Annotated in this window: 42 protein-coding genes, 1 tRNA gene, 3 rRNA genes, 5 pseudogenes and 1 riboswitch (2 of these 52 running past the window's edge); of the genes and pseudogenes, 17 read left to right on the top strand and 34 right to left on the bottom strand. The window is 56.9% G+C overall.

Annotated features, from left to right (window positions below; translation table 11 throughout):
- Positions 1-599, top strand: partial view of a quinone oxidoreductase gene (locus tag AAHB66_RS01325; RefSeq protein ID WP_347114939.1) — the 3' portion only. Its footprint begins 385 nt before the window's first position; 599 of the gene's 984 nt are visible here — the last part of the coding sequence; its start codon lies off the left edge, out of view; its stop codon occupies positions 597-599.
- Between the two features lie 183 nt (positions 600-782).
- Here AAHB66_RS01325 and pspG read toward each other — a convergent pair whose 3' ends face one another.
- The 4 genes from pspG to AAHB66_RS01305 form a co-directional block, all read right to left on the bottom strand.
- Positions 783-1,025: an envelope stress response protein PspG gene (gene pspG / locus AAHB66_RS01320; protein WP_285127630.1), complete on the bottom strand. Its 243-nt coding sequence runs from the start codon at positions 1,023-1,025 to the stop codon at positions 783-785.
- Positions 1,026-1,167: 142 nt separating this feature from the next.
- Entirely contained in the window at positions 1,168-2,163 is a 996-nt protein-coding gene (gene dusA, locus AAHB66_RS01315; protein WP_347114938.1) for a tRNA dihydrouridine(20/20a) synthase DusA, read from the bottom strand.
- Positions 2,164-2,243: 80 nt separating this feature from the next.
- Complete coding sequence (locus AAHB66_RS01310) at positions 2,244-3,554, bottom strand: conjugal transfer protein TraF (RefSeq protein WP_347114937.1); 1,311 nt, start codon at positions 3,552-3,554, stop codon at positions 2,244-2,246.
- Between the two features lie 163 nt (positions 3,555-3,717).
- Positions 3,718-4,206: a cupin domain-containing protein gene (locus AAHB66_RS01305; protein WP_347114936.1), complete on the bottom strand. Its 489-nt coding sequence runs from the start codon at positions 4,204-4,206 to the stop codon at positions 3,718-3,720.
- Between the two features lie 112 nt (positions 4,207-4,318).
- On the opposite strand from AAHB66_RS01305, the gene zur reads away from it, so the two are divergent.
- Positions 4,319-4,834 (top strand): zinc uptake transcriptional repressor Zur, encoded by a 516-nt coding sequence (gene zur, locus AAHB66_RS01300; protein WP_347114935.1) that lies wholly within the window; start codon positions 4,319-4,321, stop codon positions 4,832-4,834.
- A gap of 69 nt (positions 4,835-4,903) precedes the next feature.
- Here zur and AAHB66_RS01295 read toward each other — a convergent pair whose 3' ends face one another.
- The 4 genes and pseudogenes from AAHB66_RS01295 to AAHB66_RS01280 all read right to left on the bottom strand — a co-directional run bounded on the left by AAHB66_RS01295 (position 4,904) and on the right by AAHB66_RS01280 (position 7,726).
- Positions 4,904-5,113, bottom strand: coding sequence for a CsbD family protein (locus AAHB66_RS01295; RefSeq protein ID WP_032615972.1), 210 nt, complete (start codon positions 5,111-5,113; stop codon positions 4,904-4,906).
- A gap of 141 nt (positions 5,114-5,254) precedes the next feature.
- Positions 5,255-6,574, bottom strand: coding sequence for an MATE family efflux transporter DinF (gene dinF, locus AAHB66_RS01290; protein ID WP_347114934.1), 1,320 nt, complete (start codon positions 6,572-6,574; stop codon positions 5,255-5,257).
- Positions 6,575-6,637: 63 nt separating this feature from the next.
- Positions 6,638-7,246 (bottom strand): transcriptional repressor LexA, encoded by a 609-nt coding sequence (gene lexA, locus AAHB66_RS01285; RefSeq protein WP_032615967.1) that lies wholly within the window; start codon positions 7,244-7,246, stop codon positions 6,638-6,640.
- Positions 7,247-7,356: 110 nt separating this feature from the next.
- Positions 7,357-7,726 (bottom strand): annotated as a pseudogene (locus AAHB66_RS01280) (diacylglycerol kinase).
- Positions 7,727-7,881: 155 nt separating this feature from the next.
- On the opposite strand from AAHB66_RS01280, the gene plsB reads away from it, so the two are divergent.
- Positions 7,882-10,302 (top strand): glycerol-3-phosphate 1-O-acyltransferase PlsB, encoded by a 2,421-nt coding sequence (gene plsB / locus AAHB66_RS01275; RefSeq protein ID WP_347114933.1) that lies wholly within the window; start codon positions 7,882-7,884, stop codon positions 10,300-10,302.
- A 95-nt stretch (positions 10,303-10,397) separates the two neighbouring features.
- Here the strand turns inward: plsB and ubiA are convergent, their stop codons facing one another.
- The 5 genes from ubiA to malK form a co-directional block, all read right to left on the bottom strand.
- The gene (ubiA, locus tag AAHB66_RS01270) at positions 10,398-11,267 is read right to left on the bottom strand and encodes a 4-hydroxybenzoate octaprenyltransferase (RefSeq protein WP_347114932.1); all 870 of its coding nucleotides are present in this window, start codon (positions 11,265-11,267) and stop codon (positions 10,398-10,400) included.
- A 12-nt stretch (positions 11,268-11,279) separates the two neighbouring features.
- Positions 11,280-11,777 carry a chorismate lyase gene (gene ubiC / locus AAHB66_RS01265; RefSeq protein ID WP_347114931.1) on the bottom strand — a complete coding sequence of 166 codons (498 nt, stop codon included), beginning with the start codon at positions 11,775-11,777 and terminating at the stop codon, positions 11,280-11,282.
- Positions 11,778-11,959: 182 nt separating this feature from the next.
- On the bottom strand, positions 11,960-12,925 hold the full coding sequence (gene malM / locus AAHB66_RS01260) for a maltose operon protein MalM (protein ID WP_347114930.1): 966 nt from the start codon (positions 12,923-12,925) through the stop codon (positions 11,960-11,962).
- Positions 12,926-13,038: 113 nt separating this feature from the next.
- The gene (locus AAHB66_RS01255) at positions 13,039-14,346 is read right to left on the bottom strand and encodes a maltoporin (protein ID WP_347116401.1); all 1,308 of its coding nucleotides are present in this window, start codon (positions 14,344-14,346) and stop codon (positions 13,039-13,041) included.
- 71 nt (positions 14,347-14,417) lie between these two features.
- Positions 14,418-15,527: a maltose/maltodextrin ABC transporter ATP-binding protein MalK gene (gene malK / locus AAHB66_RS01250; protein WP_347114929.1), complete on the bottom strand. Its 1,110-nt coding sequence runs from the start codon at positions 15,525-15,527 to the stop codon at positions 14,418-14,420.
- 370 nt (positions 15,528-15,897) lie between these two features.
- Here malK and malE point away from each other — a divergent pair, with 370 nt between their 5' ends.
- From malE to malG, 4 genes are all read left to right on the top strand, one after another.
- Complete coding sequence (gene malE, locus AAHB66_RS01245; RefSeq protein WP_032615953.1) at positions 15,898-17,088, top strand: maltose/maltodextrin ABC transporter substrate-binding protein MalE; 1,191 nt, start codon at positions 15,898-15,900, stop codon at positions 17,086-17,088.
- 120 nt (positions 17,089-17,208) lie between these two features.
- Positions 17,209-17,391: a hypothetical protein gene (locus AAHB66_RS01240; protein ID WP_347114928.1), complete on the top strand. Its 183-nt coding sequence runs from the start codon at positions 17,209-17,211 to the stop codon at positions 17,389-17,391.
- Positions 17,342-18,754, top strand: coding sequence for a maltose ABC transporter permease MalF (malF, locus tag AAHB66_RS01235; protein WP_347114927.1), 1,413 nt, complete (start codon positions 17,342-17,344; stop codon positions 18,752-18,754). The genes AAHB66_RS01240 and malF overlap by 50 nt, the downstream gene beginning before the upstream one ends.
- Positions 18,755-18,768: 14 nt before the next feature.
- Entirely contained in the window at positions 18,769-19,701 is a 933-nt protein-coding gene (malG, locus tag AAHB66_RS01230) for a maltose ABC transporter permease MalG (RefSeq protein WP_347114926.1), read from the top strand.
- A 52-nt stretch (positions 19,702-19,753) separates the two neighbouring features.
- Here malG and psiE read toward each other — a convergent pair whose 3' ends face one another.
- A complete protein-coding gene (gene psiE / locus AAHB66_RS01225) occupies positions 19,754-20,164 on the bottom strand; it encodes a phosphate-starvation-inducible protein PsiE (protein ID WP_103825384.1) in 411 nt (136 codons plus the stop codon).
- 179 nt (positions 20,165-20,343) lie between these two features.
- Positions 20,344-21,993, bottom strand: a complete 1,650-nt coding sequence (gene pgi, locus AAHB66_RS01220; protein ID WP_347114925.1) for a glucose-6-phosphate isomerase — start codon at positions 21,991-21,993, stop codon at positions 20,344-20,346.
- 304 nt (positions 21,994-22,297) lie between these two features.
- Between pgi and lysC the strand changes: the two genes are divergently transcribed.
- Positions 22,298-23,647, top strand: a complete 1,350-nt coding sequence (gene lysC / locus AAHB66_RS01215; protein WP_347114924.1) for a lysine-sensitive aspartokinase 3 — start codon at positions 22,298-22,300, stop codon at positions 23,645-23,647.
- A 31-nt stretch (positions 23,648-23,678) separates the two neighbouring features.
- Here lysC and AAHB66_RS01210 read toward each other — a convergent pair whose 3' ends face one another.
- Both AAHB66_RS01210 and AAHB66_RS01205 read right to left on the bottom strand, forming a co-directional pair.
- Positions 23,679-24,467 (bottom strand): nucleotidyltransferase domain-containing protein, encoded by a 789-nt coding sequence (locus AAHB66_RS01210; RefSeq protein ID WP_347114923.1) that lies wholly within the window; start codon positions 24,465-24,467, stop codon positions 23,679-23,681.
- A gap of 5 nt (positions 24,468-24,472) precedes the next feature.
- On the bottom strand, positions 24,473-25,699 hold the full coding sequence (locus AAHB66_RS01205) for an RtcB family protein (RefSeq protein WP_347114922.1): 1,227 nt from the start codon (positions 25,697-25,699) through the stop codon (positions 24,473-24,475).
- Positions 25,700-25,887: 188 nt separating this feature from the next.
- On the opposite strand from AAHB66_RS01205, the pseudogene rtcR reads away from it, so the two are divergent.
- The 3 genes and pseudogenes from rtcR (at position 25,888) to AAHB66_RS01190 (ending at position 28,857) form a co-directional block, all read left to right on the top strand.
- Positions 25,888-27,463, top strand: a pseudogene (gene rtcR, locus AAHB66_RS01200) (RNA repair transcriptional activator RtcR).
- A gap of 112 nt (positions 27,464-27,575) precedes the next feature.
- Entirely contained in the window at positions 27,576-28,520 is a 945-nt protein-coding gene (gene panS, locus AAHB66_RS01195; RefSeq protein WP_142487831.1) for a ketopantoate/pantoate/pantothenate transporter PanS, read from the top strand.
- A 63-nt stretch (positions 28,521-28,583) separates the two neighbouring features.
- Positions 28,584-28,857: pseudogene (locus tag AAHB66_RS01190) on the top strand (DUF3811 domain-containing protein).
- Here the strand turns inward: AAHB66_RS01190 and rluF are convergent.
- Complete coding sequence (rluF, locus tag AAHB66_RS01185) at positions 28,858-29,733, bottom strand: 23S rRNA pseudouridine(2604) synthase RluF (RefSeq protein WP_347114921.1); 876 nt, start codon at positions 29,731-29,733, stop codon at positions 28,858-28,860. It lies immediately after the preceding pseudogene.
- 404 nt (positions 29,734-30,137) lie between these two features.
- Here rluF and AAHB66_RS01180 point away from each other — a divergent pair, with 404 nt between their 5' ends.
- Complete coding sequence (locus tag AAHB66_RS01180) at positions 30,138-30,425, top strand: addiction module antidote protein (protein ID WP_347114920.1); 288 nt, start codon at positions 30,138-30,140, stop codon at positions 30,423-30,425.
- Here the strand turns inward: AAHB66_RS01180 and AAHB66_RS01175 are convergent.
- Both AAHB66_RS01175 and metH read right to left on the bottom strand, forming a co-directional pair.
- A complete protein-coding gene (locus AAHB66_RS01175; RefSeq protein WP_347114919.1) occupies positions 30,422-32,053 on the bottom strand; it encodes a Na/Pi cotransporter family protein in 1,632 nt (543 codons plus the stop codon). The genes AAHB66_RS01180 and AAHB66_RS01175 overlap by 4 nt on opposite strands.
- 218 nt (positions 32,054-32,271) lie before the next feature.
- Entirely contained in the window at positions 32,272-35,955 is a 3,684-nt protein-coding gene (gene metH / locus AAHB66_RS01170; RefSeq protein ID WP_347114918.1) for a methionine synthase, read from the bottom strand.
- Positions 35,956-36,149: 194 nt separating this feature from the next.
- Here metH and iclR point away from each other — a divergent pair, with 194 nt between their 5' ends.
- A complete protein-coding gene (iclR, locus tag AAHB66_RS01165) occupies positions 36,150-36,974 on the top strand; it encodes a glyoxylate bypass operon transcriptional repressor IclR (protein ID WP_333853700.1) in 825 nt (274 codons plus the stop codon).
- Positions 36,975-37,081: 107 nt separating this feature from the next.
- Here iclR and aceK read toward each other — a convergent pair whose 3' ends face one another.
- The 8 genes from aceK to AAHB66_RS01125 all read right to left on the bottom strand — a co-directional run bounded on the left by aceK (position 37,082) and on the right by AAHB66_RS01125 (position 48,250).
- Positions 37,082-38,809 carry a bifunctional isocitrate dehydrogenase kinase/phosphatase gene (gene aceK / locus AAHB66_RS01160; RefSeq protein WP_347114917.1) on the bottom strand — a complete coding sequence of 576 codons (1,728 nt, stop codon included), beginning with the start codon at positions 38,807-38,809 and terminating at the stop codon, positions 37,082-37,084.
- Between the two features lie 75 nt (positions 38,810-38,884).
- Positions 38,885-40,189, bottom strand: coding sequence for an isocitrate lyase (aceA, locus tag AAHB66_RS01155; RefSeq protein WP_347114916.1), 1,305 nt, complete (start codon positions 40,187-40,189; stop codon positions 38,885-38,887).
- A 33-nt stretch (positions 40,190-40,222) separates the two neighbouring features.
- Positions 40,223-41,824 (bottom strand): malate synthase A, encoded by a 1,602-nt coding sequence (gene aceB / locus AAHB66_RS01150; RefSeq protein WP_347114915.1) that lies wholly within the window; start codon positions 41,822-41,824, stop codon positions 40,223-40,225.
- Between the two features lie 270 nt (positions 41,825-42,094).
- Positions 42,095-43,024, bottom strand: coding sequence for a homoserine O-succinyltransferase (metA, locus tag AAHB66_RS01145; RefSeq protein WP_347114914.1), 930 nt, complete (start codon positions 43,022-43,024; stop codon positions 42,095-42,097).
- A gap of 195 nt (positions 43,025-43,219) precedes the next feature.
- A 5S ribosomal RNA gene (gene rrf / locus AAHB66_RS01140) occupies positions 43,220-43,335 on the bottom strand.
- A gap of 91 nt (positions 43,336-43,426) precedes the next feature.
- Positions 43,427-46,334, bottom strand: a 23S ribosomal RNA gene (locus AAHB66_RS01135).
- 210 nt (positions 46,335-46,544) lie between these two features.
- A tRNA-Glu gene (locus AAHB66_RS01130) sits at positions 46,545-46,620 on the bottom strand.
- A gap of 86 nt (positions 46,621-46,706) precedes the next feature.
- Positions 46,707-48,250 (bottom strand): 16S ribosomal RNA (locus AAHB66_RS01125).
- The 16S, 23S and 5S rRNA genes sit together here with 1 tRNA gene alongside, the layout of an rRNA operon.
- A 561-nt stretch (positions 48,251-48,811) precedes the next feature.
- On the opposite strand from AAHB66_RS01125, the gene purH reads away from it, so the two are divergent.
- Positions 48,812-50,401, top strand: coding sequence for a bifunctional phosphoribosylaminoimidazolecarboxamide formyltransferase/IMP cyclohydrolase (purH, locus tag AAHB66_RS01120; protein WP_347114913.1), 1,590 nt, complete (start codon positions 48,812-48,814; stop codon positions 50,399-50,401).
- A gap of 15 nt (positions 50,402-50,416) precedes the next feature.
- Positions 50,417-51,710, top strand: a pseudogene (purD, locus tag AAHB66_RS01115) (phosphoribosylamine--glycine ligase).
- A 42-nt stretch (positions 51,711-51,752) separates the two neighbouring features.
- Here purD and AAHB66_RS01110 read toward each other — a convergent pair.
- From AAHB66_RS01110 to nudC, 6 genes are all read right to left on the bottom strand, one after another.
- Positions 51,753-52,445, bottom strand: coding sequence for a DUF1481 domain-containing protein (locus tag AAHB66_RS01110; protein WP_347114912.1), 693 nt, complete (start codon positions 52,443-52,445; stop codon positions 51,753-51,755).
- An 11-nt stretch (positions 52,446-52,456) separates the two neighbouring features.
- On the bottom strand, positions 52,457-52,729 hold the full coding sequence (gene hupA / locus AAHB66_RS01105; protein ID WP_032615913.1) for a nucleoid-associated protein HU-alpha: 273 nt from the start codon (positions 52,727-52,729) through the stop codon (positions 52,457-52,459).
- A gap of 189 nt (positions 52,730-52,918) precedes the next feature.
- Positions 52,919-53,509 (bottom strand): YjaG family protein, encoded by a 591-nt coding sequence (locus tag AAHB66_RS01100; protein ID WP_032615911.1) that lies wholly within the window; start codon positions 53,507-53,509, stop codon positions 52,919-52,921.
- Between the two features lie 41 nt (positions 53,510-53,550).
- Positions 53,551-54,222, bottom strand: a complete 672-nt coding sequence (gene nfi / locus AAHB66_RS01095; RefSeq protein ID WP_347114911.1) for a deoxyribonuclease V — start codon at positions 54,220-54,222, stop codon at positions 53,551-53,553.
- 9 nt (positions 54,223-54,231) lie between these two features.
- A complete protein-coding gene (hemE, locus tag AAHB66_RS01090; RefSeq protein ID WP_347114910.1) occupies positions 54,232-55,296 on the bottom strand; it encodes a uroporphyrinogen decarboxylase in 1,065 nt (354 codons plus the stop codon).
- 40 nt (positions 55,297-55,336) lie between these two features.
- A complete protein-coding gene (gene nudC / locus AAHB66_RS01085) occupies positions 55,337-56,110 on the bottom strand; it encodes an NAD(+) diphosphatase (protein ID WP_347114909.1) in 774 nt (257 codons plus the stop codon).
- Between the two features lie 95 nt (positions 56,111-56,205).
- Between nudC and rsd the strand changes: the two genes are divergently transcribed.
- Together rsd and thiC are read left to right on the top strand one after the other, a co-directional pair.
- Positions 56,206-56,703 carry a sigma D regulator gene (gene rsd, locus AAHB66_RS01080; RefSeq protein WP_333852844.1) on the top strand — a complete coding sequence of 166 codons (498 nt, stop codon included), beginning with the start codon at positions 56,206-56,208 and terminating at the stop codon, positions 56,701-56,703.
- Between the two features lie 53 nt (positions 56,704-56,756).
- A riboswitch (TPP riboswitch) is annotated at positions 56,757-56,865 on the top strand.
- Between the two features lie 76 nt (positions 56,866-56,941).
- Positions 56,942-57,671 (top strand): annotated as a pseudogene (thiC, locus tag AAHB66_RS01075) (phosphomethylpyrimidine synthase ThiC); it runs 1,167 nt beyond the window's last position.

Raw genomic sequence — 57,671 nt, 5'->3', positions numbered from 1 at the left:
TTTATCTGTTGCGCAAAACCTATGAGATCAAACCTGACGAACAGTTTCTGTTCCACGCGGCCGCAGGCGGCGTCGGGCTGATTGCCTGCCAGTGGGCAAAAGCGCTGGGGGCCAAGCTGATCGGCACCGTCGGGAATGCGCAAAAGGCGCAGCGCGCGCTGCAGGCGGGCGCCTGGCAGGTGATCAACTACCGCGAAGAGAGCATCGTTGAGCGGGTGAAAGAGATCACCGGCGGTAAAAAGGTACGCGTGGTCTATGACTCGGTGGGCAAAGATACCTGGGAAGCCTCGCTGGACTGTCTGCAACGCCGTGGCCTGATGGTCAGCTTCGGCAACGCCTCCGGCCCGGTGACCGGCGTCAATCTGGGCATTCTTAACCAGAAAGGCTCGCTGTTCGCCACCCGCCCTTCGCTGCAGGGTTACATCACCAATCATGACGAACTGGTTGAGGCCAGTAACGAGCTGTTCTCGTTGATTGCCAGCGGCGTGATTAAGGTGGATGTGGCGGAGGCGCAGAAGTATCCGCTGAGTGACGCGCAACGCGCGCATGAAGTGCTGGAGAGTCGGGCGACACAGGGGTCAAGTTTACTGATCCCCTAAAAAGAAATTGGGCTTCCCGTAGGAAGCCCTTTTCTTTTCTTTTTTTAGTTCGGCTGTATGTAGGGTACAGCGCGATGAATTCTTTAACGGCGGCAATAGTGACAGATTCGATAACTAAATCCTATTCTGTTCTAAGCAATGCTGCCGTAAAAGTTGCAAGGATGTGACGAACCGCTCAATACCTTAGTAACGAAAGCGGTTATTGCGCTGATAGCGTGGGATTTTTGGCGATTTAATCGCCCGTATCGCCCACACCACCGCCACGGCCAGCAGCAACCACGGCAGCAGTTTCAGCATCAGGGCAAACAAGCCGCCGATAAACATCACCACGGTGGCGACCACCAGCGCGGCAATAATCCCCAGCAGCGAGACGCCGGTTACCAACAGCATGACAAAAAATCCAATCACAAAAAGTAGTTCCAGCATGGCTCTCTCCCGAATGCATCACAACGATACGCTGCTATGACCTTTACAAGATCCGTGCCAAAACGTAACTCCTTGAGATAAAAACAAAACGCCCGGCAACAGGCTGCCGGGCGTGGTGAATTTGACGAACTTTTGGTGAAAATTATCGCTTGTCTGCTACCAGACGTAGCGCCTGCTCCAGCACCTCGATATCGGCACCCGCTTTATGGGCGTTTTCACTCAGGTAACGCCGCCACTGGCGCGCGCCCGGGATCCCCTGGAACAGACCCAGCATGTGGCGGGTCACGTGGCCCAGATAAGTGCCGTTGCTCAGCTCGCGCTCAATGTAGGGATACATCGCCCGCACCACCGCCACCGGATCGCGATCGGCGCTATCCATACCAAAGATTTCGCGATCCACTGCCGCCAGCACACCCGGATTCTGGTACGCCTCGCGGCCCACCATCACGCCGTCCATATGCTGTAAATGCGCTTTGGCCTCGTCAAGAGACTTGATGCCGCCGTTGATCGACATGGTCAGCTGCGGGAAATCGCGCTTCAGCTGATAAACGCGCGGGTAATCCAGAGGCGGGATCTCCCGGTTCTCTTTCGGGCTCAGGCCAGAGAGCCAGGCTTTACGGGCATGGATGATAAACATCTCGCACTCGCCCTTCCCGGCCACCGTGCCGATGAAGTCACAGAGGAATTCGTAGCTGTCCTGATCGTCTATCCCGATACGGGTTTTGACCGTCACCGGAATGGAGACCACATCGCGCATCGCTTTCACGCAGTCGGCCACCAGCTGCGCATTGCCCATCAGGCAGGCACCAAACATGCCGTTCTGCACGCGGTCGGACGGGCAGCCGACGTTGAGGTTAATCTCGTCGTAGCCGCGCGCCTCTGCCAGCTTCGCACAGTGCGCCAGCGCGGCCGGATCGCTGCCGCCGAGCTGCAACGCCACCGGATGCTCCTCTTCGCTGAAGGCGAGATAGTCGCCCTTGCCATGAATAATCGCCCCGGTGGTCACCATCTCGGTATAGAGCAGGGTATGGCGCGACAGCAGGCGCAGGAAGTAGCGGCAGTGTCTGTCTGTCCAGTCGAGCATCGGCGCGATGGAAAAACGATGAGCAGGATAGAGGGACGAATTTTCTGACGACATGGCGAAGTTTTAAGCATCTGCTGAAAATGGGGCGCTACTATAGCACATATTCGCCGGAGGCAGAGCGCCTCCGGATCCCCTCAGAAGGTGACGCTGAACTGCGCCCCGGCACCCCAGGTTTCATCCTCGCCGTAAATGCCGGTTAAATCGATATGCACGGTATTAAAGGGAGCGAAGCCGAGACCGCCGGTAACGACGTTACTGTCGTTGCCCTTCACGTCCCCGCGAAAGCCGCCGCGTACCGCCAGCCAGCCCAGCAGGGATACCTCTGCCCCCACCCCGACATACTGGGCGTTCTCTTCGCTTTTGAAGCCCCGGGTTTCGGTCAGATCGCCATCGGCGCTGAGGGTGAGCAGGCCGGTGTGCCAGGCCACCCCCGCCGTGACCAGAGGGCGGATCTGGTACGTGTCCTGATAGCTCACCTCCTGCCCGGTACGCCCGTTGAGAATGCGGATATCGTTGGTATCAATATCCCGTGAGAACAGGTTCTGCCCGCTCAGGCCGACCGTCCAGTTTTCACCAAAGTCGACCGCGACGCCGACATCGACGTTAAAACTGGTATCGTCATTGCGGTTACGACTGCTGTTAAAATCGCCGCTGTCGTAGGTATAGATGGAGGTGGTGTAGTTGTAGAGCCAGGTTTGTTGCAGTTTTGGCGTTACGCCGACCGATACCGGCAGGCCGTTGAACTCAAACTGACGGGCAACCGCCACGCCGTAGTCGGAGACGATCGCCGCCCTGCCCATGGCAACGGAGTTGAGGTTACGGGTAATGACGTCGCTGCCGTTCCGGGCCGCCCCCAGCGCCATCTGGTTGGTCATCCCTGCGTTGCCCTGTAGTCTGCGCAGAAAATCGATATCCTGCTGATCGATCTCCGAGCTGATGCGCGCGTGGGCATTGGCCTTAGCGACAAACGCCAGCGACAGCCCCGAGCCCGGGATACTGACGGCTATCCCTGCCCCGGCGTTACCGTGCGCGGTTTTGCCCTCGAGGAACTCCAGCTGATCGGCCAGATTGCCTGCGGCGCCCTGAAGATCGCTGAGCGTCCCCTGCGGATCGGCCAGGATCCTCGCCACGGTCAGATCGTCGATCATCTCCCGATCGGCGCTGATCTCATCGCTGATTTCATCGATCTTGTCCTGCAGATTGTCTTTATCGCTGATTTGCGCCCCCACCGAGGGGAATATAATGGCGACGTCGTCTTCTGCTTTCGATTTTGCCAGCAGGGCCGGGTTGATCAGCACCCCGCTGCTATAATGCGCCGACGCAACGCCCGTTCCACCCATTGCATCGCCGCGTGCTTCCGTCCAGGTATTTGCTGCTCCAGCATGATTAGGCAAAAGGAAAGCGGTGGCAATTCCCGCCACAGAAATTTTGAATTTAATTTTCACAGGACACCTGACTTATTGTGGGTGAATAAACCCCGGCGGCTAAATACCGCGCAGGGGCATACGTCCTTTGTGAAAAAAGTATGAGGAGCCGAATTTATCTAAACTTTAGTATTAGATTAAGTTATTGATTTCCTTATTTCTTTAATATGTATAGAACAAGAAATTACTTTTGCCCTGGTTTTCCGTCATGCGGTCCAAAAAATTGCGGCGGATGATCTATCCAGCGATCTTCGCGCGTCGCGGCATATACAGCATTTAGCGGATAATAAATTCGGTTATGTTTTTTATTCGCTTCACCCACCACTAATAACCGCACTTCTTCACTGGTATTATTAATAAAGGTGTGGCAAACGCCCGTCCCGGCAGGAAAACCGACGCTGTCCCCCGGTTCCAGCTTCCATAAATAACCGTTGATCCAGGCTTCGGGATAACCTTCGAGCACAAAGATAAACTCCTCTTCATCGCTTTCGGCATGAGGATAGGAGGTGCGACGCCCGGGTGGCAGGCGTTCATGGTGGATACCGAGGCGGCCCAGTCCCAGCGCACGGGCCAGCGGTGCGCCAATGGAGAAATGCTCTGTGCTGTCAGGGTAGGTAGAGTCGTCGGCGCCTTCTACTTCACGCCAGTGTCGAATGCAGTCAGGTCTTTTCATCTTTCCATCTCCTGTGGTTTTTCGTCAGGGTAGCATACCCGCGGGATCTCGGCGTTTAGGCCAGAACATGGTAAACTGGCGGTTTGTTATTCCACGTCATTCGAGGTGCAAAATGGAAACGACCACAATGCAGGCACTGTTAGCGCAAGCCGAAAAGCTGTGCGCGCAACGCAATGTGCGCCTGACTCCGCAGCGCCTTGAAGTGTTGCGTCTGCTGAGCCTGCAAAACGGGGCCATCAGCGCCTATGACCTGCTCGACCTGCTGCGCGAGAGCGAGCCGCAGGCCAAGCCGCCTACCGTCTATCGGGCGCTCGATTTCTTACTTGAGCAGGGCTTTGTGCATAAAGTGGAATCGACCAACAGCTACGTGCTGTGCCATCTGTTCGATCAGCCTACCCACACCTCAGCGATGTTCATCTGTGACCGCTGCGGCAGCGTGAAGGAAGAAGGCGCGGAAGGGGTGGAAGATATCATGCATAGCCTGGCGGCGAAGATGGGCTTTGCCCTGCGCCACAACGTGATTGAAGCGCACGGACTGTGCCGCAACTGTGTGGAAGTGGAAGCCTGCCGCCATCAGGAAGATTGTCAGCACGATCACTCTATCCAGCTAAAGAAAAAGCCGCGCTGAGGGCAAAAAAACGGGCGACCTGAAAGGTCGCCCTGGGCGTACATCCGTGTACCTGCGGGTATAGGTTAATTACCAGCGATAGTTGTTACGGGTTTCCCAGTCACCAACTTCTTTCTCTGCCTGGTCTTTCTCATAACCATAGCGTTCCTGGATTTTACCCACCAGCTGGTCACGTTTACCTTCAATGACGGTCATATCGTCATCAGTCAGATCGCCCCACTGTTCTTTTACTTTACCTTTGAATTGCTTCCAGTTACCGCCGACTTGGTCTTTATTCATCATCGATTCCTCTTCGTTCGGTCGTTAAGGTTAAGTTCGTCCTGAAATACGTTTCGTGCTGGACGTGATAATTATTATAGATAACCCTGCGGCGTTAGGTTTGTTATTCGGAATCTTTTACCATTCAGCCAGGCGAAGCCGCTATGAAAACCAGCTGCCGTTGCGCCAGTGACGGTGCCAGATCCAGGCCAGAGAGAGCCCCCGCAGGGCCAGGAACACGCTCAGGGCCAGCCACAGGCCGTGGTTACCCAGCCACGGGAGGGTGAACAGCGTCAGGCCAAATCCGGCGGCCGCCACGGCCATGCTGTTGCGCATCTCTGCCCCACGGGTTGCGCCGATAAACATGCCATCCAGCAAATAGCACCAGACGCCCACCACCGGCAGGACCACCTGCCAGATAAGATAGTGGCTCGCCAGCGCGCGCAGTTCAGGCAGCGAGGTCAGCAGGGCAATGATCCTGTCTCCTGCAAGGGCATAGACGAGCGCAAAGGCCAGCGCCACCAGACCGGACTGTCGGCAGGCCGCCCGCCACACTTCCCGCAGCTGGCCGCTTTCCCGTGCGCCGTATGCCTGCCCGGAGTGCGCCTCAACCGCATAGGCGAAACCATCCAGCGCATAGGCGGTAAAGGTCAGCAGGGTCATCAGCACGGCATTGACGGCGATAATTTCCGGCCCCAGCCGCGCGCCCATCACCGTCAGCGCCCCGAAGCAGAGTTGCAGCAGCAGCGAGCGCAGCATGATGTCGCGATTGAGGGCCAGCAGCTTGCGGATGTTGCCCCGCCAGCTCGCTTTCAGCAGCGCCAGCGAAATACCGCGCAGGGCCAGCACCCGCCAGACCATCCACAGGCCGATTAACAGGGTGGCGTACTCTGCGATAGCGGTTGCCAGCGCGGCCCCCTGCACGTTCATCTGCAGGCCCATCACCAGCCACAGATCCAGCACGATATTGAGCAGGTTGCCCACCACCAGCAGGATCACCGGCGCCCGGGCGTACTGCACGCCCAGCAGCCAGCCGAGCAGCACCAGGTTAGCCAGCGAAGCCGGGGCGCTGAGCCAGCGGATCTCAAGGAAGCGCCGCGCCTGATGGAGAACGGCCTCGCTGCCGCCGACGATATGCAGCGCCAGATCGATAAGCGGCGTGCGCAACAGCACAATCAGCAGCCCGGCACCCAGAGCCAGGATCAGCGGCTGCACCAGCGCGCGGGCCAGACGCAGCGGATCCTTTGCGCCATAGGCCTGGGCGGTAAGCCCGGTGGTGCTCATGCGCAAAAAGAGCAGCAGCATAAACAGGAAGCTGGTTGCCGTCGCGCCGATGGCGACACCGCCCAGATAGACGGGCGAATCAAGATGACCAATTACTGCCGTGTCCACCAGCCCAAGCAGAGGGACGCTGATATTGGAGACGATCATGGGAAGTGCAAGACGCCACAACGCCTTGTCTGAAGCAGTCAGGAGAGACATGAAAATGTTCGCCAGAGGCAGGAAAAGCAAACTGCGGCAGCGCCGCAGTTTGTCAGAAATCAGTTATAACCATTCACCGTTGCGGATGACGCCAACCGCCAGGCCTTCGATGGAGAAGTTATTTTCACGCAGGTCGACAACTATCGGGGAAAACTCGCTGTTTTCCGGCAGCAGCTGCACGGTGTTGCCCTGCTTTTTCAGGCGCTTAACGGTGACTTCATCATCTATGCGCGCCACTACGACCTGACCGTTACGCACGTCCTGCGTTTTATGCACCGCCAGCAGATCGCCGTCCAGAATACCGATGTCTTTCATCGACATACCGCTTACACGCAGCAGAAAATCTGCGCTCGGTTTGAACATGCCTGGATCGACCTGATAGTGGCCTTCAATGTGCTGTTGCGCCAGCAGCGGTTCCCCGGCAGCGACGCGACCGACGAGCGGCAGGCCCTCTTCGGCTTCAACCAGCAGGCGAATACCACGAGACGCACCGGAGACAATCTCAAGCACACCCTTGCGCGCCAGTGCCTTAAGGTGCTCTTCGGCGGCATTTGGAGAACGGAAGCCAAGACGCTGCGCGATTTCTGCACGCGTCGGCGGCATACCCGTCTGGCCGATATGATCCCGAATGAGATCAAACACCTCTTGCTGCCTGGTCGTTAACGCTTTCATTCCGCCCCCCTGGGTGTATATACAGTTATGCTGTGAGTATATACAGCTAAAGGTGATTTTGGAACCACAAACCGCATAAAAAACCAGAGACTTGTTCGGTTTCTGAAGGCTTATCGTAAATGTCCCCAAAGCAGCGTGACCCAGGTAAACAACGCAACCATAATCGCCATCAGCACTGCGGCAGAGCCCATATCTTTGGCCCGGCCCGACAGCTCGTGAAAATCAGTGCCGATGCGGTCGACTACCGCCTCGATCGCACTGTTCAGAATTTCGACTATCATCACCAACATCACCGAGCCAATCAGCAATACGCGGGTGATGGGATCAACATCCAGCCAGCAGGCAATAATAATCGCCGCGACGACCGCAACCCCCCTCCTGGCGAAATGCGGCTTCATTGATCCAGGCAGCACGGATGCCCTTCCATGAATAGCCGGCAGCTTTAATGATTCGGGTTAACCCAGTGGTATTATTGGCCATTAAAAGAAACCTTTCTTCGAAAATAGCGTCAGAAACGGTGGCTTAAGCGCCTGGCGCAGCCACCGGAAGTATGACGGGTAACAACAGAAATTTTGCGCGCTTTCTGTTATCCTTGCGCCGCAATTGCATTTTTAACCAGAGGCTTTACATCGTTTATGTCTGGCTGGCCACGAATTTACTACAAATTACTTAATTTACCATTAAGCGTCCTGGTAAAAAGCAAGTCTATTCCGGCGGTTCCGACGCTGGAGTTAGGACTCGATACCTCGCGTCCTATTATGTACGTTTTGCCTTATAACTCGAAGGCCGACTTGCTGACGCTGCGCGCCCAGTGCCTGGCGCACGATCTCCCCGATCCGCTGGAGCCGCTGGAGATCGACGGCACCCTGTTGCCGCGCTACATCTTTATCCACGGTGGCCCTCGCGTGTTCACCTGGTACACGCCGAAAGAAGAGTCGATCAAGCTGTTCCATGACTACCTCGATCTGCACCGCAGCAACCCGCTGCTTGACGTGCAGATGGTGCCGGTGTCGGTGATGTTTGGCCGCCGTCCGGGGCGCGATAAAGGCGAGGAAAACCCGCCGTTGCGCATGCTCAACGGGGTGCAGAAATTTTTCGCCGTCAACTGGCTGGGCCGCGACAGCTTTGTGCGTTTCTCGCCGTCAGTCTCACTGCGCCGCATGGCCGATGAGCACGGTACGGATAAGACCATCGCCCAGAAGCTGGCACGCGTGGCGCGCATGCACTTTGCCCGTCAGCGTCTGGCCGCGGTAGGCCCGCGTCTGCCGGCTCGTCAGGATCTGTTTAACAAGCTGCTGGCCTCGAAAGCGATCGCCCGCGCTGTCGAAGACGAAGCGCGCAGCAAAAAAATCTCCCATGAGAAGGCGCAGCAAAACGCCATCGCCCTGATGGAAGAGATTGCGGCTAACTTCTCCTACGAGATGATCCGCCTCAGCGACCGTATCCTGAGCTTTACCTGGAACCGTCTCTATCAGGGGATCAACGTGCACAACGCCGAGCGTGTGCGCCAGCTCGCTCACGACGGCCATGAGATTGTCTACGTGCCCTGCCACCGCAGCCACATGGACTACCTGCTGCTCTCGTACGTGCTCTATCACCAGGGGCTGGTGCCGCCGCACATCGCTGCGGGTATCAACCTTAACTTCTGGCCGGCAGGCCCGATCTTCCGCCGTCTGGGTGCGTTCTTTATTCGCCGTACCTTTAAGGGCAACAAGCTCTACTCTACGGTGTTCCGTGAGTATCTGGGCGAGCTGTTCAGCCGCGGCTACTCGGTGGAATATTTCGTGGAGGGTGGCCGTTCCCGTACCGGGCGTCTGCTCGATCCGAAGACCGGCACCCTGTCGATGACCATTCAGGCGATGCTGCGCGGCGGTACGCGTCCAATCACCCTGGTGCCGATCTACATCGGTTACGAGCACGTGATGGAAGTGGGTACTTACGCCAAAGAGCTGCGCGGTGCTACCAAAGAGAAAGAGAGCCTGCTGCAGATGCTGCGCGGCCTGAGCAAGCTGCGTAACCTCGGCCAGGGGTATGTCAACTTCGGCGAACCTATGCCGCTGATGACCTACCTCAACCACCGTGTGCCGGAGTGGCGCGAGTCCATCGATCCGATCGAAGCGGTGCGTCCTGCCTGGCTGACGCCAACGGTGAACGCCATTGCTGCCGACCTGATGGTGCGCATTAACAACGCCGGGGCGGCCAACGCCATGAACCTGTGTTGTACCGCCCTGTTGGCCTCTCGCCAGCGCTCGCTCACCCGCGAGCAGCTGACCGAGCAGCTCGACTGCTACCTGAACCTGATGCGCAACGTGCCTTACGCGGCAGATGCCACGGTGCCGACCGCCAGCGCCAGCGAACTGATCGAGCACGCGCTGCAGATGAATAAGTTCGAGGTCGAGAAGGATACCATCGGCGATATCATCATTCTGCCGCGCGAGCAGGCGGTACTGATGACCTACTACCGTAACAACATTGCGCATATGCTGATGCTGCCTTCGCTGATGGCTGCCATCATTACCCAGCATCGCCAGATCAGCCGTCAGGCGCTGCTGGAGCACGTCACCGCCCTCTATCCGATGCTGAAAGCCGAGCTGTTCCTGCGCTGGAACAACGAGGAGCTGGTTGAGGTGCTGGATCAGCAGATTGCAGAGCTGACCCGCCAGGGACTGATTTCGCAGAAAGAGGACGTTCTGCTGATCAACCCATCCCGGGCACGCACGCTGCAGCTGCTGGCGGCGGGCGCACGCGAAACCGTGCAGCGCTACGCCATTACCTTCTGGCTGCTGAGCGCTAACCCGTCGATCAACCGCGGTACGCTGGAGAAAGAGAGCCGCACGCTGGCACAGCGTCTGTCGATGCTGCACGGCATCAACGCGCCGGAGTTCTTCGACAAAGCGGTCTTCAGTTCGCTGGTGTTGACGCTGCGTGACGAGGGTTATATCAGCGACAGTGGTGATGCCGAGCCGGAAGAGACGATGAAGGTGTACCAGATGCTGGCAGACCTGATTACCTCCGACGTGCGCTTAACGATTGAGAGCGCGACGCAGGGCGAGTAGTGCATAAAAATGCCGGGTGGCGGCTCCGCCTTACCCGGCCTACGATTTAGCAGAACCTGTAGGCCCGGTAAGCGCTAGCGCCACCGGGCATTTTTTTATGCCCAGTAGCTAATCGCTAACCCGACAAACAGCACCAGACCGACGTAGTTGTTATTAAGAAACGCTTTAAAACAGGCGTCGCGCTCGCGGTTGGCGATAAGCTTCTGCTGGTAGATAAACAGTATCCCTGCCGCCGCGACTGCGGCGTAAAAGGCCCCGTTCAGCTGGTTCAGATAACCAATCGCCACCATCAGCCCCAGCACTGCCACCTGTAAAATCCCGATGATCAGCTTGTCCTGACGGCCAAACAGAATGGCGGTGGATTTGATGCCGATTTTCAGGTCATCGTCCCGGTCGACCATCGCGTACTGGGTATCGTAGGCTACCGCCCAGAGGATATTCGCCAGGAACATCAGCCAACAGCTCAAGGGCACGCTTTCGCTGACGGCGGCAAACGCCATCGGGATCGACCAGCCAAAGGCCGCCCCCAGCACCACCTGCGGCAGATGGGTGTAGCGCTTCATAAACGGGTAGACCCAGGCCAGGGCCAGCGCTGCGACGGAGAGCAGAATGGTCATGGTGTTCAGGGTCAGCACTAACAGGAACGACAGCAGCACCAGCACCACAAACAGCGTGCGCGCCTCTTTCTCGGTGACATCGCCGCTCGGCAGCGGACGATTCGCGGTGCGTTTCACATGGCCGTCAAACTTACGATCGGCATAGTCGTTGACGACACAGCCTGCCGCACGCATCAACCAGACGCCCGCCACAAATACCGCCAGGATCCACAGCGGCGGCAGCCCGGGGGTTGCCACCCACAGCGCCCACAGGGTCGGCCACAGCAGCAGCAGCGCACCGATCGGCTTGTCGGTTCGCATCAAGCGGTGGTACGCCAGCAGCTTGTTCTGCGTCAGACTCCACTCCATTTTTTCTTCCTCTTAGTACAACGGCGACGCCGGTAAAAACAGCTCGGTCAGCATCAGGGGCTTACCACTTAAGCGCAGGCGGGAACGGCGTCCCCACAGCCCGGCATCGCGACCAATTTCAATAAAATCTCGGGTAAGTTCGGAGGAGGTGAACAGATAACGCCCCAGCGGGGTTTTGCCCATCTGCTGCAGCGCCAGCTCCGGCCCGGTGAGCGTGGATTCAGGCACCACGGTGCGTCCGGCCAGCCACGGCTCGCCGTCGGCACAGAGCAGGATCTCCCGCAGCCAGTAGCGTGCCTCCTGCGGCAGCAACGGCAGCTCATCCGCGACCGCGTCAGGCGTGACAAATCCCTCCTGAATGAGGGTGACGGTGACCTTTTTGCCCTGCTGCTCAAAACGTTTGGTCATGGAATCTTCCAGCAGCAGCCAGTCGAGCTGCTCCGGTTCCAGCGCAGGGATTTCGTCAAAATAACGCAGCGCGCGCAGTTGCGTTAGCGCGGGGTGTGACATGCCAGACTCTCCGATACATAACGTGAAGCTATTGTATCGCAGAAACGCGGAATGGGGGCGGGCAAACGTGAACTAGCGAACATTATCGCAACAGAGATGCAACAGCGGCAGACCGTGCAAAAAAAAGTGCGCCCGTAAGGGCGCACCAAACTACTGACAAAATCAGCACTGTGGGGAGACGGTCACCCCTTGCCTTTTACACTGCTGATAAAGGTGGAACGGGCAGTGGTCGAGCCTAAACGCTCGGCTTCATCAAGGAGTTTCAGCGCCTTGTCGACATCGCCTTTATCTACTGCCTGTTTAATGGCCTGATTGAAGTAGGTTTCGGTGTCGTTAAGCACCGGCTCGCTCTTCTTCGCAGCGACCGGGGCAGCAGCGGTCGCCGGTGTAGCGGTGGCCGGGGCTGCGACTGGCGCGGCATAGACCGGAGCAGGTGCTGCGGTGTTACCCACGGTCACCGGGCCGGTGCCGGAAGAACCAAACAGCGGGCCAACCAGCACGCTGGAGGCGCTGTTGGTGGAAACTTTCAACCGCAGCTCACCGTCGGTGACGTGGCGGGCAAGCGGGTCAGGAATATCCGGTACGGCGTTGCCGGTGCCTTTGGCATAGGCTTTTGCCGGGTTGATGAGTTTGGTGGATTGCTGCAGATCTTTATCGGTAGTAAACACCAGCACATACAGTTTTTGCTGGCCCAGTGCAGGCGTCAGGCGCATTACCCCTTCCAGGCGGTCAGCGCTCATTACGCCCGGCTCCTGGTAGGTGAAGTACTCGCTCGGGAAGTAGGCCGATGGCGTCAGGTTCTGATCCAGAATCAGCACGTTCGGGGCGAAGACGCTGGTTTGCTTGTTCACAATACTGTTCAGCGTCAGGGTGATTTCACCGATATTGGCAGGCACGCTGTAGGCCGCCACCGGGCCGGCGATCCCCGGCACATTCAGGGACTGACCGCCGGTAGAAAGCTGAGTGGTCTGGGCTTTCGACTGGTCGACAGGCGTCCAGACCAGCTGTTGCAGCGCAGCGGCCGGAACTGCAGGCGCGGCGCTGGTGTTTTGCGGTACAAAGTTGACGTTAGCGAGAGTGATGGCTGGGGCACTTGCCAGCAACCCTGCAGAGAGGCACAGCGCGACGAGACTTTTCTTCATTTTCATTGTTTTTACCTCAGATAGCATAAGCACTGCGGTGGCCAGGCAATAGCGCGCAGGACTCTACGAAGAGAGGGGCTTACGCCCCTCTTTTAGGTCAGTACATCAGGTGTTACGTATTACCACCAGATTTCCATCTGGGCGCCGAAGGTCCACTCATCGTTGTCGCCGCGGCTGAAGGTTTTGGTAGAGGTGTCGTTATACGCGATGCCAGAGGTGTAGCCAGTATCGCCGTTGTTTGCGTAACCCCATTTCTCATCCCACTTGGCGTAGGTTGCGAATACACGGATAGCCGGACGAGACCAGATGCTGTCGCCTGCCTGCCACTGCTGTGCCAGGGTGATTTTGTACTGGCTGTTGGTGTCGTCAGTTTTCTGAGATTTGACGTTGTCGTAGCCCACTTCCAGCAGGGTGGACATGATTGGTGTCCATTTGAACATTGGACGAACACCGACGGTCCACCACTCGGTACCGTTGTTGTTGTCACGGTCGATGTTCTGGTACATACCGACGTACATCAGATCCCACTGGTCAGCCAGGGTGATGGCACCGTGGTCGAGAACGCGCAGCAGAGAGCCGTCGTTATCAACGTTACCGCCCTGTGGAATACCTTTGCCGTTAGAGGTCATGGAGTCCGTGCCGTACTGCAGAACGAACTTGTTGAAGCCTTTCAGCATGCTCTGGGTGTGTTCAGCAGTGAACAACCAGCCATCTTTAGAGGCGCCAGGCTGCAGGTAGAAGTCGTCAGGAATGTTGGTATGACCGTAGTCAACGCCCAGCTCCAGGGTACCGCCTGGGTTGATTTCCATGCCCGCTAAACGGATATCGAAGACATCGTTTGGCACGACGTTGTCATAAATACGGTCGCCATTCGCATCACGATCGGCGAAGGTCGCAGAACCGCCGGACTCAGAAGAGCGGGTGGCTGCCAGAGAGAGTTTACCGAAGCCCAGATCGATGTTTTCGATACCTGCACCAGGACCTGAAATATCCCAGTAGTAGAAGTCGATCATGTGGACGTCATGACGCTGATAGAAGCGCTTACCGGCCCAGATGGTAGAGCCTGGCAGCCATTCAATCAGGTTTTTACCCTGCACGTTTGCTTCACGGAAGGCCGGGCTGGTTGATTCCCAGTCGTTCTGCTGTGAAACAGAGTAGGCTACGTTGGTGTCGAAGTAGAAGCTCTTGTCGCCTTCTTTCCACACTTCCTGGCCCAGTTTCAGTTCGGCATAGGTTTCACATTCGTTACCAAGACGGTATTTACTTTGTGCACCTGTTGCCTGGAAACACTGCTGTTCGCCACCACTCCCGGTCCAGCCAATGCCAGAACGAGCATAACCTTTAAAGTCTACAGCGCCGGCCTGGGCAGACAGGATGCCTGCCGCAATGGCGACCGCCAGAGGGACTTTGCGCAGAGTAATCATTATTCTATCTCCTGAGATCATTGCTTTTCTTTGAACACTTCACCTGATGGTTTCGTGCTTATTATTGGGATTGCTTAAACGCCTGGCTCCTGATGCAACCGACGACATGCAGTGCCATCTTCCCGGAAGAGATGGCAGCGCTCTGGCGGCAAGCCGATAGCGAATGTGGCACCCTCTTTTACCAACACCACGTCATTCTGGCGGTACACCAGGTTCTGACGAATGGCGGGGATCTGGATATGAATCTGTGTTTCATGACCAAGTTGCTCAACCACCTGAACCTCGCCTTCCAGCGTCACATCAGCGATGTGGCTCGGCAGCAGATGCTCAGGGCGGATCCCGAGGGACATGTTTGCCCCCACGTTGACGTTTGCACTGTCTACCGGTAACCACACCTGCTGGCGGTTCGGCAGCTCTACCTGAACCTGTTCGATAGCGGTGGCGGTGACTTTGACCGGCAGGAAGTTCATCTTTGGCGAGCCAATAAAGCCCGCAACAAAGCGGTCTGCCGGGTAGTGATAGAGTTCCAGCGGTTTGCCCACCTGTGCCACGCGACCGGCATCCAGCACCACAATCTTGTCGGCCAGGGTCATCGCTTCGACCTGATCGTGGGTGACGTAAATCATGGTGCGACCCAGACGCTTGTGCAGACGGGAGATTTCAATACGCATCTGCACGCGCAGCGCGGCGTCGAGGTTCGACAGTGGCTCATCGAGCAGGAACACGCGCGGTTCCGCCACCAGCGTACGGCCAATCGCCACACGCTGACGCTGGCCACCGGAGAGCGCCTTCGGCTTACGATCTAGCAGGTGCGCCAGCTGGAGCACCTCGGCGACCTGGGTCACGCGCTGGTTGATGGTCTCTTTTTTGGCGCCGGCCAGCTTCAGGCCGAACGACATGTTCTCGGCAACGGAGAGATGCGGATAGAGCGCATAGGACTGGAATACCATCCCGACGCCGCGCTCCGCAGGTGGGATATCGTTCATCCGGGTATCGCCAATCATCAAATCACCGCTGGTGATGGTTTCCAGACCGGCAATCATGCGCAGCAGCGTGGATTTACCGCAGCCTGACGGGCCAACAAAAACCACGAATTCGCCTTCCTGGATATCGAGGTTGATATCTTTTGATACCACCACGTCACCCCAGGCTTTCGTTACGTTACGCAGTTCTACGCTCGCCATGCCCTACTCCCTTCGTTACAACCTGTCATCGACAGAAACATTCAATATGGGCTGACTATGCGGTATCGCGCGGCGTCGCGAATCCTCCACCCCCTGCCTTTTTTATGGGGGGAGGAGGCGGGAGGATGAGAGAGAGGACTCAGCCAGCGCGGCCGGGGGGCTGAGGCTAAATTCGTGATGTCACTGGCAAAATTCACCGTACTTTTATGTGCGCTGGGACACATAACTCAATTTTATGCAACGCAGATCACATAAAACGGGGGTGGGGCGTAGGGGACGGGAGGATGGAAAGAGGATGTCAAATAAGGAGACTGAGCGACGTTGAACCACCTCATGTATCCACAGCACATCACCAAAAAGGATGGCAGATATGAATATCAAGACTGGCGCACGCGTTTTCGCATTGTCCGCCCTTGCAGCAATGATGATCTCCGCTCCGGCGCTCGCCAAAATTGAAGAAGGTAAGCTGGTAATCTGGATTAACGGCGACAAAGGCTACAACGGCCTGGCCGAAGTGGGTAAAAAATTCGAGAAAGATACCGGCATCAAAGTCACCGTTGAACATCCGGACAAACTGGAAGAGAAATTCCCGCAGGTTGCGGCGACCGGCGACGGCCCGGACATTATCTTCTGGGCGCATGACCGTTTCGGCGGCTACGCACAGTCTGGCCTGCTGGCGGAAGTCTCTCCGGATAAAGCCTTCCAGGACAAGCTGTTCCCGTTCACCTGGGATGCCGTGCGTTACAACGGCAAGCTGATCGCGTACCCGGTTGCGGTTGAATCGCTCTCCCTGATCTACAACAAAGACCTCGTACCTAACCCGCCGAAAACCTGGGAAGAGATCCCGGCTCTGGATAAAGAGCTGAAGGCGAAAGGTAAGAGCGCGCTGATGTTCAACCTGCAGGAGCCGTACTTCACCTGGCCGCTGATTGCTGCCGATGGCGGTTACGCGTTCAAGTTTGCTGACGGCAAATATGACGTGAAAGACGTCGGCGTGGACAACGCAGGCGCGAAAGCGGGTCTGACCTTCCTGGTTGACCTGATCAAGAACAAACACATGAACGCGGACACCGATTACTCCATCGCCGAAGCCGCCTTCAACAAGGGCGAAACCGCGATGACCATCAACGGTCCGTGGGCGTGGTCCAACATCGACAAGAGCAAGATCAACTACGGCGTTGCGGTGCTGCCAACCTTCAACGGCAAGCCGTCTAAACCGTTCGTTGGCGTGCTGAGTGCCGGTATCAACGCCGCCAGCCCGAACAAAGAGCTGGCGAAAGAGTTCCTGGAAAACTACCTGCTGACCGATCAGGGTCTGGAAGAAGTGAACAAGGACAAACCGCTGGGTGCCGTGGCGCTGAAATCCTTCCAGGAGACGCTGGCGAAAGATCCACGTATCGCCGCCACCATGAGCAACGCCGAGAAAGGCGAAATCATGCCGAACATCCCACAGATGGCTGCCTTCTGGTATGCCACCCGTACTGCGGTGATCAACGCCGCCAGCGGTCGTCAGACTGTGGATGCCGCGCTGAAAGATGCTCAGGGTCGTATTACTAAGTAGTAAGTAACAGCGGCGGGTGGCGCTTCGCTTACCCGCCCTACAACTACGGTTCGAACCGTAGGTCAGGTAAGCGGAGCGCCACCTGACAATAAGTTTTCACAGTTGTAGAGGAAGATCCCCATGGATGTCGTTAAAAAGAAACACTGGTGGCAAAGCGACACGCTGAAATGGTCAGTGATTGGTCTGCTGGGCTTGCTGGTGGGTTACCTTATTGTTTTGATGTACGCCCAGGGGGGAGTACCTGTTTGCCGCCATGACGCTGATTTTAAGCGCGGTCGGCCTCTATATTTTCGCCAATCGTAAAGCCTACGCCTGGCGCTATGTCTATCCGGGCGTGGCCGGGATGGGGCTGTTTGTCCTGTTCCCGCTGATCTGCACCATCGCCATTGCCTTTACCAACTACAGCAGCACCAACCAGCTCGCGCAAGAACGTGCCCAGCAGGTGCTGATGGACCGTTCCTATCAGGCCGGTAAGACCTTCAACTTTGGCCTCTACCCGGCCGGTGATGAGTGGAAGCTGGCGCTGACCGACGATGCAACGGGCAAAAACTACGTCTCCGACGCCTTTAAATTTGGCGGCGAGCAGAAACTGGCCCTGAAAGAAGCCGACGCCCTGCCGGAAGGCGAGCGCGCTAACCTGCGTGTCATCACCCAGAACCGACAGGCATTGACCCAGATTACCGCCGAGCTGCCGGACGAAAGCAAAGTGATCATGAGCTCGCTGCGCCAGTTCTCCGGCACCCGCCCGCTCTACACGCTGGGCGATAACAGCACGCTCACCAACAACCAGACCGGCGTGAAGTACCGTCCGAACAACGAGATTGGCTTCTATCAATCCGTGAATGCCGACGGTAACTGGGGCGACGATAAGCTCAGCCCGGGCTATACCGTCACCATTGGCTGGGACAACTTTACCCGCGTCTTCACCGACGAAGGCATTCAGAAGCCGTTCTTCGCCATATTCGTCTGGACCGTGGTCTTCTCGGTACTGACCGTGATCCTGACCGTGGCCGTCGGCATGGTGCTGGCCTGCCTGGTGCAGTGGGAAGCGTTAAAAGGGAAAGCGATTTACCGTGTCCTGCTGATCCTGCCGTATGCCGTACCGTCGTTCATCTCGATTCTGATTTTCAAGGGCCTGTTCAACCAGAGCTTTGGTGAAATCAACATGATGCTGAGCGGGCTGTTTGGCATCAAGCCGGCCTGGTTCAGCGACCCGACCACCGCCCGCACCATGATCGTTATCGTCAACACCTGGCTCGGCTATCCGTACATGATGATCCTGTGCATGGGGCTGCTGAAGGCGATTCCGGACGACCTGTACGAAGCCTCGGCGATGGACGGTGCGACCCCGTTTCAGAACTTCTTTAAGATTACGCTCCCGCTGCTGATCAAGCCGCTGACGCCGCTGATGATCGCCAGCTTCGCCTTTAACTTTAACAACTTCGTGCTGATTCAGCTGTTGACCAACGGTGGCCCGGACCGTCTCGGCACCACCACGCCAGCCGGTTATACCGACCTGCTCGTGAGCTACACCTACCGTATCGCCTTCGAAGGCGGCGGCGGTCAGGACTTCGGTCTGGCGGCAGCGATTGCCACCCTGATCTTCCTGCTGGTAGGCGCGCTGGCGATTGTGAACCTGAAAGCCACACGCATGAAATTCGACTAAGGAGGGCACAGAACATGTCTATGGTCCAACCCAAATCTCAGAAGCTGCGCCTCTTCGCCACGCACTTAGGCCTGCTGATTTTTATCGCGGCGATCATGTTCCCGCTGCTGATGGTTATCGCCATCTCCCTGCGTTCGGGTAACTTCGCCACCGGCAGCCTGATCCCGGATCAAATATCCTGGGAGCACTGGAAGCTGGCGCTGGGCTTCAGCGTGGAGCACGCCGATGGCCGCGTCACGCCGCCGCCGTTCCCGGTCCTGCTGTGGCTGTGGAACTCGGTGAAAGTCGCCACCATCACTGCGATCGGTATCGTGACGCTCTCCACCACCTGCGCCTACGCCTTTGCCCGTATGCGCTTCAAGGGGAAAGCGACGCTGCTGAAAGGGATGCTGATTTTCCAGATGTTCCCGGCGGTACTGTCGCTGGTGGCCCTGTACGCGTTGTTTGACCGTCTCGGCCAGTACGTGCCGTTCATCGGTCTGAACACCCACGGTGGGGTGATCTTCGCCTACCTCGGCGGGATCGCGCTGCACGTCTGGACCATCAAGGGCTATTTCGAAACCATCGACAACTCGCTGGAAGAAGCGGCCTCGCTGGATGGCGCCACTCCGTGGCAGGCGTTCCGCCTGGTGCTGCTGCCGCTCTCCGTGCCGATTCTGGCGGTGGTCTTTATTCTGTCGTTTATCGCCGCTATCACCGAAGTGCCGGTCGCATCGCTGCTGCTGCGTGATGTGAACAGCTACACCCTGGCGGTAGGGATGCAGCAATACCTCAACCCACAAAACTACCTGTGGGGCGACTTTGCCGCAGCCGCCGTACTCTCCGCTATCCCGATCACCGTCGTGTTCCTGCTGGCCCAGCGCTGGCTGGTGAACGGCCTGACCGCGGGGGGGCGTGAAAGGTTAAGTTTCATTGTTATGCCACTGCAACCCTCAACTTTGCCTTGATGTCTTGATCCAAACTTGTGACTGTATTCGGCGGCCCTCGGGCCGCCTTTTTTTATTCCCGCTTCAGTCGCTTCGAGTTGCACAGCCAGAGTGTCACCACCAGCAGCAGGATCGCCGCCGAGTAGAGCAGCACGTCGAGGGGCGATTTATGATCGACGATAATCAGTCGCACAATCGCGGTGATACCAATGTAGACAAAGTAGCGCAGCGGGAAGTGAAAGCCAGACTGAAAGTACTTGACGATCAGGGCGATAAATTCGAAGTAGAGAAAGTAAACCACCAGCCCTTCAACCAGCTCGTATTTGCTGGTTTGCTCAGGGGCAAAAAGCACATCAGCCAGATGCACCGTCTCTTTACCGAGGAAGACGACCAGGATCAGGCCAAGGCTCAGCAGACCCAGGTTCAGCACGGTCTGCAGAATGGTTGAGATAAACTCAACGCGCGGGCGAGTCAGGGATGTCATACAGCACCTCATTCTCCGGGGCGAGGTTCCTGTATAACGCAAAAATGTGACGGGGATCTATATTTTTTGTTTATATTTTGTTCAGATCTGCCGGGCGGCACTTCGTTTGCCCGGCCTACAGGGTTTTGTAGGCCCGGTAAGCGTAGCGCCACCGGGCACACAGACCGCAGCAGACTTACTTATGCGCGCCAGGCTTTGTAACGGTTAATCAGACCGTTGGTGGAGCTGTCGTGGCTGCTGATATCCTGGTTATCACCCAGCTCCGGCAGAATGCGGTTAGCCAGCTGTTTGCCCAGCTCTACGCCCCACTGGTCGAAGGTGAAGATGTTCAGGATCGCACCCTGGGTGAAGATTTTGTGCTCATAGAGGGCAATCAGCGCGCCCAGGCTGAACGGGGTGATCTCACGCAGCAGGATGGAGTTGGTCGGGCGGTTGCCTTCGAACACTTTGAACGGCACCACGTGGTCCAGAGTCGCCGGATCTTTACCCTGGTCGCGATACTCCTGCTCAACCACATCACGCGCTTTACCAAACGCCAGCGCTTCAGTTTGCGCGAAGAAGTTCGACAGCAGCTTCGGATGGTGGTCAGACAGCGGGTTGTGGGTAATGGCCGGGGCGATGAAATCGCAAGGAACCATTTTGGTACCCTGGTGGATCAGCTGGTAGAACGCGTGCTGGCCGTTGGTGCCTGGCTCACCCCAGATGATTGGGCCGGTCTGGTAATCCACGGCGTTGCCGTTACGGTCAACGTATTTACCGTTGGATTCCATGTTGCCCTGCTGGAAGTAGGCCGCGAAACGGTGCATGTACTGGTCGTACGGCAGGATCGCTTCGGTTTCAGCGCCGAAGAAGTTGTTGTACCAGATGCCGATCAGCGCCAGCAGTACCGGCAGGTTTTTCTCTGGTGCGGTGGTGGCGAAGTGGTTATCCATCGCGTGCGCGCCGGAGAGCAGCTCAACGAAGTTGTCGTAGCCCACGGAGAGGATGATCGACAGGCCGATAGCGGACCACAGGGAGTAGCGACCGCCCACCCAGTCCCAGAATTCAAACATGTTGGCGGTGTCGATGCCGAACTCGCCCACCGCTTTGGCGTTAGTGGAGAGCGCCGCGAAGTGTTTCGCTACGTGCTGCTGGTCACCGGCCGTTTTCAGGAACCAGTCGCGCGCGCTGTGGGCGTTGGTCATGGTTTCCTGAGTGGTGAAGGTTTTGGACGCTACCAGGAACAGGGTGGTTTCCGGGTTCACGTTTTTCAGCACTTCGGCGATGTGGGTACCATCGACGTTAGAAACGAAATGCATGTTGAGGTGGTTTTTGTACGGACGCAGCGCTTCGGTCACCATGAACGGGCCGAGGTCGGAGCCGCCGATACCGATGTTCACCACGTCGGTGATCGCCTTGCCGGTGTAGCCTTTCCAGCTGCCGGAGATGATCGCTTCAGAGAAGGATTTCATCTTTTCCAGGACGGCGTTCACTTCCGGCATCACATCTTTGCCGTCAACGATAATTGGGGTATTGCTACGGTTACGCAGGGCCACGTGCAGCACCGCGCGGTCTTCGGTGCGGTTGATCTTCTCACCGGAGAACATGGACTTGATGGCACCGCTCAGATCGGTCTCTTTCGCCAGATCCTGCAGTTTTGCCAGCGTCTCTTCAGTGATGCGGTTTTTGGAAAAATCCACCAGCATCCGATCGTCGAAGGTCGCGGAGAACTTGCTGAAACGATCGCCGTCTTCCGCGAACAGTTCCGCGATGGTGACGTCTTTCATTTCTTCAAAATGTTTCTGTAATGCCTGCCAGGCTGAAGTCTGCGTTGGGTTGATATTTTTCATAGCAATACTCTTCTGAATTGAGAATTGTGACCTCGGTCGATTGTAGCCTCTGTCGCCAAAAATTGTGATGGTTTTTATGCCATTGGCCTGGCCTGCATCAAGTGCAGCGTAAAAGCTCCAAAAGTATAGCTGTTATAAGTCCTGTTTCTCATATGGAAGGCAGCATGAAAAATCCGCATAATCCCGGCGTTGACAGGATCCCCTGCACATTTTATTTATACACACGGTATTTGCGCCTGCACCGATAAAACTATTTTGTCCTTGTGCCATGGTCGCTTTTTTCCTTCCCTGACACGAGGTTGTTATGACGAGTTTTGTTGTCGCCAAATTTGGCGGTACCAGCGTGGCCGATTTTGATGCCATGAACCGCAGCGCCGATGTGGTGCTGGCCGATCCTGATACCCGCCTGGTGGTGTTGTCCGCTTCGGCTGGCGTCACCAATCTGCTGGTCGCCCTTGCTGAAGGGCTGGAAGCGAGCGAGCGCCAGGCGAAGCTCGAAGCGCTGCACAAAATTCAGTTTGATATTCTTGGCCGCCTGCGCAATCCGAGCGTGATCAGCGAAGAGATCGAGCGCCTGCTGGAAAATATCATCACCCTGGCGGAAGCCGCCTCTCTGGCCACCTCCACCGCCCTGACTGACGAGCTCGTCAGCCACGGTGAGCTGATGTCGACCCTGCTGTTTGTCGAAGTGCTGCGCGAGCGTAACGTTCAGTCGCAGTGGTTTGACGTGCGTAAAGTGCTGCGCACCAGCGACCGCTTTGGCCGCGCCGAGCCGGACGTGACCGCCATTGCCGAACTGACCACCCAACAGCTGGCGCCGCGCCTGGCGGAAGGGATTGTCATCACCCAGGGCTTTATCGGCAGCGAAGCCAAAGGCCGCACCACTACCCTGGGTCGTGGCGGCAGCGACTACACCGCAGCCCTGCTGGGTGAAGCCCTGCAGGCCTCCCGCGTCGATATCTGGACGGACGTGCCGGGTATCTACACCACCGACCCGCGCGTGGTGCCTGCGGCAAAACGTATTGATGTGATTGCCTTTGAAGAAGCCGCTGAGATGGCGACCTTTGGCGCGAAAGTGCTGCACCCGGCGACGCTGATGCCTGCGGTACGCAGCAATATCCCGGTCTTCGTCGGTTCCAGCAAAGATCCGAAAGCGGGCGGCACTATCGTGTGCAACACCACTGAAAACCCACCGCTGTTCCGCGCCATCGCCCTGCGTCGCAAACAGACCCTGCTGACCCTGCACAGCCTGAGCATGCTGCACTCCCGCGGCTTCCTGGCAGAAGTGTTTAGCATCCTGGCGCGCCACAGCATCTCGGTGGACCTGGTGACCACCTCAGAAGTGAACATTGCCCTGACCCTGGATACCACCGGCTCAACCTCCACCGGCGATACCCTGCTGACCCAGTCCCTGCTGATGGAGCTGTCGGAACTGTGCCGCGTCGAGGTGGAAGAAGATCTCGCCCTGGTGGCGATCATCGGTAACGAGCTGTCCCGCGCCAGCGGCGTGGGCAAAGAGGTGTTTGGCGTGATGGAGCCGTTCAACATCCGCATGATTTGCTATGGCGCATCCAGCTACAACCTGTGCTTCCTGGTGCCTGGCGCTGAAGCCGAGCAGGTCGTGCAGAAGCTGCATCATAACTTGTTTGAGTAACAGAAACGGCCCGGGAAACCGGGCCATTTTTTTATCCCGCCAGCACCGTTCTCATCAGCAGTGAATCCAGCGAGGCTATTTTGCCATCCCGGCTGTCGGGCAGCGCGGGCGGGTTTTCGCCCCGTTCCAGCTCATGCTGAATAAAAGCGTGCAGCAAAGGGCGCCTCAAACCGTATTGTGCTTCTCCCGCGCGCTGTTTTATCGCCAGCAGAGCATCGATTTCCTGACGTAACGGCGCATCAAGATCGCTTCCCGCCAGCAGCTCGGCAAAACGCATCGGCGGTATCCCTTTTCCGGCCTCCACCCAGCGCACCGCGAGCAGCGGCCGCAGGACGTAAAAGTACTTCTTCAGCCGCACCTCCTCGCCCTGTAAATAACCGCGGAAGTTTTTACGCGCCATGGAGTAGTAGTGCCAGCGCGCACGAACCGGGGAAAACCAGGCGGGCACCTGCGCGCGTAGTTCCGCTATCACCGTTTCGCTCTGCTGATAGACCACCGGCGAATCCAGCCACTCGATAAGCGTAGGGTTGGCCGCTTTCAGCAGGCCAAGCGCCTTGCGCCACTCCCAGCCGCTCACGTCCAGCTCGTCGTCTATCGGCAGCTCGATCACGTCCCGCTGCGGCTCTACGCGCAAATACCAGTCAGATTTATGCACATACAGGAAGCGCACGTCATAATCGCTGTCCGGCGACGCAAAGCCCCAGCCCCGGCTGCCCGATTCACAGGCGTAAAGCACGGTCACATTAAATCGTTGTTCTATTTCGTTGAGTTGCTGCCGTACGCGCTCGCGCATGGCGGTATCTACACCGTTATCAGCCATCTGCTTTATCCTTTTACACATACCACCTGGCGCAACGTATGGACGATTTCGACCAGGGATGCTTGCGCCGCCATGACGGCATCGATGTCTTTATAGGCCATCGGGATCTCGTCGATGACCTCGTTGTCTTTTCTGCACTCGACGTGGGCCGTGGCGCGGATCTGATCGGCAACGGTGAAGCGTTTTTTGGCCGCCGTGCGGCTCATCACCCGCCCTGCCCCATGGCTGCAGGAGCAGAAGCTCTCTTCGTTGCCCAGGCCGCGCACGATAAAGCTTTTCGCCCCCATCGAGCCGGGGATGATCCCCATCTCGCCCTTCTGCGCCGACACCGCCCCTTTGCGCGTCACCAGCACCTCTTCACCAAAATGACGCTCTTTCTGCACATAGTTGTGATGGCAATTCACCGCCTCCTGCTGGGTCAGGAAAGGCTTTGGCACGATGCGCGACAGCGCGGCCAGCACCCGCGACATCATCACCTCGCGGTTATGGCGGGCAAAATCCTGCGCCCACTCCACGGCTTCGATGTAGTCGTTATAGTGCCGGCTTCCCTCCTGGAAATAGGCCAGATTTCTGTCCGGCAGGTTGGCGATGTGCTGCTGCATATCTTTCTGCGCCAGGGTGATAAACACGTTGCCGATGGCATTACCCACGCCACGCGAGCCGCTGTGCAGCATGACCCACACGCGCTGCTGCTCGTCCAGGCAGATCTCGATAAAGTGGTTCCCGGTGCCCAGCGTCCCGAGATGCTGATGGTTATTGGTTTTCAGCAGTTGCGGATACTTATCCGTCAGACGCCTGAAGCGTGGCGCCAGCTGACGCCAGTGGTTATCCACTTCATCCGGCGTCTTTTCCCATGCCCCTTTGTCGCGGCGGGAGCGGGTGTTGGTGCGCCCATGCGGCACCGCCTGTTCAATGGCGCTACGCAGCCCGTGAAGGTTATCCGGCAGATCGCCTGCCAGAAGCGACGTCCGCACGGCGATCATCCCGCAGCCGATATCCACCCCCACAGCCGCCGGAATAATGGCCCCTTTGGTGGGGATCACGCTGCCAATGGTGGACCCTTTTCCGAGATGCACATCCGGCATTACCGCCAGATGTTTAAAAATAAACGGCATTTTCGCGGTATTCAGCAGCTGCTCGCGCGCCTCTGGCTCAACGGGCACCCCGTGCGTCCACATTTTTACCGGGGCGCTGTGTTGCGCCGTTAACACGTCAAAATCATTCTGTTTCATGGTGCTGACCCTCAGGGCTGTCTGTTACTGAGAAGTATTGCCAGAAGCGTGCCAGAATATTTAGTCTCCACAAATAAAACATATCCTTTTGATTATATTAAATTTAATTAACAGGCCTTCTTCAATTATTGCTTAACCCGCAGAATATTTTTATCTTTTAGTATCGGTTTTTATCTTGCAGGATAAACATGAAAAAGCGGCAGGTGGTTATTGGGGTCTTGGGCACGGTGATGGACAAACGCGGCAAGCGGGCTAACCGCTTACGCAAATGGCGCCCAACGGTCGCGCTTTGCCAGCAGCCCGATCTCCCCGTCGACCGGCTTGAGCTCCTCCACCAGCCCCAGGATCGGGGGGATGGCAGAACAGATAACGGAAGATATCAGGCTGCTTTCACCCCATACCACCGTGCGCCCGTGCCCCGTCACCATTGCCGATCCCTGGGATTTTGAAGAGGTCTACGCCGCGTTCCTCGACTTCGCCACCCACTACAAGTTTGACACCGAGCATGAAGAGTACCTGGTGCATATCACCACCGGCACCCACGTGGCGCAGATCTGCTGGTTTTTGCTGACCGAAGCGCGGTATCTCCCCGCCAGCCTGATCCAGACCGGCCCCGCCAGCAGGGATGCGCCGGAAGAGGCCGTACCCGTCGGACGTTACTCGATCATCGACCTGGATTTAAGCCGCTATGCCACGCTGACCAGCCGCTTTCAGCGTGAACAGCAGGAGTCCATTTCGTTCCTCAAAGCCGGGATTGATACCCGCAATGCCACCTTTAACGCCCTGATCGATCAGATTGAACGTGTGGCGCTGCGCTCAACTGCCCCGGTGTTACTGACCGGCCCAACGGGGGCCGGAAAATCCTTCCTCGCCAACCGTATCTACCAGCTTAAGCAATCCCGCCATCAGCTGGCAGGCAGGCTGGTGGCGGTAAACTGCGCCACGCTGCGGGGTGACAACGCTATGTCGACCCTTTTCGGCCATGTCAAAGGCGCCTTTACCGGAGCAGCCACGGCGCGCGCCGGGCTGCTGCGAGAGGCCGACGGCGGCGTGCTGTTTTTAGATGAGATCGCCGAACTGGGCCTCGACGAACAAGCCATGCTGTTGAAGGCTATCGAAGAAAAAACCTTCTTCCCGTTTGGCTCCGATAAAGAGGTCAGGAGCGATTTTCAGCTGATTGCCGGCACGCACCGGGATATGCGTCAGTGGGTGGCGGAAAGCCGTTTCCGTGAGGATCTCTACGCCCGCATCAATATGTGGAGTTTTGCCCTGCCCGGCCTGGCGCAGCGCCGGGAGGATATCGCCCCTAACGTGGAGTACGAGCTGCAGCGCTTTGCGGCCGAAGCACAATCTCAGGTTCGCTTCGATAAAGAGGCGCGCGAGCGCTATCTGCGTTTTGCTGACTCGCCTCAGGCGTTATGGCGGGGTAACTTTCGTGAACTGGGCTCTTCTGTGGCACGAATGGCTACCCTTGCCGAGCAGGGGCGTATCACCTTAGCGCTTGTTGAGGAAGAGATCGCCAGGCTGCAGGAGAGCTGGCAAACCGCCACGCCATCAGCGGCGATGGAACGCGATCTCTTCGACCAGCGACAGCTGGAAACCGTGCTGGAGGTGTGCCGTCGTAGCGCCTCATTATCCGAGGCCGGTCGGGAACTTTTTGCAGTCTCCCGGATGAAAAAGGTCAACCCTAACGATGCCGACCGGCTGCGCAAATATCTCGCCCGCTTTGGGCTGAGCTGGGAAAGCCTTCACCCGGGATCATGAAGAAAATTTGGTTGAACAAAATTCATTAGCAGGATAAACACTATCTCTAAGCCGGGCTCGAACCCGGCTTTTTTTATAACTACATGACACAACACAATCGCAAGGAATCCGTATGTTATCCGCCATCACCCGGCTGTTCCCATTATGGGCGCTGCTGCTCTCTGTTCTCGCGTATTACACGCCATCCACCTTTACCGCTATCGGCCCGTGGGTCACCACGCTGCTAATGCTGATCATGTTCGGCATGGGCGTGCACCTGAAAGTCGATGATTTTAAACGCGTGCTGTCACGCCCGGCCCCGGTCGCGGCGGGTATTTTCCTGCACTACCTGGTGATGCCGCTGGCGGCATGGGCGCTGGCTATCGCCTTTAAAATGCCGCCGGATCTCTCCGCCGGGATGGTGCTGGTAGGCAGCGTGGCCAGCGGTACGGCCTCCAACGTGATGATCTATCTGGCGAAAGGCGATGTGGCGCTGTCGGTGACCATCTCCTCCGTCTCCACCCTGGTGGGCGTGGTGGCGACCCCGCTGCTGACCCGTCTGTACGTGGATGCCCACATTCAGGTGGATGTGATGGGGATGCTGCTGAGCATTCTGCAGATCGTCGTGATCCCGATTGCGCTGGGGCTGATTATCCACCACCTGTTCCCGCGGCTGGTGAAAGCCGTGGAGCCGTATCTGCCGGCGTTTTCGATGGTCTGCATTCTGGCGATTATCAGCGCCGTGGTGGCCGGTTCTGCGGCGCATATCGCCTCTGTCGGCTTTGTGGTGATTATCGCGGTGGTGCTGCACAACACCATCGGCCTGCTGGGTGGTTACTGGGGCGGGAAGCTCTTCGGCTTTGACGAATCCACCTGCCGTACGCTGGCGATTGAGGTAGGGATGCAGAACTCCGGCCTGGCCGCTGCGCTCGGCAAAATTTACTTCTCGCCGCTGGCGGCACTGCCTGGCGCGCTGTTCTCGGTATGGCATAACCTGTCCGGCTCGCTGCTGGCGGGTTACTGGTCGGGTAAGCCGATCGATGAGCAAAAGAAACGCGATGTGGTGAAGGAAGGGTAATTCAGCTTCGCGACAGCGAAGGCATGCTTTACACTGAAGCCTCGTCCACAGGAGGCTTCAGGTATGTCCACACCGAGATTGACCCAGAAAGAGATGACGGAGAGCGAGCAGCGCGAGCTGAAAACCCTGCTCGATCGCGCCCGTATCGCCCATGGCCGACTGCTGACCAACGCCGAAACCAATCACGTTAAGAAAGAGTACATCGACAAACTGATGGCGCAGCGTGAACTGGACGCTAAAAAAAGCCCGCAAGCTTAAAAAAGAGCAGGCTTATAAAGTGGATAAAGAGGCGACATTCTCCTGGTCGGCAAATACCCCAACCCGTGGAAGGCGCTAATCAGCGCCCTTTCTTTTTGCGCCCTGGCTGGGTAAAGCGTTTCCCGTTCCCGGCCGGTTTGGCTTTACTTTTCTCTTCCGCCTGCGGGGCTTTGACCACCGGTCGTTTAATGCCCTGCGCTTTCGGTTTTGCCTTCGCTTTCGGCTTGGCTTCTGAGGAGGAGTTCTCGATCAGCCTGAACAGCTCAATCAGTTCATCGCCAGTCAGATCGCGCCACTCGCCCAGCGGGATGCCGGAGAGGCTGACGTTCATGATGCGGGTACGTTCCAGCTTCGTCACTTCAAAGCCAAAATGTTCGCACATGCGGCGGATCTGGCGGTTTAGGCCCTGAACCAGGGTGATACGGAAGGCGAACGGCGCCTCTTTCTTCACCTTGCACTTCTTCGTGACCGTGCCGAGGATCGGCACGCCCGCCCCCATGCCGCGAATGAATTCGTCCGTCACCGGCTTGTTAACCGTGACGATGTACTCTTTCTCGTGGTCGTTACCGGCACGCAGGATCTTATTCACCAGATCGCCGTGGTTGGTGAGGAAAATCAGCCCCTGGGAGTCTTTATCCAGACGACCAATCGGGAAGATACGGCTGCTGTGGTTGACGAAATCAACGATGTTGTCGCGCTCGCCATCTTCTGTGGTACTGACAATGCCAACCGGTTTATTCAGCGCGATAAACACCAGGTCCTCTTCGTCCCGGGGCTCGATCAGTTGACCATTTACTTTTACGACGTCGCCAGGGACGACCTGATCGCCAATGGTGGCGCGTTTACCATTGATAAACACGTTGCCTTGTTCGATATAACGGTCAGCCTCGCGACGCGAGCAGATCCCGCTCTCGCTAATGTATTTGTTTAATCGGGTGGATTGAGTTGGCAGCATAATTTCTCCTGTAGAGGCGAAATATACCTTAGGTTTGAGCTGGTAAAAAGTTAAGTACCAAGAAATACGAGACGCATTCAGAATCACCGATATCCCTCTTTACTTGCCCGCTATCGCCTCCTAATTTTTCTCGTCCACTTGTTAATCCGCATTGTAGTTTATAAAATACAGGGAGGTATGATGAAGACGATTGTCCAGACAGAAGTCTTTCGGCGCTGGCAAAATAGCATTAAGGACAGACGTGTAAACACGCTGATTGCGACCCGGCTATCGGCTCTACTATCAACAACGAGGGGATGTTCTCATTATCCTGCTCTGTGGTGGCGATAAAAGCAGCCAAAAAAAAGATATAGAGATGGCTAAAATCCTCGCCAGATCGCTCGACAATCAGGAGATCATTTGCGATGAATAAATTGACCCACTACGATCCTGCCAGCGCGCTCATTAATGATGAGGAAATAGCTGTATTCATGGCCGATGCGCTGGAAACGGGTGATGCGGCCTATATAGCGCAAGCCCTTGGCGTAGTTGCCCGCGCCAAAGGCATGACGCAGATTGCGGCCCAGACAGGACTTTCGCGCGAACAGCTTTATCGCTCGTTCAGTGAGAAAGGTAACCCAACACTTAAAACCACCCTGGCAGTGATGAAAGCATTGGGTCTTGGGTTAGCCATTAAAAACGCAACAGATTAATACTCATCCCGGCCATCATCTTCATCCGGCTGTTCCATCACGCTGTACGCCACCGCGCAGAACAGGGAGTTAAGACGCTTCATGTCGCCCAGCAGCCCCATATGCAGGGAGCTGGTCTCGATACTTTGCACGTTCTGCTGGTGCAGCCGGTCGACGTGCGCGTGGGAGTAGCGGCGGTTGAGGATGCGGAAGCGGTGCTTGTTGCGGCGCAGACGACGGGCGCTGGCCAGATCGCTGGAGAAAAAGACCGACATCGCCAGCCTGAGGTTAGCCAGCAGCTGATCGTGCAGCGCATCCAGCTCTTTGACCCCTTCGAGGGAAAATGCCCGGCGGGCCGCCAGCGATTTATCAGCGATTTCACTCCCCATGCGCTCAACGATATCGGAGGCCTGCTCAAGGTTGAGCGACATCTCGATAATCTCCGCCCAGCGGCGGGACTCCTCCTCCGCCAGCTCATCTTTTGGCATCCGCGCCAGATAGAGCTTAATGGCGGTATAGAGCACGTTGATGTCATCGGCGAGCTTGCGCAGATCTTTTTCCTCCCGCGGTTCGCCATGCATCACCTTTTTCAGTCCTTCCAGCATCAGCTCCATGGCATCGCCCATGCGCAGCGTTTCCCGGGCAGCATTGGCCAGCGCCAGCGCTGGCGTATCCAGGGCTGAGGTATCCAGATGTTTCGGTTTCAGGCGTGCATCCAGCTCCGGCTCATCGCGGATCACCCGCTTACAGAACCGCGCCATCGGCTCAGCAAAGGGCACCATCGCCACGCAGCGGACCAGGTTGTAGAAGACGTGGAAGTAGATCACCAGCTCCGATTTCGGCAGCGGCAGGTTGTCCATCAGGTTCGCCAGCGGATAGACGAATGGCAGGATCACCAGACTGCCCACCAGCTTAAACAGCAGGCTGCCGAGGGCCACGCGACGGGCCGCGGCGTTGGCGGCACTGTTGTTGAGCATCGCCAGCAGGCCGGAGCCGAGGTTAGCGCCTATCACCAGACACAGGGCCACCGGGAAGGAGATAATTCCTGCCGCGGTGAGGGTGGCGGTTAACAGTACCGCCGCCAGGCTGGAGTAGCTGATCAGGGCAAACACCGCGCCAATCAGCGCATCCAGCAGAATATCACCGGTCAGCGAGGCGAAGATGACCTGCACACCGCTGGCCTGGGTGATGGGGGTGACGGCCTGGACGATCAGCTCCAGCGCCAGAAGGATCAGCCCCAGGCCGATCCCCACGCGTCCCAGCTGTCCGGCGCGGGTCTGTTTACGGCCAAGGAAAAATATCACGCCGATGAAAATCAGCAGCGGCGACAGCCAGGAGAGATCGAAGGTTAATACCCGCGCCATCAGCGCGGTCCCCACGTCAGCACCGAGGACAATCACCAGCGCAGGGGTCAGCGCCACCAGATCCTGGGCCACAAATGAGGTGACCAGCATGGTAGTGGCGTTGCTGCTTTGCACCAGCGCGGTTACGCCAATGCCGGCGCAGAACGCGAGCGGTTTTTTCTCAACGCTACGGCTGAGGACGGTGCGTAAGCGAGCACCAAAAACACGCATCACGCCGGTACGGACAATGTGCGTGCCCCAAACCAGCAACGCCACGGCAGAAAGCAGATGTAGCAGTGTCAGCACGGATGTAGGTCCTCCTTTTCGTTATCCATTTTCCTGAGGCTCTTAGCGCGCTGTATTGCCGGATGGCGGCGATGCCTTATCCGGCCTACCTGTAGGCCCGGTAAGCGAGAGCGCCACCGGGCAATGCCGAAGGAGCCTTCGTTCAGTATAAGGGTTCAAACGTAAGAAAGAGACAGGGCACCCGGTGGGTGCCCTGTTTGTTGTAAGGAAACGTGACCTTAGTCTGCGTCATACCCCAGATTCGGTGCCAGCCAGCGCTCCACTTCAGAAACGCTCATCCCTTTACGCAGGGCATAATCTTCCACCTGATCGCGCTGGATCTGCGCCACGGCGTAGTATTTGCTGTCAGGGTGGCTGAAATACCAGCCGGACACCGATGCCCCCGGCCACATGGCGAAGGATTCGGTGAGCTTCATGCCGGTATGGGCTTCGACATCCAGAAGCTGCCAGATGGTGCCTTTCTCGGTATGCTCCGGGCAGGCCGGATAGCCTGGCGCCGGGCGAATGCCCTGGTAGTTCTCGCGGATCAGCTCCTCGTTGCTGAGGTTCTCGTTCGGCGCATAGCCCCAGTACACTTTACGCACCCGCTCATGCAGGTATTCCGCAAAGGCCTCGGCCAGACGGTCGGCAATCGCTTTGATCATGATCTTATTGTAATCATCGTGCTGCGCTTCGTAGGCCTCCGCCAGCGCGTCCTCTTCCAGCCCGCCGGTCACGGCAAAGGCGCCGATGTAGTCGGCTTTACCGCTCAGCTTCGGCGCGACGAAATCGGCCAGGCAGTAGTTGGCAAAACCGATCTTCTCGGTCTGCTGACGCAGATGATGGCCGACCGTCAGCACGTGGGTACGGGTTTCATCGCGATAGATCTCGATGTCATCGCCCACGCGGTTGGCCGGGAACAACCCCACCACGCCGCGCGGGTTGAGGGTTTTCTCCTCGCTGAGCTGGTCGAGCAGGTCGTTGGCATCTTTAAACAGGCGCTGGGCCTCTTCACCCACCACTTCATCTTCAAGGATGCGCGGATATTTCCCGGCCAGCGACCAGGTCATAAAGAACGGCGTCCAGTCGATGTAGTTGCGCAGGGTTTCGATGCTGGCCGTCACCTCCTGCACGCCCAGACGATGGGCGACCGGCGGCGTGTAGCTTGCCCAGTCAAAGGCCAGGTCGTTATCCCGTGCCGCCGCCAGGGTCACCGGCGGGGTGCGCGGCTTTTTGCGCGCGTGCTGGATGCGCACCGTTTCGTACTCTTTGCGGGTTCTGGCAACAAAGTCGTCGCGCTGGGTCGCGGAAAGCAGCGCCGAAACCACGCCCACCGTGCGCGAGGCGTTCTGCACGTAAACCGTCGGCCCGCTGTAGTTCTGCTCGATCTTCACCGCGGTGTGCGCTTTCGAAGTGGTCGCGCCGCCAATCAGCAGCGGCAGGGTAAAGCCCTGGCGCTCCATCTCTTTCGCCACGTTGACCATCTCGTCCAGCGACGGGGTGATCAGCCCCGAGAGACCAATCAGGTCAGCATTCACTTCGCGCGCGGTTTTGAGGATTTTATCCGCCGGCACCATCACGCCCAGATCGATAATCTCGTAGTTATTACACTGCAGCACCACGCCGACGATGTTTTTGCCGATGTCATGCACGTCGCCTTTCACGGTGGCGATCACCATCTTGCCATTACTGGAGCCTTTTTCTTTACTGGCTTCGATGTAAGGTTCTAGGTAAGCCACCGCCTGTTTCATCACGCGGGCCGATTTCACCACCTGCGGCAGGAACATTTTGCCCTCGCCGAACAGATCGCCCACCACGTTCATGCCGTCCATCAGCGGGCCTTCGATCACCTCAATAGGACGCGCAGCCTGCTGGCGGGCCTCTTCGGTATCCAGCTCGATAAATTCGGTGATGCCTTTTACCAGCGAATATTCGAGACGCTTTTTCACGTCCCAGGAACGCCACTCCGCCTGCTGGACGTTGGCGCTGTCATCAGCTTTGCTGCCGCGATATTTTTCGGCCAGCTCCAGCATGCGTTCGGTGGCATCGTCGCGGCGGTTGAGGATCACGTCTTCAACCGCGTCGCGCAGCTCCGTCGGCAGATCGTCATATATCGCCAGCTGGCCGGCGTTGACGATGCCCATGTCCATCCCGTTGCGGATGGCGTAGTAGAGGAATACCGCGTGGATGGCTTCACGCACCGGGTCATTGCCGCGGAACGAGAACGACACGTTGGAAACGCCGCCAGAGATCAGGGCGTGCGGCAGCTCGCGTTTGATGTCTTCACAGGCACCGATAAAGTCCTGGGCATAGTTGTTGTGCTCTTCTATCCCGGTCGCAACGGCAAAGATGTTCGGGTCAAAGATAATGTCTTCCGGTGGGAAGCCGACCTCTTCGGTCAAAATCTGGTACGCGCGGCGGCAGATCTCAATTTTGCGCTCGCGGGTATCGGCCTGGCCGACTTCATCGAAGGCCATCACCACCACGGCGGCACCGTAGCGGCGCACCAGTTTGGCGTGATGGATAAAGGGCTCAACCCCCTCTTTCATCGAGATCGAGTTAACGATGCCCTTGCCCTGAATGCACTTCAGCCCTTTCTCGATCACCTCCCATTTCGAGGAGTCGATCATGATCGGCACGCGGGCAATGTCCGGTTCACCGGCAATCAGGTTGAGGAAACGCACCATCGCCGCTTCGGCGTCGAGCATCCCCTCATCCATGTTGATATCGATAATTTGCGCGCCGCTCTCTACCTGCTGGCGGGCAACGTCCAGCGCTTCGCTGTATTTCTCTTCTTTGATCAGGCGCTTGAACTTCGCGGAGCCGGTGACGTTGGTACGTTCCCCGACGTTCACAAACAGGCTCTCATCGCCGATGTTCAGCGGCTCAAGACCGGCCAGTCGGCAGGCCACCGGCAGCTCGGGCAGCTTGCGCGGAGGCAGGCCCGCCACCGCGTTGCTCATAGCGGCGATATGCTCCGGCGTGGTGCCGCAGCAGCCGCCGACGATATTCAGGAAACCAGATTCAGCCCATTCGCGGATCTGCGCCGCCATGGTCGCAGCGTCGAGATCGTATTCCCCAAAGGCGTTCGGCAGGCCAGCGTTCGGGTGGGCGGTTACGTAGCAATCCGCAATGCGCGACAGCTCCTGCACATACTGGCGCAGTTCGTCCGGCCCCAGGGCACAGTTCAGGCCAAAGCTCAGGGCATCGGCGTGACGCAGGGAGTTATAAAAGGCTTCGGTGGTCTGTCCGGACAGGGTACGACCAGAGGCATCGGTGATGGTGCCGGAGATCATGATCGGCAGATCCACGCCCAGGGCTTCAAACTCCTCTTTCACCGCATAGATAGCGGCTTTGGCGTTGAGGGTATCGAAGACCGTTTCAATCATGATCAGATCGGAACCGCCTTCCACCAGCGCACGGGTCGATTCGCGGTAGGCGGCCACCAGCTGGTCAAAGGTGATATTACGAAATGCCGGATCGTTGACGTCCGGTGAGATAGAGGCGGTGCGGTTGGTCGGGCCGAGCACCCCGGCCACGTAGCGCGGTTTCTCCGGCGTACGGGCCGTCCACTCGTCGGCACAGGCACGGGCCAGCTTCGCCGCCTCGTAGTTGATCTCCGCCGACAGGGATTCCATCTCGTAATCCGCCATGGCGATGGTTGTCGAGTTGAAGGTGTTGGTCTCAACGATATCCGCACCCGCCTCGAAATAGGCGTAATGAATGGCGGCGATAATCTCTGGCTTACTGAGCACCAGCAGGTCGTTATTACCTTTCAGATCGCAGGGCCAGTCGGCGAAGCGGTCGCCGCGAAAGTCGTCTTCACTCAGACGATAGCTCTGGATCATGGTGCCCATACCGCCATCCAGCACCAGAATGCGTTCATTTAACTGCGCACGCAGTTGATCTACTTTGCTGCTCACACTTGCTCCCGACAACGCTCAACCAGGCCAAAAGGCCAGCAGACCATACTGGCATAATCTTGCAAAGGGGAAAAGTCACACTGCGGTAACATGAGACATGTTCACCATAACTCCTCCGATCAGTAAGGATAGCGGTTGCAAAACAGCCAAATAAAACGAAAATGATTTCCACGATACAGAAAAAGGAGCCTGTCATGGTCGCCACCGTTCCCGCTAAACGCGGCAGAAAACCCGCCGCCGCAACCGCCCCGGCGGGCGGACAAGTCCAGTCCCTGACGCGGGGCCTTAAACTGCTGGAGTGGATAGCCGAGTCGCACAGCAGCGTGGCGCTGACCGAGCTGGCCCAGCAGGCTGGCCTGCCGAACTCCACCACCCATCGCCTGCTGACCACCATGCAGCAGCTGGGCTTTGTCCGTCAGGTGGGCGAGCTGGGGCACTGGTCCGTGGGTGCCCATGCGTTTATCGTCGGCAGCAGCTTTTTACAGAGTCGTAACCTGCTCGCTATCGTGCACCCGATCCTGCGCAAGCTGATGGAGGACTCCGGCGAGACGGTCAACCTGGCGGTGCTCGACCAGAGCGATCACCAGGCGATTATTATCGACCAGGTGCAGTGTACTCAGCTGATGCGCATGTCGGCGCCGATTGGCGGCAAGCTGCCGATGCACGCCTCCGGGGCCGGGAAGGCGTTTTTATCCCAGCTCAGCGAGGAGCAGGTCACGGGCCTGCTACACCGTAAAGGGCTGCACGCTTATACTCATGCGACGCTGGTCTCACCGGTGCATCTGAAAGAGGATTTGGCCCTGACGCGCAAGCGCGGCTACTCCTTTGATGACGAAGAGCATGCGCTCGGTCTGCGCTGCCTGGCAGCCTGTATTTTTGACGAACACCGCGAGCCTTTTGCCGCCATCTCCATTTCCGGGCCGATCTCGCGAATGACCGATGACCGGGTGACCGAGCTGGGGGCGCTGGTGATTAAGGCGGCGAAAGAGGTGACGCTGGCGTATGGTGGGATCCGTTAAGTCTTAAATGCCCGGCGGCGAGGTAAATGCAAAACGGCAACCTTGTTGCCGTTTTTAGTGTTTGTTCCCTCTCCCCGAGGGAGAGGGTCAGGGCACCAGACCGCACGTTATGCAGCATACCGCACGCTAAACCGCTGCTTACGCCGGTAAGCATATACATCTTCCACATGCCCGTTCTGGATGCGCGTCTGCAGGCTCCGCCAGTAGTCAGCGCGGAACAGATCGGCATGCATCTCCTCAAACAGCGTCCCGATGCGTGGGTCGGCGCAGAGCCAGTGACGAAACTCCTCCGGGAAGACATCCCCCGGTGAGACGCTGTACCAGGGCTCGCTGGCGAGTTCATCTTCCGGATAACGCGGGGGCGGGATCTCACGGAAATTCACTTCCGTCATGTAGCAGATTTCGTCGTAATCGTAGAACACCACCCGCCCGTGGCGGGTGACGCCGAAGTTTTTAAACAACATATCGCCCGGAAAGATGTTGGCCGCCGCCAGCTGACGGATAGCGTTGCCGTACTCTTCGATGGCGTCGTGCAGCGCCTGCCCCTCCGCCTGCTCCAGCCAGATATTGAGCGGCACCATCCGCCGTTCGATATAGAGGTGGCTGATGGCAATCCGGTCGCCCAGATCGCTGATTTTTCCCGGCGCCTCCTGGAGCAACAGCGCCATCAGTTCCGGCGCAATCTGCCGCTTATCCAGTACGAAGTTCTCAAACTCCTGGGTATCCGCCATGCGCCCGACGCGATCGTGCTCCTTAACCAGCTGATAGCAGGCACGGACGTGAGCAGCAGTCATCTCTTTTTGCGGGGCGAACCTGTCCTTAATCACCTTAAAGACCCGATCAAATCCCGGCAGGGTGAAGACCAGCATCACCATACCGCGAATGCCCGGCGCCTCGATAAACTGCTCGTCGGCACGGGCGATATAGTGCAGATACTCCCGATAGCTCTCTGTTTTGGCGTGCTTCTGACACCCTATCGCCATATAGAGCTCGGCGGTGGTTTTACCGGGCAGGATCTCCCGCAACCACTCCACCAGCGCGCCCGGCTGCGGGGCATAAACCATAAAATAGGAGCGGGCGAAACCGAAAACGATGCTGGCCTCGGCGTTGGTGGTCAGGCAGGTATCCACCGCCAGCTCCCCTTCATCGCTGCGGTGAATGGGCAGCAGAAACGGCAGCGTGGCGTCCGGCGTAACCAGCTTGCCCACCAGCCAGGCGGCTTTGTTGCGATAAAAGAGTTCGTTAGCGACCTGCAGATGGCAGTTGCGCAGGTTGTCTGCACCCAGCGTTTCAGACAGATGGGCGATGATATACCCGACATCACGCGGGCGATTTTGCCAGGGCAGACGCAGAGGAAGGTCGGCTAACACCTTGGTTAACAGCGCCTCCCAGCCCTGGTCGGGAAAGAAATCTTTCGCCAGCGGGCGCGACAGGGTGCGAAAACGTTGTCCGGGCTGAGAGCTGAAAATAAAGAGCCGCTCCGGTGACAGGGAGCGGTGGTCAAACAGCCGACAGTAGACGGAGTTGAAAAAGCTCTCCGCAATTTCAAAGCGAGGGTAATCCGGCAGCAGATGGGTGTAATGCTCTTTCACACGCAGTAAGAACGCGGCATCGGTACTGGTGTGCCCGGTGATGCAGCGCAGTTGCTCCACTACCAGGCCCACATGGTGATCGTAGAGGTGGATACGCTGCTTCATGGCCTGCTGCACCGCGTGCCAGTCGGCCTGCTCAAAGCGCTGCTGCGCCCCGGCAGTCACCTCCAGAAAGCGGCCATACTGGGCATCAAAGCCCTGCAGGATGGTTTGTGCAATCAGTAACTCCATGCCACGCGACATAGCTTCCCCTCACCCTAACCCTCTCCCAAGGAACCGTAGGCCCGGTAAGCGTAGCGCCACCGGGCGTTTCCGTTATCAGAACTGTGCTTCTTCGGTCGACCCGGTCAGCGCGGTTACGGAGGAGGCGCCGCCCTGAATGATGGTGGTGACGTTATCGAAGTAGCCCGTTCCCACTTCCTGCTGATGCGAGGCAAAGGTATAGCCCTTTTGGCTTGCTGCGAACTCCGGCTGCTGGACCTTCTCGACGTAGTGCTTCATGCCCTCGCCCTGGGCGTAGGCGTGCGCCAGATCGAACATGTTGAACCACATGCTGTGAATGCCCGCGAGGGTGATGAACTGATACTTGTAGCCCATGTCCGACAGCTCTTGCTGGAAGCTGGCGATGGTTTTATCGTCCAGGTTTTTCTGCCAGTTGAAGGATGGTGAGCAGTTATAGGCCAGCAGTTTGCCCGGATATTTCGCATGGATGGCATCAGCAAAGCGTTTAGCCAGGGCCAGGTCCGGGGTGGAGGTCTCGCACCACACCAGATCCGCATAAGGGGCGTAGGCCAGACCGCGGCTGATCGCCTGTTCAATGCCGGCATGGGTACGATAGAAGCCTTCGCTGGTCCGCTCCCCGGTAATAAACTGACTGTCGTAAGGGTCGCAATCGGAGGTGATCAGGTCCGCGGCATCGGCATCGGTACGGGCAATCACCAGCGTCGGGACGCCCAGCACGTCAGCGGCCAGACGGGCGGCCACCAGTTTCTGAATCGCCTCCTGCGTTGGCACCAGCACTTTGCCGCCCATGTGTCCGCACTTCTTCACCGAGGCTAGCTGATCTTCGAAGTGAACGGCCGCTGCACCGGCTTCAATCATCGATTTCATCAGCTCGAAGGCGTTCAGCACCCCGCCAAACCCCGCTTCAGCATCGGCGACGATCGGCAGGAAGTAATCCACAAAGCGCGGATCGTTTGGCTCAATCCCGGACGCCCACTGGATCTGATCCGCCCGACGGAAGGTGTTGTTGATGCGCTCCACCACTGCCGGGACAGAGTTCGCCGGATAGAGGGACTGGTCCGGGTACATGCTGGACGCCAGGTTGGCATCCGCCGCGACCTGCCAGCCCGAGAGGTAGACTGCTTCAATGCCCGCTTTCGCCTGCTGTAACGCCTGGCCACCTGTCAGCGCGCCGAGGCTGTTGATATAGCCCTTTTTCGATTCACCGTGCAGCAGACGCCACATTTTTGCCGCTCCCAGCTGCGCCAGGGTGCACTCCGGATTGACCGAGCCGCGTAACTTCACCACTTCCTCTGCGCTATAAGGGCGTTCAATGCCTTCCCAGCGCGGTTGAGTCCACTCGTTCTGTAATGCGTCGATTTGTTGGGTACGGGTTTTCATGTGCAGATGCTCCATTATTGTTATGTGGTGAAATCAGGCCAGCAAGCGGTAGCCAGGCAGCGTCAGGAAGTCGATGAGCTCATCTGAGGTGGTGATCTGCTCCATCAGGCGTGCGGCGGCGTCGAAGCGACCGCTGCTGAAGCGGTGCTCGCCCAGCTCTTCCTGAATGTTCAGCATCTCTTCTGACAGCATCTGGCGGAACAGGGCTTTGGTGACCGGTTTGCCGTTGCTGAGGGTCTTCTGATGGTGGATCCACTGCCAGATAGAGGTACGCGAGATCTCGGCGGTGGCGGCATCCTCCATCAGACCGTAAATCGGCACACAGCCGTTGCCGGAGATCCACGCTTCGATGTACTGCACCGCCACGCGGATATTGGCACGCATTCCCTCTTCGGTGCGCTCGCCCTCGCACGGCTCGAGCAGCTGTGCGGCGGTGACTGGCGCATCCTCTTCGCGGGTTACGTGCAGCTGATTTTTGTTATCGCCCAGAATGCGGTTGAACACCTCCATGGCGGTATCGGCCAGCCCGGGATGCGCCACCCAGGTGCCGTCATGACCGTTGCTGGCTTCCAGCTCTTTGTCGGCCTTCACCTTGTTCAGCACCTGATTGTTACGCTCGCTGTCTTTGCTCGGAATAAAGGCCGCCATACCGCCCATCGCGAAGGCGCCGCGCTTGTGGCAGGTTTTGATCAGCAGACGCGAGTAGGCATTCAGGAATGATTTATCCATGGTCACCACCTGGCGATCCGGCAGGACGCGATCGGGGTGGTTTTTCAGAGTCTTGATATAGCTGAAAATGTAATCCCAGCGGCCGCAGTTCAGGCCAACGATATGGTCACGCAGGGCATGCAGGATCTCATCCATCTGGAACACCGCCGGCAGGGTTTCAATCAGCAGCGTGGCTTTGATGGTGCCGCGCGGCAGGTCGAAACGATCTTCGGCATAGCTGAAGACCTCGCTCCACCAGGCCGCTTCCTGCCAGGACTGGGTTTTCGGCAGGTAGAAATAGGGGCCGCTGCCTTTTGCCAGCAGATTTTTATGGTTATGGAAGAAGTAGAGGGCAAAGTCGAACAGGCTGCCCGGGATCGCTTCCCCGTTCCAGGTAACATGCTTTTCCGGTAAATGCAGGCCGCGCACGCGGCAGACCAGCACCGCCGGGTTGGGCTTGAGCTGATAAATTTTGCCAGCTTCGTTGGTGTGGCTGATGGTGCCATTCACCGCGTCGCGCAGGTTAATCTGGCCTTCGATCACTTTGTTCCAGTTGGGTGCCAGCGAATCTTCAAAATCCGCCATAAAGACTTTCACATTGGCATTCAGCGCATTGATTACCATTTTGCGCTCTACCGGCCCGGTGATCTCGACACGTCGGTCCTGCAAATCCTGCGGAATGCCGCGGATCGTCCAGTCACCTTCACGAATGGAAGCAGTTTCCGAAATAAAGTCAGGCAGCTTTCCGTTATCAATGTCTTGCTGCTGCTGGATACGTGCGGCCAGTAACTTATTGCGTTTTGGCGTGAAGCGGGTCACCAGCTCGGTAAGAAACTCAACGGCATCGGGGGTCAGGACCTGCTGCTCCTGCTCGCCATGCGGTTGGTTAAAGGCCAGTTCATCGATAATGGTTGCCTGTTGATTCATTCCACTGCTCCTCGTCGTTGATCCGAATTCATTTCCCCCACGCGAACGAAAGATCGTTGTGTAGTTTTCGTTCAGCAAAATTAAGACTATCTGGATTTATGGCAAAATCAAAAACTATTTCCATTTTAAAATTTAAATGCATTTAAGAGATTGATATTTATCAGATTAAAAATAATTCATAACACGGAGTAGATTTCGGAAATAAAAAAAGCACCCGAAGGTGCCTTAACTGGAGAGCTGAAACGCTACAGGATCACGATCCTCAGAGGATTACTCCAGCGTCGGATTCATGTGGCGCAGATCGTATGGCGTGATCTGGTAGACGTAGTAGTTGAGCCAGTTAGTAAACAGCAGGTTGCCATGGCTGCGCCAGGTTGCCCGCGGTTTGTTCTGCGGATCGTTTTGCGGGAAATAGTTGTAGGGCACGTCTGGGTTCAAACCCGCTTCCACATCGCGGAAATATTCGCTCGCCAGAGTATCGGGATCGTACTCCGGATGGCCGGTGACAAAAGCAATACGCTTATCTTTGCTGGCGAACAGGTAGGCATCACCCTCCTCGCTCTCAGCCAGGATCTCCAGATCGGTGTAGTCACGGATCAGTGCCGCCGGGAAATCGGCATAGCGTGAATGGGGCGCCAGGAAGGAGTCATCAAAGCCCCGCGTCAGCAGTGCATGGGGGTGCAGAATATGGTGTTCGTAGACGCCTGAAAGTTTTTCACTGCGGGTTTGCTTAGGGATGCCGTAAAGAATGTTGAGGGCCGCCTGTACCGCCCAACAGACAAACAGCGTGGAGGTGACGTGATCTTTGGCCCACTCCAGCACCTGCTTAATCTGCGGCCAGTAGGCCACGTCGTTGAACTCAACCAGGCCCAGCGGCGCACCGGTGACGATCAGGCCATCAAAATTCTCGTCGCGGATGTCGTCGAAGTTACAGTAGAAGTTATTGAGATGCTCTGACGGCGTGTTGCGGGACTCGCGCGCATCGATACGCAGCAGCTGGATATCGACCTGCAGCGGGGAGTTTGAGAGCAAGCGGAGGAACTGATTCTCCGTCTCAATCTTCTTTGGCATCAGGTTGAGGATAAGCACCTTCAGAGGACGAATTTCCTGACCTGTAGCGCGCGATGCCTTCATGACAAAGACATTTTCCTCACGCAAGAAATTGACGGCTGGTAGCTCGTCCTGCACCCGAATCGGCATAACCTTAAATCCTCACAGCATACGTATAAACGTTTAGACATCCAGATAGCTGACAATAACCAGGAATGCAGCAAATGTCGAGTCTGCATGTGAAAGGTGAGAAAGTTTCAAGAAAGGGGGGTTGCCAGGGCTGGCGCTGTTTTCCCTAACGCAAAAAAACCCCGTACCTTGCGGTACGGGGTTTCCTTAATTGATGCCTGGCAGTTCCCTACTCTCGCATGGGGAGACCCCACACTACCATCGGCGCTACGGCGTTTCACTTCTGAGTTCGGCATGGGGTCAGGTGGGACCACCGCGCTACAGCCGCCAGGCAAATTCTGTTTATCAGGGCGCTTGTGCGGCCTGATTAATCTGTATCAGCTGAAAATCGTCTCAAATCCGCCGAAACAGCTTCGGCGTTGTAAGGTTAAGCCTCACGGTTCATTAGTATCGGTTAGCTCAACGCATCGCTGCGCTTACACACCCGACCTATCAACGTCGTCGTCTTCAACGTTCCTTCAGGAGCCTTAAAGGCTCAGGGAGAACTCATCTCGGGGCAAGTTTCGTGCTTAGATGCTTTCAGCACTTATCTCTTCCGCATTTAGCTACCGGGCAGTGCCATTGGCATGACAACCCGAACACCAGTGATGCGTCCACTCCGGTCCTCTCGTACTAGGAGCAGCCCCCCCTCAATTCTCCAGCGCCCACGGCAGATAGGGACCGAACTGTCTCACGACGTTCTAAACCCAGCTCGCGTACCACTTTAAACGGCGAACAGCCGTACCCTTGGGACCTACTTCAGCCCCAGGATGTGATGAGCCGACATCGAGGTGCCAAACACCGCCGTCGATATGAACTCTTGGGCGGTATCAGCCTGTTATCCCCGGAGTACCTTTTATCCGTTGAGCGATGGCCCTTCCATACAGAACCACCGGATCACTATGACCTGCTTTCGCACCTGCTCGAGCCGTCACTCTCGCAGTCAAGCTAGCTTATGCCATTGCACTAACCTCCTGATGTCCGACCAGGATTAGCTAACCTTCGTGCTCCTCCGTTACTCTTTAGGAGGAGACCGCCCCAGTCAAACTACCCACCAGACACTGTCCGCAACCCGGGTAACGGGTCCACGTTAGAACACCAGCCATTAAAGGGTGGTATTTCAAGGTTGGCTCCACGCAGACTGGCGTCCACGCTTCAAAGCCTCCCACCTATCCTACACATCAAGGACCAGTGTTCAGTGTCAAGCTATAGTAAAGGTTCACGGGGTCTTTCCGTCTTGCCGCGGGTACACTGCATCTTCACAGCGATTTCAATTTCACTGAGTCTCGGGTGGAGACAGCCTGGCCATCATTACGCCATTCGTGCAGGTCGGAACTTACCCGACAAGGAATTTCGCTACCTTAGGACCGTTATAGTTACGGCCGCCGTTTACCGGGGCTTCGATCAAGAGCTTCGCGTTGCCGCTAACCCCATCAATTAACCTTCCGGCACCGGGCAGGCGTCACACCGTATACGTCCACTTTCGTGTTTGCACAGTGCTGTGTTTTTAATAAACAGTTGCAGCCAGCTGGTATCTTCGACTGATTTCAGCTCCACCCGCAGGGGCTTCACCTACATATCAGCGTGCCTTCTCCCGAAGTTACGGCACCATTTTGCCTAGTTCCTTCACCCGAGTTCTCTCAAGCGCCTTGGTATTCTCTACCTGACCACCTGTGTCGGTTTGGGGTACGATTTGATGTTACCTGATGCTTAGAGGCTTTTCCTGGAAGCAGGGCATTTGTTGCTTCAGCACCGTAGTGCCTCGTCATCACACCTCAGCGTTGAAAAGGTACCGGATTTACCTGGAACCTCCGCCTACATGCTTAAACCGGGACAACCGTCGCCCGGCCAACATAGCCTTCTCCGTCCCCCCTTCGCAGTAACACCGAGTACAGGAATATTAACCTGTTTCCCATCGACTACGCCTTTCGGCCTCGCCTTAGGGGTCGACTCACCCTGCCCCGATTAACGTTGGACAGGAACCCTTGGTCTTCCGGCGAGCGGGCTTTTCACCCGCTTTATCGTTACTTATGTCAGCATTCGCACTTCTGATACCTCCAGCAGACCTCACAGTCCACCTTCGACGGCTTACAGAACGCTCCCCTACCCAACAACACATAGTGTCGCTGCCGCAGCTTCGGTGCATGGTTTAGCCCCGTTACATCTTCCGCGCAGGCCGACTCGACCAGTGAGCTATTACGCTTTCTTTAAATGATGGCTGCTTCTAAGCCAACATCCTGGCTGTCTGTGCCTTCCCACATCGTTTCCCACTTAACCATGACTTTGGGACCTTAGCTGGCGGTCTGGGTTGTTTCCCTCTTCACGACGGACGTTAGCACCCGCCGTGTGTCTCCCGTGATAACATTCTCCGGTATTCGCAGTTTGCATCGGGTTGGTAAGCCGGGATGGCCCCCTAGCCGAAACAGTGCTCTACCCCCGGAGATGAATTCACGAGGCGCTACCTAAATAGCTTTCGGGGAGAACCAGCTATCTCCCGGTTTGATTGGCCTTTCACCCCCAGCCACAAGTCATCCGCTAATTTTTCAACATTAGTCGGTTCGGTCCTCCAGTTAGTGTTACCCAACCTTCAACCTGCCCATGGCTAGATCACCGGGTTTCGGGTCTATACCCTGCAACTTAACGCCCAGTTAAGACTCGGTTTCCCTTCGGCTCCCCTATACGGTTAACCTTGCTACAGAATATAAGTCGCTGACCCATTATACAAAAGGTACGCAGTCACACCACGAAGGTGCTCCCACTGCTTGTACGTACACGGTTTCAGGTTCTTTTTCACTCCCCTCGCCGGGGTTCTTTTCGCCTTTCCCTCACGGTACTGGTTCACTATCGGTCAGTCAGGAGTATTTAGCCTTGGAGGATGGTCCCCCCCATATTCAGACAGGATACCACGTGTCCCGCCCTACTCTTCGAGTTCACAGCAGGTGTATCTTCGTGTACGGGAGTATCACCCTGTACCCTGCGACTTTCCAGACGCTTCCACTGACACACATGCTGATTCAGACTCTGGGCTGTTCCCCGTTCGCTCGCCGCTACTGGGGGAATCTCGGTTGATTTCTTTTCCTCAGGGTACTTAGATGTTTCAGTTCCCCTGGTTCGCTTCGTTAAGCTATGTATTCACTTAACGATAGTGCAACGGATTGCACTGGGTTTCCCCATTCGGAAATCGTCGGTTATAACGGTTCATATCACCTTACCGACGCTTATCGCAGATTAGCACGTCCTTCATCGCCTCTGACTGCCTAGGCATCCACCGTGTACGCTTGGTCGCTTAACCTCACAACCCGAAGATGTTTCACTTCTGATTGCGAAAATTTGAGAGACTCCAACACACCGCTTATCTGCTCTTATTACGGAGAACAGACACGGCGTGTCGTTTCAATTTTCAGCTTGATCCAGATTTTTAAAGAGCAAATATCTCAAACGTAACTCACTGAGTTAGTTTTGAGATATAAAGGCAGGTGACTTTCACTCACAAACCAGCAAGTGGCGTCCCCTAGGGGATTCGAACCCCTGTTACCGCCGTGAAAGGGCGGTGTCCTGGGCCTCTAGACGAAGGGGACACTAAAGTCTGCTTCGGCAAGACGCCTTGCTTTTTACTTTTCATCAGACAATCTGTGTGAGCACTGCAAAGGCAGGTTCTTTAAGGTAAGGAGGTGATCCAACCGCAGGTTCCCCTACGGTTACCTTGTTACGACTTCACCCCAGTCATGAATCACAAAGTGGTAAGCGCCCTCCCGAAGGTTAAGCTACCTACTTCTTTTGCAACCCACTCCCATGGTGTGACGGGCGGTGTGTACAAGGCCCGGGAACGTATTCACCGTAGCATTCTGATCTACGATTACTAGCGATTCCGACTTCATGGAGTCGAGTTGCAGACTCCAATCCGGACTACGACGCACTTTATGAGGTCCGCTTGCTCTCGCGAGGTCGCTTCTCTTTGTATGCGCCATTGTAGCACGTGTGTAGCCCTACTCGTAAGGGCCATGATGACTTGACGTCATCCCCACCTTCCTCCAGTTTATCACTGGCAGTCTCCTTTGAGTTCCCGGCCTAACCGCTGGCAACAAAGGATAAGGGTTGCGCTCGTTGCGGGACTTAACCCAACATTTCACAACACGAGCTGACGACAGCCATGCAGCACCTGTCTCAGAGTTCCCGAAGGCACCAAAGCATCTCTGCTAAGTTCTCTGGATGTCAAGAGTAGGTAAGGTTCTTCGCGTTGCATCGAATTAAACCACATGCTCCACCGCTTGTGCGGGCCCCCGTCAATTCATTTGAGTTTTAACCTTGCGGCCGTACTCCCCAGGCGGTCGACTTAACGCGTTAGCTCCGGAAGCCACTCCTCAAGGGAACAACCTCCAAGTCGACATCGTTTACGGCGTGGACTACCAGGGTATCTAATCCTGTTTGCTCCCCACGCTTTCGCACCTGAGCGTCAGTCTTTGTCCAGGGGGGCCGCCTTCGCCACCGGTATTCCTCCAGATCTCTACGCATTTCACCGCTACACCTGGAATTCTACCCCCCCTCTACAAGACTCTAGCCTGCCAGTTTCGAATGCAGTTCCCAGGTTGAGCCCGGGGATTTCACATCCGACTTGACAGACCGCCTGCGTGCGCTTTACGCCCAGTAATTCCGATTAACGCTTGCACCCTCCGTATTACCGCGGCTGCTGGCACGGAGTTAGCCGGTGCTTCTTCTGCGGGTAACGTCAATCGACAAGGTTATTAACCTTATCGCCTTCCTCCCCGCTGAAAGTACTTTACAACCCGAAGGCCTTCTTCATACACGCGGCATGGCTGCATCAGGCTTGCGCCCATTGTGCAATATTCCCCACTGCTGCCTCCCGTAGGAGTCTGGACCGTGTCTCAGTTCCAGTGTGGCTGGTCATCCTCTCAGACCAGCTAGGGATCGTCGCCTAGGTGAGCCGTTACCCCACCTACTAGCTAATCCCATCTGGGCACATCTGATGGCAAGAGGCCCTAAGGTCCCCCTCTTTGGTCTTGCGACGTTATGCGGTATTAGCTACCGTTTCCAGTAGTTATCCCCCTCCATCAGGCAGTTTCCCAGACATTACTCACCCGTCCGCCGCTCGCCGGCAAAGTAGCAAGCTACTTTCCGCTGCCGCTCGACTTGCATGTGTTAGGCCTGCCGCCAGCGTTCAATCTGAGCCATGATCAAACTCTTCAATTTAAGTTTGATGCTCGTGAATTAAACTTCGTAATGAATTACGTATGTTCACTCAGAGACTTTGGTATTCATTTATTGTCCGAAGACATTAAGAATCCATGTCACTTTGAGTGCCCACACAGATTGTCTGATAAATTGTTAAAGAGCAGTGCAACGCGGCTTTCGCTCACCGTTGCGAGGTGGCGTATATTACGCTTTCCTCTTTCAGAGTCAAGCGATTATTTCACGCTTTTCTCTTCAACCGGCCCGGCTGTTTGTGTGAAGTGATTCACATCTGCCGTGTCGATGGAGGCGCATTATAGGGAGTTCTCCCGGAGCCGCAACCCTTAAATGACAGAAAAATGACTGACTGCTGCATTCCCCAGCAAAACCCCGCTTTATACCTGATTACACACAGACTTATCCACAATGCGACGAAAAAGTGAAAATGTGCGAGCGTTGCGCAAACGTTTTCGTTAAAATGCTCGCGCTAAATAAAGCGCCCCCACCAGGTGTGTTAGTTGAGTTTTTATGTGGAAAATTCACCTAACGCTCTCTGTAATCGTCAAATCCAGGGGATTTACCATGCAACAACGTCGTCCAGTCCGCCGCGCTCTGCTCAGTGTTTCTGATAAAGCCGGTATCGTCGAATTCGCTCAGGCACTTTCTGCACGTGGTGTGGAGCTGCTGTCCACTGGCGGTACTGCCCGCCTGTTAGCAGATAAAGGCCTGCCGGTAACCGAAGTGTCCGATTACACCGGTTTCCCGGAAATGATGGATGGACGCGTCAAAACCCTGCACCCGAAAGTTCACGGCGGCATTCTGGGTCGTCGCGGTCAGGACGACGGCATTATGGATCAGCACGGGATCGCACCGATCGATATGGTTGTCGTTAACCTCTACCCGTTCGCCCAGACCGTTGCCCGTGAAGGCTGCTCCCTGGAAGATGCGGTAGAGAATATCGATATCGGCGGCCCGACCATGGTGCGCTCCGCCGCCAAGAACCATAAAGATGTCGCCATCGTAGTGAAGAGCAGCGACTACGACGCCATTATTAAAGAGATGGACGCCAACGAAGGCTCACTGAATCTCGAGACCCGTTTCGACCTCGCCATTAAAGCGTTCGAACATACCGCCGCCTACGACAGCATGATTGCCAACTACTTCGGTAGCCTGGTGCCAGCCTATCACGGCGAAAGCAACGAACCTTCCGGCCGTTTCTCTCGCACCTTAAACCTGAACTTCATTAAGAAGCAGGATATGCGCTACGGTGAGAACAGCCACCAGCAGGCTGCCTTCTATATAGAAGAAGAGGTAAAAGAAGCCTCTGTTGCCACCGCACAGCAGGTTCAGGGCAAAGCACTCTCCTATAACAACATCGCAGACACCGACGCGGCGCTGGAGTGCGTGAAGGAGTTCAGCGAGCCAGCCTGCGTGATCGTCAAGCACGCCAACCCATGCGGCGTAGCGGTCAGCACCTCGATTCTGGATGCTTACGATCGCGCGTACAAAACCGACCCGACCTCTGCGTTCGGCGGCATTATCGCTTTCAACCGCGAACTGGATGCCGAAACCGCTCAGGCGATCATCTCCCGCCAGTTTGTTGAAGTGATCATCGCCCCTTCTGCCACTGAAGAAGCCCTGAAAATCACTGCCGCAAAACAGAACGTGCGCGTGCTGACCTGTGGCCAGTGGGCGGAACGCGTTCCGGGCCTGGACTTCAAGCGTGTGAACGGCGGTCTGCTGGTACAGGATCGTGACCTGGGTATGGTGACAGAAGCCGACCTGCGCGTGGTCAGCAAACGTCAGCCGACCGAACAGGAACTGCGTGATGCGCTGTTCTGCTGGAAGGTGGCGAAGTTCGTGAAATCCAATGCCATCGTCTATGCGAAAGAGAACATGACCATCGGGATAGGTGCAGGCCAGATGAGCCGCGTCTACTCTGCGAAAATTGCCGGTATCAAGGCAGGCGACGAAGGTCTGGAAGTGAAAGGCTCCGCCATGGCCTCTGACGCCTTCTTCCCGTTCCGTGACGGTATCGATGCGGCTGCGGCTGTGGGCATTACCTGCGTGATCCAGCCTGGCGGTTCTATCCGTGATGATGAAGTCATTGCCGCTGCCGATGAACACGGCATCGCGATGATCTTCACCGACATGCGTCATTTCCGCCATTAATCCCCGGAGCAGAGAATGAAAGTATTAGTGATTGGTAACGGCGGGCGCGAGCACGCCCTGGCGTGGAAAGCGGCGCAGTCTCCGCAGGTGAACACCGTCTTCGTGGCACCGGGTAACGCCGGTACTGCTTTGGAACCTGCTCTGCAGAACGTCGCCATCGGCGTGACCGATATCCCGGCGCTGCTGAGCTTTGCCCAGAACGAGAAGATCGATCTGACCATCGTCGGCCCGGAAGCACCGCTGGTGATTGGCGTGGTGGATGCGTTCCGCGCGGCGGGCCTGACCATCTTTGGCCCGACCGAAGGTGCCGCCCAACTGGAAGGCTCTAAAGCCTTCACTAAAGATTTTCTCGCGCGTCATAACATCCCGACCGCGGAGTATCAGAACTTCACCGAAGTGGAGCCAGCCCTTGCGTATCTGCGTGAGAAAGGCGCGCCGATTGTCATCAAGGCCGACGGCCTGGCCGCCGGTAAAGGCGTGATCGTGGCGATGACCCTCGAAGAGGCTGAAGCCGCGGTCCAGGATATGCTGGCGGGTAACGCTTTTGGCGACGCGGGCCACCGTATCGTGATCGAGGAGTTCCTCGACGGTGAAGAGGCGAGCTTTATCGTGATGGTCGACGGCGAGCATGTGCTGCCGATGGCCACCAGCCAGGATCACAAGCGCGTTGGCGATGCGGATACCGGCCCGAACACCGGGGGGGATGGGTGCCTACTCTCCTGCGCCGGTAGTAACTGATGAAGTCCACCAGCGCACCATGGACCGCATCATCTGGCCAACCGTTAAAGGCATGGCGGCGGAAGGCAATACCTACACCGGTTTCCTCTACGCTGGCCTGATGATCGACAAGCAGGGCAACCCGAAGGTGATTGAGTTCAACTGCCGCTTTGGCGATCCGGAAACTCAGCCGATCATGCTGCGCATGAAATCCGATCTGGTGGATCTGTGCCTGGCAGCCTGCGAAGGCAAGCTGGACACGAAAACCTCCGAGTGGGACGAGCGTGCGTCGCTGGGCGTGGTGATTGCTGCGGGTGGCTACCCTGGCAACTACAGCACCGGGGATGAGATCCACGGTCTGCCGCTGGAGCAGGTGGAAGGCGCGAAGGTGTTTCATGCCGGCACGACGCTGTCTGAGGACGATCGCGTGCTGACCAACGGTGGCCGCGTTCTGTGCGCCACCGCGCTGGGTCATACCGTCGCACAAGCGCAGCAGCGCGCCTATGCCCTGATGGCGGATATTCGCTGGAACGGTAGCTTCAGCCGTAACGATATTGGCTATCGTGCCATTGCGCGGGAGCAAGGGGAGTAATTTTTCCCTCAACCTGACCCTCTCCCTCCAGGGAGAGGGGATTTAAAAACTCTTCTCGGTTGGCTGCCAGGTACAGAAATCTTCGTTCGCCACCAGCAGCAGCTGTGACCCTTCCGGCGCTTCCAGCCACGCCACGCTGACTTCCATGGAGGAATGGCTCTGACGCCGTCCGATATGTTCCGTCGCCCAGCTATCAAGATCCGGTTTCAGGGTCTGGCCTTCGCAGGTGGTCACGGTGCCGTCGGCATGCCAGCGCCCCTGATGCAGCACTACCCGTCCCTGTCGCAGCGCGTCGCTGGTCTGACGCACCTGGTCGGCACGGTAGCGGTAGAGGTCAATTTGATCGGTGGAGAGTTGCTGCTTAAGACCGCCGATTTCGCGCTGCATAAAGCTCAGCTCACCGTGGTCGTCAAAACGCACCCGCACATGCTCGGGCACCTTGCTGTAGATGTTCACGTCAATAAAGGCCAGCGTATCACCCTGCCAGCGATATTCACTGGTGGTGGTACTGCCGCTATGCCAGGGACTGAAAGCGGAGAGCAGATGGACTTCATCGTCCGTGTCTTTACGCCAGATACGTACCGCACCCTGATCGTCAGCGTAACCGCTGGCGGTAAAAGGCGGCAGAGAAGAGTCATGGCTGCAGGCGGACAGCAAGAGTATGCCTGCCAGCGCCATTGCCTGGCGCCAGACAGACAAAAGGGGCGAAACCGCCCCCTCGATAAAACTGTTCACTGCTACGCGGCTTACTTAACTGCGTCTTTCAGTGCTTTGCCAGAAACAAATGCTGGCACGTTAGCTGCAGCGATTTTGATTTCGTTACCGGTCTGCGGGTTGCGGCCAGTACGCTCAGCGCGGTGGTTCACTTTGAAGGTACCGAAACCTACCAGTTGTACAGCATCGCCTTCTTTCAGAGACTCAGTAATAGCAGCCAGGGTGGATTCCAGAGCAGCTTTAGCCTGTACTTTAGACAGATCAGCCTTGTCCGCAATTACATCAATCAGTTGAGTCTTGTTCATAAGTTATCCTTTCAATGTGTTTATCGCTTGCTAAGCATCGAGTGCGACGAAAATGCCAAAAAAAGCACTCTCCTGCATACACGCACCGATAGCCACTTTTTTTCGCCCCCCCAAATGTAGACCAGACGGGGGGGCGAAAGGGAAGAGTACAGGTATGACAAAACAGGCGTAAAATCACGTTTTATTGTTTCACTGGTGAAGATTTATACCAATGTTACTCTCGCCTGCCTCACGCAAGTCTGCACGCAGACCTTTAATCAGCTCGATATCGCGTTCTTCGCACTCTGCCAGCAAACGGAATATTTCCCACTGGATGTCCCATTCCTGCTCAACCGCCGGGTTTAAACGGAGCTCTTCATCGGTCATTTCACGACCAGCCTGGGTCATCTCCAGCATCGCTACGGAAGTGATTGAGGCCTTACTGACTTCGATGGCATGTTCCAGAGTTTCGCCACTCAGGCGCGAGTGAATCAGTTCACTTAATGCCACGCAGGCATCAATTGCCGGATAGACACCATAGACATCATAGTCATCGGCAACGGGGATCGCCTCTTCCAGCTTATCGAGCTGAGAATCGAAGTTCACCTTCGCATCTTTGACCGTCAGCGTCTCCCACACCAGATCGAGAATACGGCGATACAGCTGGCCGTCACCAAATTCAGTCTGCTTGCAGAACATGGCGTAGTTCGGGTACATGCGTTCGCACAGGCAGGCCATAAAGGTGACATGCTGCCAGCTTTCCAGCTTCTCGAGGCGCAGGTGGATCGGGTTTTGTAACATGATGAAGTCTCGAATCGAAAATTAGCCGCAGTTTACCTGAATCAGCGCTGAATTTCCTGCCAACGAACAAAAGCGGGACGCCCGGAAGCCACCGCATCGGCCCAGCGGGTCGGCTCCGGTAATCGATAACCCTTCATGCAGCGCTGAACCCACGCCAGCGCGGTGTCAGTACTGACGCGATGGCCGGTGGCGATGAATAGCGGATTGCAGCGCGCCTTGCTGCGCCAGACCCACGCCAGCTGTTCGCCTTTGTCCATCAAGGGTGCCAGCGCGCCGGGTTCGGCAGACAGGGGTTCAAACTTACCGCAGAGGCGCTTTTTCGCTACCCCGATAGTCGGAACATCCACCAGCATACCAAAATGGCTGGCGACACCGAGACGGCGCGGATGGGAGATCCCGTGGCCATCGACAAACATCAGGTCGGGTCTTCGCGAAAGCTGATCCCACGCGGCCAGCAGCGCGGGATATTCACGGAAAGAGAGGAATCCGGGGATGTAAGGCATGGTGGTGGCGATGCGCGCCACCTGATACTCGACCAGCTCCAGTTCGGGCCAGGTCAGCAGGACTATCGCCGCCCGCGTCACCTCACCGCCCTGCTCAAACCCGACATCTGCCCCGGCAATCAGCGCGGGAGGGTCTTTATCCAGCCGGTCTTCACGGGATACCGACGCAGCAAGTTTAAGTTGTTGAGCGCGAAGTGACGCAAGATCCATAACGACTCCTTACAGGTGATACTGGGCAGAAAGTCGGTGCACCGCCTCCACAAACACGCCTGCATGTTCTGGCGGTACATCCTGATGAATACCGTGCCCCAGGTTAAACACATGGCCTTCGCCCTGACCGAAGCCCGCCAGAATGGTCGCGACTTCTTCTTCAATACGGGCGGCCGGAGCATACAGCATAGACGGATCCATGTTGCCCTGCAGGGCGACTTTGTCCCCAACGCGACGGCGCGCGTCGGCAATATCGGTAGTCCAGTCAAGGCCCAGCGCATCACAGCCGGTCTCCGCCAGGGCTTCCAGCCACTGCCCACCGCCTTTGGTGAACAGGGTCACCGGCACGCGACGGCCTTCGTTTTCACGCAGCAGACCATCGACGATTTTATGCATGTAGTAGAGCGAGAACTGCTGATAATCGCGGCCCGTCAGCACCCCACCCCAGGTATCGAAGATCATCACCGACTGAGCGCCCGCTTTGATCTGGGCGTTCAGGTACAGGGTGACGCTTTTCGCCAGCTTATCCAGCAGAGCATGCAGCGCCAGCGGATCGGCGTACATCATCTTTTTGATTAGGGTGAAGGCCTTACTGCTGCCGCCTTCGACCATGTAGGTCGCCAGCGTCCACGGGCTGCCGGAGAAGCCGATCAGCGGCACTTCGCCTTTCAGCTCGCGGCGAATGGTGCGCACCGCATTCATCACATAACCGAGCTCCTGCTCCGGGTCCGGGATTGGCAGGTTATCGATGTCCGCTTTACTCTTAATCGGCGAGCTAAAGCGTGGGCCTTCGCCAGTTTCAAAGTACAGGCCAAGCCCCATCGCATCGGGGATAGTCAGGATATCGGAGAAGAGGATCGCCGCGTCCAGCGGATAGCGGCGCAGCGGCTGAAGGGTCACTTCGCAGGCCAGCTCCGCGTTTTTGCACAGCGACATAAAATCGCCCGCCTGCGCGCGCGTGGCTTTGTATTCCGGCAAATAGCGGCCCGCCTGGCGCATCATCCATACCGGGGTGAAATCAACGGGTTGGCGCAGCAGCGCACGCAGATAACGATCGTTCTTCAGTTCGGTCATTTTTGCAGTTCCTTAAGCGTCTTATCCCCAGTGTACCACGTCATTCATAGTCGGCCCGACACATTGCCACCGTATCTTCTATCAGCCGGCGGGCCACGGTGCCCGGCGGTGGTAACAGCGGTAAATCGTCGTAGCGATACCAGTCGGCTGACAGCAGTTCTTTCGGGTCGATGACGATCTCACCGCTGTCGTACTCGGCCATAAAGGCGGTCATCAGCGACTGTGGGAATGGCCACGGCTGTGAGGTGACATAGCGCAGGTTCTTCACCTTGATACCGCTCTCCTCCATCACTTCCCGTGCGACCGCCTGCTCCAGGGTTTCGCCCACTTCGACAAACCCGGCCAGCACGGTATGCACGCCGTTGCGATGACGGGTGTGCTGCGCCAGCAAAATGGAATCATCCCGGCGGATGGCGACGATGATGCACGGCGCGATTTGCGGGTAATAGCGTTCCCGGCAGTGGCTGCAGAGCATCGCCCACTCGGTTTTGCTTGGGTGCATGGTGTGGCCACAGTAGCCGCAGAACTTATGCGAGCGATAAAACTCGGCCAACTGCACAGCACGACCTGCCAGCTGGAACAAGCCGACATCAAGATCGAGCACCTGACGCACCGATCCCATATCGTGACGGCGATTTTGTTGGATCAACCACACAGAATCGCCCTTCCACTCGCCAATATTTAGTGCGGGCTGTCCCGCAAGATCGAAATTTCCGGCCTCGCCGTATGGTAATTCACCGCCGGGCAACCATAATTTTTGTTCATGACTGACTAACCACCAGCCACGATCCGATTTTTCAATTATACGATCCATATCTATTGCACTACCTTTGCTTCACAGGCATGTTGGTAACAATACTATTACATTTTGGGTGGGCAGCTTTTAATCTTAACCTTGCGGAGTCAAACATGCTAAACCAGCTAGAAAACCTGACAGAGCGCGTTGGCGGAAGTAACAAACTGGTCGATCGCTGGCTGCACGTGCGGAAACATCTGCTTGTTGCCTACTACAATCTCGTTGGCATTAAGCCTGGCAAAGAGTCCTATATGCGCCTGAACGAAAAAGCGCTGGACGATTTCTGTCAGAGCCTGGTCGACTACCTTTCCAACGGTCATTTCAATATTTATGAACGCTTTATCCGTGAAATGGAAGGTAAGAGTCCGTATTTAGCGGCAACCAAACTCTATCCCCTACTGGAAGCCAATACCCAGCAAATCATGGATTACTACGACTCCACGCTGGAAAACGCCATCGATCAGGATAACTACCTGGAATTTCAGCAGGCGCTTTCCGATATCGGCGAGGCGCTGGAGCAGCGCTTTACGCTGGAAGACAACCTGATCGCCCTTGCGTTGGATCACAATCTGAAAGCGAGCAACGAAGATAACGTCGCCCGACCGGCTTGAGTTATTCCTCGTTAACGCGTAGTTTACATTCACTGCTCCCGCTGTAGGGGAGCTTATTCTTGTCGGAGTGCCCAGTGCGAAAGCCGGGCTGAGACCGTTAATTCGGGATCCGCGGAACCTGATCAGGTTAAGACCTGCGAAGGGAACAAGAGTCAACATATTGCATCGCCCCCGGGCGATCCTCTCTTGCTTCATCCGTCGTCTGACAAGCCACTTCCTGCACTTACTGGAACGAGCTATGTCTGCCACAAAAATGACCCGCCGCGAACAGCGCGCACACGCCCAACACTTTATCGACACTCTGGAAGGCACCGCTTTCCCGAACTCGAAACGCATCTATCTGACCGGTTCGCAGGAGGATATCCGCGTGCCGATGCGCGAGATCCAGCTCAGCCCGACCTTGATCGGCGGCAGCAAAGAGAATCCGCAGTTTGAAGAGAACGAAGCGGTCCCGGTCTACGACACCTCCGGCCCGTACGGCGATCCGGATGTGGCGATTAATGTCCAGCAGGGGCTGGCCAAGCTGCGCCTGCCATGGATAGAAGCCCGTAACGACAGCGAAGCCCTGAACGAGCAAAGCTCGGCTTACACCCGGGAGCGCCTGGCCGATGACGGTCTGGACGAGCTGCGCTTCACCGGGCTGCTCACGCCGAAGCGTGCACGAGCGGGTAAATGCGTGACCCAGCTGCACTACGCCCGCCAGGGGATAGTGACGCCGGAGATGGAGTTTATCGCCATCCGCGAAAATATGGGCCGCGAGCGCATTCGTGGCGAAGTGCTGCGCCACCAGCATCCAGGCGAAGGCTTTGGCGCCCGCCTGCCGGAGAACATCACCCCGGAATTTGTGCGTGACGAAGTGGCCGCGGGCCGTGCCATTATCCCGGCCAACATCAACCACCCGGAATCAGAGCCGATGATCATCGGGCGTAACTTCCTGGTGAAGGTGAATGCCAACATCGGTAACTCGG

Source organism: Leclercia sp. S52 (assembly GCF_039727615.1).
Taxonomy (GTDB): Bacteria; Pseudomonadota; Gammaproteobacteria; order Enterobacterales; family Enterobacteriaceae; genus Enterobacter; species Enterobacter adecarboxylatus_B.
The sequence above is the reverse complement of the archived record's forward strand: the minus strand, read 5'-3'. Positions and strand labels throughout refer to the sequence as shown.

Coding starts and splice junctions, on each gene's coding strand:
- nfi (WP_347114911.1), bottom strand. CDS start 54,222: ATGGATCTTGCGTCACTTCGCGCTCAACAACTTAAACTTGCTGCGTCG.
- aceB (WP_347114915.1), bottom strand. CDS start 41,824: ATGAATCAACAGGCAACCATTATCGATGAACTGGCCTTTAACCAACCG.
- malG (WP_347114926.1), top strand. CDS start 18,769: ATGTCTATGGTCCAACCCAAATCTCAGAAGCTGCGCCTCTTCGCCACG.
- AAHB66_RS01205 (WP_347114922.1), bottom strand. CDS start 25,699: ATGAAACAGAATGATTTTGACGTGTTAACGGCGCAACACAGCGCCCCG.
- nudC (WP_347114909.1), bottom strand. CDS start 56,110: ATGGATCGTATAATTGAAAAATCGGATCGTGGCTGGTGGTTAGTCAGT.
- ubiA (WP_347114932.1), bottom strand. CDS start 11,267: ATGGAGTGGAGTCTGACGCAGAACAAGCTGCTGGCGTACCACCGCTTG.
- AAHB66_RS01180 (WP_347114920.1), top strand. CDS start 30,138: ATGAATAAATTGACCCACTACGATCCTGCCAGCGCGCTCATTAATGAT.
- dinF (WP_347114934.1), bottom strand. CDS start 6,574: ATGTCTCTCCTGACTGCTTCAGACAAGGCGTTGTGGCGTCTTGCACTT.
- ubiC (WP_347114931.1), bottom strand. CDS start 11,777: ATGTCACACCCCGCGCTAACGCAACTGCGCGCGCTGCGTTATTTTGAC.
- aceK (WP_347114917.1), bottom strand. CDS start 38,809: ATGTCGCGTGGCATGGAGTTACTGATTGCACAAACCATCCTGCAGGGC.
- malF (WP_347114927.1), top strand. CDS start 17,342: ATGACGCTGATTTTAAGCGCGGTCGGCCTCTATATTTTCGCCAATCGT.
- AAHB66_RS01240 (WP_347114928.1), top strand. CDS start 17,209: ATGGATGTCGTTAAAAAGAAACACTGGTGGCAAAGCGACACGCTGAAA.
- AAHB66_RS01305 (WP_347114936.1), bottom strand. CDS start 4,206: ATGAAAAGACCTGACTGCATTCGACACTGGCGTGAAGTAGAAGGCGCC.
- plsB (WP_347114933.1), top strand. CDS start 7,882: ATGTCTGGCTGGCCACGAATTTACTACAAATTACTTAATTTACCATTA.
- AAHB66_RS01100 (WP_032615911.1), bottom strand. CDS start 53,509: ATGTTACAAAACCCGATCCACCTGCGCCTCGAGAAGCTGGAAAGCTGG.
- zur (WP_347114935.1), top strand. CDS start 4,319: ATGGAAACGACCACAATGCAGGCACTGTTAGCGCAAGCCGAAAAGCTG.
- AAHB66_RS01210 (WP_347114923.1), bottom strand. CDS start 24,467: ATGGCTGATAACGGTGTAGATACCGCCATGCGCGAGCGCGTACGGCAG.
- lexA (WP_032615967.1), bottom strand. CDS start 7,246: ATGAAAGCGTTAACGACCAGGCAGCAAGAGGTGTTTGATCTCATTCGG.
- malE (WP_032615953.1), top strand. CDS start 15,898: ATGAATATCAAGACTGGCGCACGCGTTTTCGCATTGTCCGCCCTTGCA.
- dusA (WP_347114938.1), bottom strand. CDS start 2,163: ATGTCGTCAGAAAATTCGTCCCTCTATCCTGCTCATCGTTTTTCCATC.
- metA (WP_347114914.1), bottom strand. CDS start 43,024: ATGCCGATTCGGGTGCAGGACGAGCTACCAGCCGTCAATTTCTTGCGT.
- pspG (WP_285127630.1), bottom strand. CDS start 1,025: ATGCTGGAACTACTTTTTGTGATTGGATTTTTTGTCATGCTGTTGGTA.
- hemE (WP_347114910.1), bottom strand. CDS start 55,296: ATGACCGAACTGAAGAACGATCGTTATCTGCGTGCGCTGCTGCGCCAA.
- iclR (WP_333853700.1), top strand. CDS start 36,150: ATGGTCGCCACCGTTCCCGCTAAACGCGGCAGAAAACCCGCCGCCGCA.
- malM (WP_347114930.1), bottom strand. CDS start 12,925: ATGAAAATGAAGAAAAGTCTCGTCGCGCTGTGCCTCTCTGCAGGGTTG.
- rluF (WP_347114921.1), bottom strand. CDS start 29,733: ATGCTGCCAACTCAATCCACCCGATTAAACAAATACATTAGCGAGAGC.
- purH (WP_347114913.1), top strand. CDS start 48,812: ATGCAACAACGTCGTCCAGTCCGCCGCGCTCTGCTCAGTGTTTCTGAT.
- AAHB66_RS01295 (WP_032615972.1), bottom strand. CDS start 5,113: ATGAATAAAGACCAAGTCGGCGGTAACTGGAAGCAATTCAAAGGTAAA.
- aceA (WP_347114916.1), bottom strand. CDS start 40,189: ATGAAAACCCGTACCCAACAAATCGACGCATTACAGAACGAGTGGACT.
- rsd (WP_333852844.1), top strand. CDS start 56,206: ATGCTAAACCAGCTAGAAAACCTGACAGAGCGCGTTGGCGGAAGTAAC.
- hupA (WP_032615913.1), bottom strand. CDS start 52,729: ATGAACAAGACTCAACTGATTGATGTAATTGCGGACAAGGCTGATCTG.
- lysC (WP_347114924.1), top strand. CDS start 22,298: ATGACGAGTTTTGTTGTCGCCAAATTTGGCGGTACCAGCGTGGCCGAT.
- malK (WP_347114929.1), bottom strand. CDS start 15,527: ATGGCGAGCGTAGAACTGCGTAACGTAACGAAAGCCTGGGGTGACGTG.
- panS (WP_142487831.1), top strand. CDS start 27,576: ATGTTATCCGCCATCACCCGGCTGTTCCCATTATGGGCGCTGCTGCTC.
- psiE (WP_103825384.1), bottom strand. CDS start 20,164: ATGACATCCCTGACTCGCCCGCGCGTTGAGTTTATCTCAACCATTCTG.
- pgi (WP_347114925.1), bottom strand. CDS start 21,993: ATGAAAAATATCAACCCAACGCAGACTTCAGCCTGGCAGGCATTACAG.